Raw genomic sequence first — 55,118 nt, 5'->3', positions numbered from 1 at the left:
CACCCGCGCGGCCAAGAACATCACCGACGAGATGGGCTCCCTCGGTCCGATCCGCCTCAAGGACGTCGACGAGGCGCAGGCCAAGATGACCGAGCTCGCCAAGGAGCTGGCCGAGAAGGGCGAGATCATGATCGCCAAGTCGAGCGGCGAAGAGGAGCTGGTCTATTGAACGCCCATCGCTTCCTGTTCGACAACGACTTCCGCCGGCCCGACAGCGGCGCCGCCGCCGAGAAGGAGGCCGCCGCCCTGGCGCAGGCCGTGGCGCAGGCCCATGCCCGCGGCGTCCAGGAGGGGCGCGCCCAGGCCGAGCTGCAGGCGCAGGCGCGGATGGCCGACGCCCTCACCCGCCTCGGCCTCGCCGCCGCCGGGCTGCTCGGCCAAGCCGATGCCCGCGACGCCGAGCGCGAGGTCGAGGCGATCGCCTTCGCCATGGCGCTGGCGCGCAAGATCGCCGGCGACGCCCTCGATTCCCAGCCGCTCGAGGCGATCGCCGATGCGGCCCGCGCCGCCCTCCAGCACCTGCGCGGCGTTCCCCACCTCGTGGTGCGGGTCCACGACAGCCTGCTCGACGAGGCCGAGGCCCTGGTGAAGCGCCTCGCGCGCGAGCGCGGCTTCGAGGGCCGGCTCGTCGTCCTCGGCGAGCCGCACATGGCACCCGGCGACGCCCGCATGGAATGGGCCGACGGCGGCGTGGTGCGCGATCGCGCCCGCATCGAAGCCGCCGTCCTCGAATCCCTCGGCCAGCCCAGCCCCTCCCCTCCCGTCTGACACACCCGCGAGCCCCCATGTCCGCCGACGATTTCAGCCTGCCCCAGCTCAATGGCGGCGACGCCTCCTTCGACGGTCTCGGCACCGAGTCGATCCGCGACGCGCCCACCACGCCCAAGAGCGCTTCGGACCTGGAGCAGGTCTTCGACGTGCCCGTGGTGGTCTCGGCGGTGCTGGGGTCCTCGCGGATGCCGATCGGCGACCTCCTGCGGCTCCAGCCCGGCGCCGTGCTCGAACTCGACCGCAAGGTCGGCGAGGCCATCGACATCTTCGTGAACAACCGCCTCGTCGCCCGCGGCGAGGTCGTGCTGGTCGAGGAGCGCCTGGGCGTCACCATGACCGAGATCATCAAGAGCGACGACTGACCGCTCGACGCTCCGACCATCGCGCAGACGGCCGCTCCAGGCCCTCGACCAAGGATAGACCGCCATGCGGCTTCTGATCATCGGACGGCTCAACGGCGAGCTCGTCACCGCCTCCAAGATCGCCATGAACCGGGGCGCGGCGGTGACTCAAGCCGACGGCATCGAGCAGGGGTTGGCGGTGCTGCGCGCCAAGGGCGCCGACCTCGTGATGATCGACGTCTCCTTGAGCATTCGCGACCTCGTGGCGGCACTCGCCGACGAGCGCATCCGCACGCCGGTCGTCGCCTGCGGCGTCGCCACGGACGCCAAGGCGGCGGTGGCGGCGATCCAGGCCGGCGCCAAGGAGTACATCCCCCTCCCCCCCGACCCCGAACTGATCGCGGCGGTGCTGCAGGCCGTCTCCGAGGACGGCCGCGCCTTCGTCTGGCGCGACGCCTCGATGGAGAAGGTGGTGCGCCTCGCCGAGCAGGTCGCCCGCTCGGAGGCCTCGGTGCTCATCACCGGCGAGAGCGGCACCGGCAAGGAGGTGCTGGCCCGCCACGTCCACCAGACCTCGAACCGGCGCGCGCGCCCCTTCGTGTCGGTCAACTGCGCCGCGATCCCCGAGGCGCTGCTCGAATCCGAGCTGTTCGGCCACGAGAAGGGCGCCTTCACCGGCGCCGTCGCCCGCCGGATCGGCCGTTTCGAGGAGGCCCACGGCGGCACCCTCCTCCTCGACGAGATCTCGGAGATGGACGTGCGGCTGCAATCCAAGCTGCTGCGCGCCCTGCAGGAGCGGGTGATCGACCGCGTCGGCGGCTCGGCCCCGGTCAAGGTCGACATCCGGGTGCTCGCCACCTCGAACCGCAACCTCCTCGACGAGGTCAGGAAGGGCACCTTTCGCGAGGACCTGTTCTACCGGCTCAACGTCGTGCACCTGCGCCTGCCGCCGCTGCGCGAGCGTCCGGCCGACATCCTCGAACTCGCGGGCCATTTCGCCCGCAAGTACGCGGAGGTGAACGGCCTGCCGGTGCGGCCCCTGAGCCGCGAGGCGCAAGGACTCGTCCGGGAGAACCCGTGGCGGGGCAACGTGCGCGAACTCGAGAACACCCTGCACCGGGCGGTCCTGCTCGCCAGCGGGTCCGAGATCGGACCCGACGCCATTCTCACGCCGGAGGGGGAATCCCTCGCCGCGGCCCCGATCGGTCCGGTGGAACGCGCCGCCCAGGTGGCGGAGGCCGCCACCCGCGGCCTCGTCGGGCGCACGGTGGCGCAGGTCGAATGCGAGCTCATCCTCGATACCCTCGACCATTGCCTGGGCAACCGCACCCATGCGGCCAAGATCCTTGGGATCTCGATCCGCACCCTGCGCAACAAGCTCAACGAATACGGCGACGCCGGCCTTCCCGTCGCCGAGCCGGGCGGAGTGCGCATGGCAGCCTACGGCTGAGGGCACGTACTCCGCCCACGGGTTGGAGACCGTCTGCGGCAAACGCGACGCCGACCCCGCCCCGGGGTCGCGCCACGCCGTCAGGGAAAGAGGCGACCCGCAGGTCGCGGCTCAGAGCCCCGCGTCGTTGCTCGCGTTCTGTGCCGCGAAGGCGCGCTCCAGCTTCTGCATCGAGAGAATCTTGCCGATGTCGGCCTCCACGTCGCGGATGGTTTCCTCGACGAGGTGCTGTTGCAGCGCGGTCCGCGGATCGGCCGGGTCGAGCCCCTCCCGCTCCTGGAGGCGCAGGAGCGCTTGCTTGACGACGCGGTAGACGTCGTCGCGCTCCTCGCGCGTCATCGACGGGTTGACCGCACGGGCGACGAGATCGGCGAAATCGGACATGGCCGGCGGTGGGCTCCCCTCGCGTCGCGATCGGAGCGGTGGCTGCTCCGATGCCGCGGTGACACATGAGTCTCGGCTTCGACCAAACCCCTAGAGGCGCTGGTCCTTGAGGCCGCCGATGATGAGGGCGCACGACGACCACACCACCAGGAAGCAGAAGAACGCGACGATCACCGTGTAGGGCCGGCGGGGATAGAGCGAGGCGTCGGGCAGCGACGGCTCCACGAAGGTCGCCAGGAAGACGTGCTGCTTGCTCGCCTCGACCCGCGCCTTGTCGAGGATGAAGTTGGCCGATTCGTTGAGTTTTTCCGCGATGGTGCGCTCGACCATGAGCCCTTCGTATTCCAGGAGGGCCTGGGTCATGTTGGTGGATGCGCCGGCGGTGAGGCCGTCGGTGGTGAGCTGTTCCTGCAGCTGGCGGATCTGCTGGTCGATGGCGGTGATGGTCGCGGCCAGGGTCTGGATGCTCCGCGACTTCTCGTCGAGGTTCGATCCGCGCAGGACCTGAATGTCAGATTCCGCCTTCAGCTTGTCGCGGCGCAGGGACAGCAGGGTGGTCGCCGTCGCTTCGGCGGACTTGACCGGATCGATGATCCCCCAGCGATTCCGGAACTCCTGGAGGCCGATGTAGGCCTTGCGCAGCCGCGCCTGGACCTTGCCGGTCTCGATCTCGGCCTGCTTGAGCATGTCGGCCTGGGCACGCTGGGAGATGTCGTTGATCAGCTGTTCGGAGCGAGTGAGCACCGCCTTCGAGATGGTGAGCGCGTCCTGGGGCGTGAAGGCGCGCACCGTCAGGGTGATGACGCCCGAGATCACGTCGATGTGCGCCGCGACCTGCCGGTTCCAGTAACGGGTCAGGTACTCGATCGCCGAATACCCCCAGTAGCGGGCCCAGAAATCCGCCTCGGGCCGCGAATACAGCTGCGAGAGAGAGAGCGACTTCTCCAGCTGTTCCACCAAATTCTGGCTGCCGATGAAGTCCTTGACGATGAAGCTGTCCTGGCTGTTGTGCTTCTTGATCAGGGTCGTGAACTCGCCCAGCGCGACGTCACCCATCGGCTCGACGTTGCCACGAATGGCGAAGCGCGCCTCGGCGACGTACTGGTCGGACGCGATCGCGAAGAGATAGAGCGCGATGATGGCGGTGGGCAGGAGCACGAACAGCCCGAACTGCTTGAGCAGCGAGCGTCCGATGTTGACCGGTTTGGTCGACGGCTCCGGCAGGCGCGGGATCCGCGACCAGTCGAGGCGGTCGCGTGCCCTGCGCAGCAGCGCCGGCAGCCGACGATCGACGATCGGGGTCACCACCTGCGCGTCACGCTGCAGGTCGGGCCTCCGCTCGCTCTCGATGTCGACGACTTGGCGGACCCGCTCGTCCTGCTTGACCTCGTCCAGACTCATCGCTTGGCTTTCCTGACGCTCCCGCGGGACGCGACGATCCCTCTCTCGGTCTCCACTCGGATCCTCGGACGAGGACGGAACGGCAGGGTGACCGGGGCGGGGCTTCCTCACGGCAAGGACGACGGAATGGTCGCGGCGCCGTCGTTGCCGCCCTCGTCAAGTCCGGTGTCATTCGGCCGTTTTTGTGGCGCCCGCTCTCGGACGCCCTCGGCTCACCGGCCGCGGTCGGAGGCCGGCAGGTGTTTGGCGTAATCCTCGCGGGCCTCCCGCTCCTTGATGAGGTCGGCATAGGCCTGGCGCATCTCGGGCGACACGGACACGACCCGCGTCTTCTCCTTCTTGCGCTTGGGCGCCTTCTTGAACTGGCTGCTGCTGTCGGTCATCGCATCCCCCTGCGTTTGGCTGCGCGGCACCGACCATAGGGCTTGGCGACGACGACGGCGAGACGGGGCCTGCGCTTGCCGCCCGGTTCCGTCTCCCGCGCTTCGAGAAAAGCGCCGCCACGGGGTCGGATCGCAAAACCCCTGGGCTCTTTTACGGAACCCGCTTAGAACCCGCCGCACCCGGGAGCCCGGACGGCTCCTCCGATGGCGCGAGCGACCGATGGACAAGTTTACCACGCTGGAGGGTGTCGCGGCACCCATGCGGATCATCAACGTCGATACCGACCGGATCATCCCCAAGCAGTATCTCAAGACGATCAAGCGCACCGGGCTCGGCAAGGGCCTGTTTTCCGAGATGCGCTATCGCGACGACGGCTCCGAGAATCCCGACTTCGTCCTCAACCAGCCGGCCTACCGGAACGCCAAGATCCTAGTCGTCGGCGACAATTTCGGCTGCGGCTCGTCCCGCGAGCACGCGCCGTGGGCGTTGACCGACTTCGGTATCCGCTGCGTGATCTCCACGAGCTTTGCCGACATCTTCTTCAACAACTGCGCCAAGAACGGCATCTTGGCGATCGTGGTCTCGCCCGAAGACCTGGAAAAGCTGTTCGAGGATGCCGAGCGCGGCGCCAACGCCACCCTGTCTGTGGATCTGGAGGCTCAGACCATTAAGGGACCGGACGGCGGAACCCTGCGTTTCGACATCGACCCGGGCCGCAAGGAGAGCCTCCTCAACGGCCTCGACGAGATCGGGCTGACGCTCAAGCGGGCCCCGGCCATCGATGCCTACGAGGAAACGATCGCCGCCCGCGGCTGGGCGTGAGATCGGTCGTGCTCACGGTTCGTTTACCATGGGCACGCCTTAACGGTGGGCAGACCCGCATCCGCTCCGGAGACAGCCCCATGACGCCGCGCGCGACACTGACCGCCCTCCTCTGTCTCGCGGGCGCCGGCACCGCGCCGGCGGCCCGTGCCGATTTCCAGGATTGCCTCGCCGGCCTCCAATCGCAGGCCGCCGCGCAGGGCATCTCGGCCCAGACGTTTCGCGCTGCGACCGCCGGCATCGCGCACGATCCGAAGGTCCTCGAGCTCGCCCAGGCCCAGCCGGAGTTCAAGACGCCGATCTGGGACTACATGGCGGCGCTGGTGGACGAGGAGCGGGTCGACGACGGCAAAGCGGCGATGCGCCAGCACGCCCAGGCGCTGGCCAATGCCGAGGCCCGCTACGGCGTCGACCGCTTCACCATCGCGGCGGTGTGGGGCGTCGAATCCAACTTCGGCAAGAACCTCGGCAAGATGCCGCTGGTGCAATCCTTCGCCACCCTGATCTGCGCCAACCACCGCCGGCGCGACTTCTTCAAGGGCGAGCTGATGGCCACCTTGAAGATCATCGAGCGCGGCGACATCGATCCCTCGCGCCTCACCGGGTCCTGGGCCGGCGCCTTCGGCCAAACCCAGTTCATGCCCACCACCTTCCAGCGCCTCGCCGTCGACGGTGACGGCGACGGGCGACGCGACCTCGTCGATTCGGTGCCCGACGCCGTCGCCTCGACGGCGAACTTCCTGCGCGTGGCCAAGTGGAACAACGGCCAGCCCTGGGGCTACGAGGTCCGCGTGCCGCGGGGCTTCAGCGCCGGGGCGGCCGGGCGCAAGAACAAGAAGCCGATCGGCCATTGGGCCTCCCTCGGGGTCACCCGCATCGACGGCAAGCCGCTCGCCGGCGAGGGCCCGGCCGGAATCCTGCTGCCCGCGGGCGTCGACGGTCCGGCGTTCCTGGTGACGAAGAACTTCGACGCGCTCTATTCCTACAACGCCGCCGAATCCTACGGCCTCGCCATCGCGGTGCTGTCCGATCGCCTGCGCGGACGCGGCGGCATCCAGGCCGAATGGCCCACCGACGATCCGCCGCTGTCGCGCGCCGAGCGCCGCGACCTCCAGGTCCGCCTGACCAAGCGCGGTTACGATGTCGGCGAGCCGGACGGCAAGGTCGGCTCCAAGACACGGGACGCCATCAAGGAGGTCGAGCGCAGTCTGGGCATGCCCGCCACCGGCCGCCCCGGGGCGAAGGTGCTCGAGGCGCTGCGCCGCGGCTGATGGACGCCTCGCGATCGTGCCGGCTGCGACGGACTGGAAAGGCTCCGGCCCGGTGGCACATCGCCCTCCCCTGTGAGCGCCCGCGGCCCCGGTTGAGACCGCGGGAGCCGGTCGGCGTCAGTCGATGACGTCGACGATGCGGCCGGAGCCGCGCTCCACGAGGACGGTGCGGTCGTTGACGATGGTGTAGCGATAGCCGCGCGCACCGTAGTCGTCGGGGACGTCGTAATAGCTCACGCCATCGGACGGCAGGACGGTGCCGACCCTGACGTCGCCATCGTAGACGTACGACCTCCGGCGCTCGCCCTGCACATAGGTGCGGAAGCGGGGCCGATCGTCGATGCCGAGGATGCCGTTGACGGTACCGGCCGCGGCGCCGATGGCGCCGCCGACGATCTCCCCGATGGGGCCGCCGGTGGCCCGGCCCGCGGCAGCGCCCTGTTCGGCGCCACGAACCAGCCCCTGCGCCTCGGCGCCCCCGGTGAGGGCGAGCGCGAGGGCGGCAGCGAGAACAAACTTGATCGGCATCGGCATTCCTTGAGCCCGGATCGAAGAAGGGATCGTCTAGCGGGTGGTCGGGTCCAGCCCGGCCCGTGCAAGTTCGCGTCGGCGCGCCGACGTTTCACGCTGTTCGGCGTTTGGTGGGTCGCAGGTCTCGTCGCGATCCCTGCGTCGGGCAGGCATCGCACCGTGAACGGTCAAGCTTTCTCTCCGTTCCCGCCGAACCGCGCGTCTCGCGCGAAATCGTTCGCGCCCCGAGGCGGCGGGACTGCCCGATCGGTACGACCGTCGGTCAAGCCGAGAGCGGCAGCGGCGTCTCCGTGGGAAGCGGCAGGCCGCGCATGCGCCGGTCCATGGCGGTGGGCGGCGGGATCGGCACGACGATCGAGCAGACGACCCCGCCCTGCGCGAAGGTGAGTTGCACATCGCCCGCCAGTTCGCGCGCGAGGCTGCGTTCGATCAGGCGCGAGCCGAAGCCGGTGCGGGTCGGCGGCGCGACGGGCGGACCGCCGCTCTCCGCCCAGCGCAGGTTCAGGCGGGTCTCGGGATGGCGGTCGACGGTCCAGGTGATCGACACCGTGCCCTGCTCGTTGGAGAGCGCCCCGTATTTGACGGCGTTGGTCCCGAGTTCGTGCAGGGCCATGGCGATGGAGAGGGCCAGCCGCGGCGGCAGGCGCAGGGTGGGGCCGTCGACGACGAAGCGGGCCCTCTGTCCGTCGCCGGCATGCAGCGGCGCGATCGCGTCCGCCACGACGGCGCGCAGTTCGGCCCCGTCCCAGTTCTCGCGGGTCAGGACGTCGTGGACCCGCGCCAACGCCAAGAGGCGCGCCTCGAAAGCCTCTCGGGCGGCCGAGGCCTCCGGGCCGTCGAGGCGGCGCAGGGACTGCGTGGCGATCGACTGCACCGTCGCCAGGGTGTTCTTCACCCGGTGGTTCAATTCGTGGATCAGGAGGAGGAGGTGCTCCTCGGCCCTCTTGGCGTCGGTGATGTCGACGTTGCAGCCGGTGTAGCCGAGGAAGGCGCCGGTATCGTCGAGGCGCGGCACGCCCTCGCAGCGCAGCCAGCGCACGATGCCGTCGCGGTCGAGCACCCGGACTTCGGCCCGGAACGGTTGCCGGCTCGCGAAGGCCTCCGAGAACAGTGCCGCGAAGCCGGGCTGGTCGTCGGGATGGACGATCCGGTTCCAGCCCTCCTCGCTCAGGGCGGAGGCGGGCTGCCCGAACAGGTGGTCGAAATGCATGTTGGCGAAATTGATCTCGGCCCGCTCGTCGGTCATCCAGATCAGGGCCGGGGCCGAATCCGCCATGTGACGGAAGCGGGCTTCGCTCTCCTTCAGTGCGCTGAGGCCCCGCTGGGTCTCGGCGAGGGCGCGGTCGCGTTCGTCTTCGCGGGTGCGCAGGCGCAGCGAGGCATCCGCCAGCACGTCGCCGAGGCGGCGGATCTCCTGGATCGGGGACGTGATGCGCGGGATCGCCTCGCCGCGGGCCAGCGCCGGCCCGGTGGCGGCGAGCCGCCTCAACGGGCGCGCCACCCGCGACCACAGGTGGACGGCCAGGATCGAGGAGGTCGCCAGCACGAGGAGGCCGAACCCCCCGAAGGCCCAGATCCAGTTGCGCAGGCGCGCCTCCACCAGGGCCTGGGGGATCACGGTGCTGACATTCCAGCCGGTGAGGCGCGAGCGCGCCTCGACGACGGTGACGGGCTTCATGCGCCGATCCTTGCCCTCCCACACCCCGGGGGTCTCGGTCTGGTTCTGGCGCAGCGTGGACAGGCGGGCGCGCCCGACGATGGATTCCGGATCCGGAATGCGCGCGAGGACGATGCCTTCGCGGTCCGAGATGCCGGTCATCCAGCCCTCGACGGCTTCGCGGGCGATGATGGATTGAAGACGCCCGGCGGGCACGGCGAAACTGAGAATGAACCCGATCTCGCCCTCGTTGTGCACGGGCACCGCCACGGCATAGGTCGCCTCGCCGGGCATCGGCCCCGGGATCACGCCCGAGACAACGGCGCGTTGGCTGCCGGCGGCGACCTCCCGGTCGAACGGCAGGGCGCTCGACGGCATCGGCGCGCCGCGGCGCACGGCGGTGTTGACGACCTGCTGCCCATCGGGCCGGCGCAGTAGGATCTCGAGGCCGACGGCGTCGCGCACGAGCCGCGCCTGCGCGTCGAAGCTGTCGAAGTTGCCGTCTCGCAGGCGCTGCGAGGTCGCCAACGTCTGCAGGACCGAGACGAGGCCGGCGGTGTCGCGGTCGACCGAGAGGGCGATGCTGCGCACGTTCTCCCGAGCATCCTGCTCGAAACGCGCCCGTTCGGTGGCGGCGTATCGCACCAGCAGGATCGCGGTGAACAGCAGGCCCGGCCCGATCAGGGCGATCACCAGCAGGATGAGGTAGACCTGCGTCGAGAATCCCCGCCGGCGGACCCGCTCGGCGGTTTCGCCCAACGCCGCCCGCGTCCAGCGCCGCCGGGGCGGCACGAAGGGCGGGGTGGCCGAGGGATCGGCACCCGAGGTCATGGTCGGTCTCCCGGCGCTTCCCCTTGAGTTCCGGGAGCCCGAGCGGCCCTGTCGACATGGCCGAGGTCTCGCCCCGGTGCGAGGCGGTCGCGCACCCTCTGCTTGAGCGTCTTGACGTCGGGAAAGCCGCCGTCTGTCGTCCGGTCCCAGATCGGCTCGCCGGCGCAGGTGATGACGAAGGCGCCGCCCGATGCCGGGACCAGGGCGACCTCGCCGATTTCGTCGCGAAAGGTCGACAGGAGTTCCTGCGCCATCCAGGCCGCCCGCAACAGCCATTGGCACTGCGTACAGTAGACGATGGCGACCCGCGGCTTCTCGGCCTTCGGAGATGGAGGCGTCTCATCCATGGCCGGCACAGCGCACCGAACGGCCTGCGATTGTCAACCGGTCGAGGTTTCCGGGATCGAACGGTTGCGGCGGGCCGCCGCAGCCCCATCTGTGATGACGGCGGCGCCGCAGCGCCTCGTAGGAGTGTCATCCATGCGTCCAGGCGCGCTCGGTCTTTCCCGCCCGTTCCGTTCGACGAGCGGGCGTTCGCCGCTGGCGCGGGTCTGCGCCGCTCTGGCCCTATTCACGCTGGCGACGGGCCTCTCGGGCTGCGGAGCGATCAACCGGGTTCCGACCCTGGAGGAGAGCGCGAAATCCTCCTGGAGCGAGGTCCAGAACCAGTACCAGCGCCGTGCCGACCTGATCCCGAACCTCGTCGAGACCGTGAAGGGCTACGCGCAGCAGGAAAAGGACGTCCTCGTCGGCGTCACCGAGGCGCGGGCCAAGGCCTCGAGCGTCAAGGTGGATGCCTCCACGATCAGCGACCCCGCCAAGTTCAAGGAATTCCAGGATGCGCAGAACCAGCTTTCGGGCGCCCTGGGCCGCCTGCTCGTGACCGTGGAGCGCTATCCCGACATCAAGTCGAACCAGAACTTCCTCGCGCTGCAGTCGCAGCTGGAGGGCACCGAGAACCGCATCGCGGTCGCGCGACGCGACTACATCGGCGCGGTCCAGGCCTACAACACCGAGATCCGCACCATTCCCGGACGCTGGATCGCTTCCTGGTTCTACCCGGAGTCCAAGCCCATGGAGACTTTCGCGGCGACCCCGAACGCCGACAAGCCGCCGTCCGTGAAGTTCTAGCGCGCCGATGCGCGGCTTCACGCGGCAGGGGATCCGGGTCGGGCTCGCGCCGGTCCTGGCGCTGATCGGCGTCCTGTTCGTCGGCTCCCTCGGTTCCGCGCAGGCCCCCGGTTCCGCGCAGGCCCCCGGGCCCAATTTCCCCGCCCTCTCCGGCCGGGTCGTGGACGCCGCCGGCATCCTCGCACCGGAGGCCAAGGCCGGCATCGAGGCCAAGCTCAAGGCCTACGAGGACAAGACCTCCGATCAGGTCGTGGTCGCCACGGTGGCCGGCCTCGACGGGCTCACCGTGGAGGATTACGCCAACCGCTTGTTCCGACACTGGAAGATCGGACAGGCCAAGACCGACAACGGCGCCCTCCTCATCGTGGCGCCCAACGACCGCAAGGTCCGCATCGAGGTCGGCTACGGCCTCGAGGGGGCGCTGACGGACGCGCTCTCCAAGGTCATCATCGCCACCGCGATCACACCCAAGTTCAAGCAGGGCGATTTTGCCGGCGGCATCGAGGCGGGCGTCGACGCCATGCTCTCGATCCTGAGCGGCGACGCCGAGCAGTGGCAGCGCCGCGCTCCGCAGGTCCGCGATGACACGGTGGGTGCCGGCGATGTCGTGTTCTGGATCGTTCTGATCCTCGGGATCGTCTTCGTGGTCTGGCGCATGAACAACCGCCCCGGCGGACCGCGAGGGCGCGGCCCCGGCGGGATCATGATCTTCCCGACGCCGTCCTCGGGCGGCTGGAGCGGCGGCTTCTCCGGAGGCGGCGGATTCTCGGGTGGGGGATTCTCGGGCGGCGGCGGGTCGTCCGGCGGTGGAGGGGCTTCGGGTGACTGGTAGCCGGCATACCCCCCTTCGAGCCCCCCTCTCGGAGACCGACCGGCGTTGCATCGCCGAGGCGATCGCACGGGCCGAGGCCGCCACCAGCGGCGAGATCGTCGTGATGGTCTGCACCCGCGCCGGCCTCTATCGCTCGTTGGCTCCGACGCTCGCCCTGCTCGGTGCCCTCTGCGTGCCGTGGCCGCTGATCGCCTTCACCGCCCTCAGTGCGTCCTCGATCGCCCTGGTCCAGGTCGGCGTCGCCCTGGCGATCCTGCTCGCCACCCTCGACGAACGGGTACGCCTGTGGATCATGCCGCGCGCCATCCGTCGGGGACGGGTACGCGACGCGGCGATGCGGGAGTTCCGGACCCGTGGGCTGGCTGCGACACGGGCCCGGACCGGCGTCCTCCTCTACGTCTCCCTGGCCGAGCGGCATGCCGAGATCGTCGCCGATACCGGCATCGCCGTACCGCCGGGAACGTGGGACGTCGTGGTGGCGGAGCTGTCCTCGGCCGCCGGCCGCGGCGACCTCGGAGCGGGCCTCACGGCCGCCGTGGAACGGGTCGGCGTCATTCTCGCCACCGATCTGCCGGCGGCGCTAGGCGACGTCGACGAACTGCCGAACCGGGTGATCGTCTCGGACTGACAACGGCGGACCGGCTGTCGCGACCTGTGTCCGGGACGTCTGGCCTTCCCTACGAATGTGGGCGACAACGCCGTTTCACGGCCCGCCGGCGAGACGGGTCGCCGGAGCGGGACGTCGATGGGTGCGATCGGGAAACACGGGCCGTGGGCCCTCGTCGGCGCGCTGGGCGCGGCCGCGCTGGCCGTGGTGGCGACCACCCGCGGCGAGACGATCAACGCCCTGTGGATCGTGGTGGCGGCGGTCTGCGTCTACCTGATCGCCTACCGCTACTACTCGCTCTACATCGCCGAGCACGTGATGCGGCTCGACCCCCGGCGCCAGACGCCGGCCTATCGCCTCAACGACGGGCTCGATTACGTCCCGACCAACCGCAACGTCCTGTTCGGTCACCATTTCGCGGCCATTGCCGGAGCGGGTCCCCTGGTCGGTCCGGTGCTCGCCGCGCAGATGGGCTACCTGCCCGGCCTCCTCTGGATCCTGGCCGGCGTCGTGTTTGCCGGCGCGGTGCAGGACGCGATGATCCTGTTCGTCTCGATGCGCCGCGACGGGCGCTCGCTCGGAGAGTTGATCCGGGCCGAGCTCGGTCTGGTTCCGGGGATCATCGCCCTGTTCGGCACCTTCCTGATCATGGTGATCCTGCTCGCCGTGCTGGCCCTCATCGTCGTCAAGGCGCTGGCCGGCAGCCCCTGGGGCACCTTCACCGTCATGGCGACGATCCCGATCGCGCTCCTGATGGGCGTCTATTCGCGCTTCATCCGGCCGGGCAAGGTCGGCGAGGTCTCGATCATCGGCTTCGTGCTGCTCATGCTCGCCATCGTCTACGGCGGCAGCGTCGCCGAGCATCCGACCTGGGGCCCGGCCTTCACGTTCACCGGCCCGCAGCTGTGCTGGATGTTGATCGGCTACGGCTTCTTCGCCTCGATCCTCCCCGTGTGGCTGCTGCTGGCGCCGCGCGACTACCTCTCCACCTTCCTCAAGATCGGCACCATCGTCGGTCTCGCCCTCGGCATCGCCTGGGTGGCGCCCCAGCTCCAGATGCCGGCGGTGACGAAGTTCGTGGACGGCACCGGCCCGGTCTGGTCCGGCCAGCTGTTCCCGTTCCTGTTCATCACCATCGCCTGCGGCGCGGTCTCCGGCTTCCACGCCCTGATCTCGTCGGGCACCACCCCGAAGCTCATCGAGAACGAGCGCGACGTGCGCTTCATCGGCTACGGCGGCATGCTCATGGAGAGCTTCGTCGCGGTGATGGCCCTGGTCTCGGCCTCGGTGATCGACCCGGGCGTGTACTTCACGATGAACGCTCCCACCGCCCTGGTCGGCACCACCTCCGAGAGCGCGGCCGCCGCGGTGACCGCCCTCGGCTTCCCGATCACGCCAGAGACGATCACCCAGACCGCCAAGGACGTCGGCGAGACCTCCATCGTCTCGCGGGCCGGCGGCGCCCCGACTCTCGCGGTGGGCATGGCCCACATCATCTCCTCGGCCATCGGCGGCAAGGCGATGATGGCCTTCTGGTACCATTTCGCGATCCTGTTCGAGGCCCTGTTCATCCTCACCGCGGTGGACGCCGGCACCCGGGCCGGGCGCTTCATGCTGCAGGATCTCCTCGGCCTCGCCTCGCCGCGCTTCAAGGACACCACCGCCTGGGTCCCGAGCATCCTGGCCACCGCGCTCTGCGTCGCGGCCTGGGGCTACTTCCTCTACCAGGGCGTCACCGATCCGCTCGGCGGCATCAACACCCTGTGGCCGCTGTTCGGCATTTCGAACCAGATGCTGGCCGCCGTGGCGCTCACCCTCGCCACCGTGGTGATCTTCAAGATGAAGCGTCACCGCTACGCGATCATCACCATCGTGCCTACGGCCTGGCTGTGCCTCTGCACCCTGACCGCAGGCTGGCAGAAGATCTTCTCGGCCGATCCGCGCATCGGCTTCCTGGCCCATGCCGACCGCTTCAGCGCCGCCCTCCAGGAGGGCAAGCTGCTGGCGCCGGCCAAGACCGTCGACCAGATGAACCAGATCATCTTCAACGACCGGATCGACGCGGTGCTGGCGGTGATGTTCGTCGGCCTCGTCATCGCCATCGTGAGCTTCGGCATCATGGCCTGCGTCAAGGCCTACCGCGCCGACCGCTGGACCGCCCTCGAGACCGGGCCCGCCCCGGCAGCGGCGGAGTGAGGCCATGGCACTGTCCTCGTCCGAATTGCGGGAGCGGCTCAAGACGTTCTCGAAATGCGTCTGCGACGGCGCCCGCCTGATGGTCGGCCAGGGCGACTACGAATCCTATGCCGCCCACATCAGGCGCACCCACCCCGACATGGCGCCGATGACGCAGAAGGAGTTCTTCCGCAACCGGGAGAACGCCCGCTTCGGGGTCGGCAACACGAACGGCTTCCGCTGCTGCTGACGAGGCGACGGCCTTCAGAACTCCATTCCGAACTTGATGCGCAGGTTGTGCCGTTCGAACTGGTTCAGGCCCGATGCGCGTCCCTTCAGGCCGGGGTCGGTGTCGCGGCCCCACACCTGCGCCGCGTAGGCCAGCGTCACCCAGACCTTCTCGGTGAAGCGATGGTGGAGGGCCGGGCCGACGGTGACGGCCTCGCTCTCCAGGCGGTTGAGGAAGGCACCCTCGTAGCCGCGCAGGTACCGGACCTCCGGTCCGAGGAACGTGTCGGGGGCGACCTCCCCGACCAGGGCATTGGACCACAGGAAGGTCGACGAACGGTACCCGTCCTTCGTGCCGCGCTCCCGTCCCACCGCCGGCTCGAAACTGACATTGGTCCCGTACCAGAGTTTCTTGGGCACGATCTGCACGTCGAGGGCGAGCAGGGTCTCGATATCGAAGATGTCCGCGCCCCGGCCCTCGATCGGCAGGACCCGGGCGAAGCGCGGCCTCACTTCGAGGGCGACCCCAACGGGCTGGTCGGCCGAGCCTTTGAGGAGCTGATACTTCACGTCGATCCCGACGCCGTCGAAGCTACCGGCGGACTTGTCGTCGAGGTCCAGGATATTGCGCACCCGCCGCACGTCGCCGAAGGCGCTGACCTCGATGCTCAGCCGATCGATGGGGTCGAACTGGTATCCAAGGCGGGTATTGAAGGCGCGGTACGTCGACGGGCCAGCATCGGAGCGCCGCTTGCCGATGCGGCCGACGGTGTCGACGACGACCTCCTGCTGGCCCTTCTCGCCCGCGTCGGCACCCTCCGTGAAGCCGAAGAGGTGCTCGGTGTCGACGTCCTTCTCACCGCCGGCGGCGTCGTCACCCTTCTGGGCCGACGATGTCCCCTGTCCCGCTTCCGGCTTCCGGTTCGGGCCGGCCAGGGCGAGAGAAACGTCGAGCGACGACAAGGCAATCCCTATCGCGAGGACAAGACGTGAGAAATACGATCGCATCGCGGCACTGGGGTTGAACGCGGACTGCACAGCACATCGTGCTCACGCCTGCGCCACCGATATACCGAAGTGCGTTGAAACGACGACGGCAGCCAGAGCACACCACGCCGTATTATCGATCTCGGATCATTTTTTATTTTGTATCCATAGGTTATTCACGTGCAGGTATTTCGCTTGCGCAAGAACAACCATGACGTGATAGTCCATCCCCTGCGACCTCGCGTCAGGGCTGTATCGGCGGGGCTCCCATGCGAACACCGACCCTCGTGCGATCCCTGAGGATACCATGGGCCTCGTCCAGTACGCCCTGAAGTTCCGCATCACGATCTACGTCCTGGCCGTGCTGATGATGCTCGGCGGGGCCGCGGCGGTCGTGGTCGCGCCCAAGGACGTTCTACCCACCGTCGACATTCCGGTGGTGGTGGTGGTGTGGACCTACAACGGCCTCTCCACATCGGAGATGGAACGGCGGATCACCACCTACGCCGAGTTTTCGCTCTCCAACAACGTCAACAACATCGCCCGGATGGAATCGACCACCCTTCAGGGTACGGCGATCCAGAAGGTGTACTTCGATCAGGCGGTGAGCATCGATCTGGCCATCGCGCAGGTCGTCTCGGCGATGAACTCCATCCGCTCGACGATGCCGCCCGGGGTGCAGCCACCCATCGTCCTGCGGTTCTCGGCCTCCACCGTGCCGGTGATCCAGCTGTCGCTGACCTCGGACAAGGACAGTCTGAACAAGGTCAACGACTACGCGCAGTTCCGCATCCGCCAGCGCCTGACCCAGGTGCCGGGCTCGACCCTGCCCTCGCCCTTCGGCGGCGCCCCGCGCCAGGTGATGGTCGACCTCGACCTTCAGGCGCTCCAGGCGCTCGGTCTCACCGCGGTCGACGTCACCAACGCGATCACCGCGCAGAACCTCACGATTCCCTCCGGCCTCGCCAAGATCGGCGAGCAGCAGTACCCGATCCAGCTCAACGCCTCGCCCGATACCATCGACGCCCTCAACCTCATCCCGATCAAGGTGGTGTCGGGCCAGCCGGTGCTGGTGCGCGATGTCGCCTTCGTGCGCGACGGCGGGCCGCCGCAGGTCAACGTCGTGCGGGCCGACGGCGCCCAATCGGTGCTGATGCGGGTCTTCAAGAACGGCACCGCCTCGACGCTGGATGTCGTCAACAACGTCAAGAAGGCCCTGCCCGACATCCGCGCGGCCGCCCCCGAGGGCATGTCCCTGCGCGAATTGTTCGACCAGTCGGTCTTCGTCTCGGCGGCGATCGAGGGCGTGATCCACGAGGCGGTGATCGCGGCCAGCCTCACCGGCCTGACGATCCTCCTGTTCCTCGGCTCCTGGCGCTCGACCCTGGTCGTCCTGGTCTCGATCCCGCTCTCGATCCTGACCTCCCTCGCCATCCTGGCGTCGCTGGGCGAGACCATCAACGTCATGACCCTGGGCGGGCTCGCGCTCGCCGTCGGCATCCTCGTCGACGACGCCACGGTGGCCATCGAGAACACCCACCGGATGTTCGAGGAGGGCGAACCCTTCCGCAAGTCGGTGGTGGAGGGCGCGGCCGGCATCGCCAAGCCCGCGCTGATCTCGACGCTGTCGATCTGCGTCGCCTTCGTCTCGGTCTTCGCGCTCGCCGATACGCCCAAGTACCTGTTCACGCCCCAGGCGCTGGCAGTCGTCTTCGCGATGCTGACCTCCTACGTGCTGTCGCGGACCCTCGTGCCGGTGCTCATCGACGTGCTGGTGGCGCGCGAATTCGCCGAGCGCTACGGGCAGGCGGGCGACCTGCCGCGCCAGGGCCGAATCGCCAGGGCGCTCGGCGTCGTGTTCGGCCCGCTCCTGCGCCTGGCCGGTCGCTTCCGCCAAGGGTTCGAGGCCTGGTTCGCCCGCTTCCATCGCGGCTACATCGGGCTGCTGCACGTCGTGCTCGCCCGGCGGATCGCGACGCTGGCGGTGGTCGCGGCCCTGTTCGCCGGCACCGCCGGCCTCTTCACGGTGGTGGGCCAGGACTACTTCCCGCAGGTCGAATCGAGCCAGATGACGCTGCACCTGCGCACCCGCCCGGGCATGCGCATCGAGGCGGCCGAACAGGTCTTCGCGGCGGTCGAGGCGACGGTGCGCGAGGTCGTCCCCGAAGGCGAGGTCGACCAGATCCTGATCAACCTCGGCCTGCCGGCCAACAACTACAACTTCGCTTTCTCGGACGGCTCCTTCGTCGCCTACAACGACGGCCAGATGCTGATCAACCTCAAGAAGGGCCACGGCCCGGTGGCGGAGTACACCAAGCGCCTGCGCGAGGTCCTGCGGGAGCGTTTCCCCGACGTGGTGGCCTACTTCCAGCCCTCCGACATCATCACGCAGATCCTCAACTTCGGGACCATCGCGCAGATCGACATCCAGGTCTCCGGCCGCAACACCGAGAAGGATCTCGCGGCGGCCCAGGCCATCGTCCGGCGCCTCAAGGAGACCCGCGGCGCGGTGGACGTGCGCCTGCACCAAATCGTCGGCACGCCGCAGTTCTTCGTGGATGTCGACCGGCAGCTCGCCGCCGAGATCGGCCTCACCCAGCAGCAGGTCGGCCAGGCCCTCAACGTCTCCCTGTCGGGCTCCTTCCAGGTGACGCCGAACTTCTGGACCGACCCCAAGACCGGCATCCCCTATCAGCTCTGGGTCCAGACCCCCGAGTACCGCAACGATTCCCTCACCGCCCTGCAGAACACGCCCCTCCAGGTCGCCGCCAACGGCGACGCGCCTGGCGTGCTCACCCTCCTGTCCAGCGTCTCGACGATGCGCCGCGAGGGCTCGCAAACGGTCATCAACCACGTCAACACGCAGCCGACCTTCAACATCTACGCCGCCGTCCAGGATTCGGACCTCGGCTCGGTGGCGCGCGAGATCCGCCAGATCGTGGAGGAGGAGCAGAAGACCCTGCCGGCGCCCGACAAGATTACCGTGCGCGGCCAGATCGAGAACATGCAATCGGCCTTCTTCCGTATGGGAATCGGGCTCTCGATCGCGCTGGTGGCGGTCTATCTCCTGATGGCGGTCAACTTCCAGAGCTGGGGCGATCCCTTCGTGGTGCTGGCCGCCCTGCCGCTGGCCTTCTGCGGTATCGTCGCAAGCCTGTTCATCACAGGCACCACCTTCTCGATTCCGTCACTGTTCGGGGCGATCATGTCGGTGGGCATCGCGTCCGCGAACTCGATCCTGCTCGTCACCTTCGCCAAGGAACACCGCGAGGCCACCGGATGCAGTGCCCTGGAGGCGGCGATCCTGGCCGGGGAGACCCGGCTGAGGCCGGTGCTGATGACGGCCGGCGCGATGTTCCTCGGGCTCATCCCGATGGCGCTCGGCCACGGCGAGGGCGCGGAACAGAACGCCGCCGTGGCACGCGCCGTGATGGGCGGCATCGCGCTGGGGACGCCCGCGACGCTGCTGTTCGTGCCGTTCCTCTACACGGTGCTGCGTCGGGCCGAAGTGCGGCCGCTGGAGGATTACGCATGAGGCCGGGGACGATGGGGGCGGGACGCTCGTGACGGGGCATAGCCACAAGCGCGACCCCGGCGACATCCCGCCGCCGCCGCGCAAGACGCCCTTCGTCCTCGTGGCGCTGGCGGCCATCGGCCTGCTCGGCTGGGGCGGATACGGCCAGTGGCAGCAGCGCGCCGCGGCCGCCGAGACGCAGCGCAAGATCAATTCCTTCGTGCCCAAGCTGCGCACAGCCTCCGTCCAGCGGACCGACAAGCCGATCGAGCTGACGCTGCCGGGGCAGACCGACGCCTTCGCCAGGGCGGCCCTCTTTGCCCGTGCCACCGGCTACATCGCCGAGCGCAGGGTCGACATCGGCTCCCGCGTCAAGGAGGGCGACGTCCTCCTGCGCATCGCAGCCCCCGACCTCGACCAGCAGCTGGCCCAGGCGGAGGCGCAGGTGGGCCAGCAGGAAGCGCAACTCCTCCAGGCCAAGGCCCTGGTCGATCAGGCCAAGGCGAACGTGAACCTCGCCAACGCCACCAACGACCGCACCTCGACGCTCGCAGGCCAGGGCTGGGCCTCGAAGCAGAACGCCGACAACTCCCAGGCCACGGTCCTGAGCCAGGGCGCGACCCTCGCCTCGGCCCAGGCCGGGGTGAAGGTGGCCGAGGCCAACATCAAGGCGCAGCTCGCCACCGTGAACCGGCTCAAGGCGCTCGCCGGCTTCAAGGACGTCACCGCGCCCTTCGACGGCGTCGTCACCACCCGCAGCGTCGACGTCGGCGACCTCGTCCATGCGGACGGCACCGGCACGGCCCTCCTGACCATGGACCGCGACGACATCCTGCGCATTTCGGTCAACGTGCCGCAAGCCGTGGCCATCGGCGTCCAGCCCGGGGTCGCCGCCGCCATCAAGGTGCCGCAGATGCCCGACCGGACCTTCTCGGGGGTGGTGGAGCGCAGCTCGGTCGCCCTGCTCACGGCTTCGCGCACCCTGACGACGCAGGTCGACGTGGCCAACCGCGACGGCGCCCTGCGCGCCGGGCTCTACGTCTACGTGACGCTCAAGATTCCCCGCACCGCGCCGGCGGTGACGATCCCGGCCGAGGCCCTGGTCTTCAACCAACGCGGGCCGCAGGTCGCGATCTCCCGCGACGACGGCACGGTGCAATGGCGCAGCATCAGGATCGGCCGCGATCGCGGGACCGTCATCGAACTGAGCGAGGGATTGGACGGGTCCGAGCAGATCGTCCTGAGCCCGCCGGTGGACCTGCGCGACGGCCAGACGATGGAGCGCGCCGCGCCCCCTCCCCCGGCGCAGGCGCCGCCCAAGCAGGCGTCGGCGCGGTAGGGGCGCCCGGGCCGAGGTTGCGGCGGGGCCCGATCCGGCCCAGAGGGTGCGCCCCCGCCGGTCGGACCCCATCTCTCTGCCATGCTCGACACAACGCCGACCCCCAGCCTCGACCGCGACCGCTTCGCGGCCATCGCGGCAGCGATCACCTGCGTCGCGGTGGTGGGCATCGGCCTGAGCCTGTCGATCCCGCTCCTGTCGCTCGAAATGTCGCGGATGGGCGCCTCGAGCACCATGATCGGCATCAACACCGCCGTGGCGGGTCTCGCCAGCATCGTGACGGTGCCGTTCGTGCCGGGCCTGGCCGCGCGGGTCGGCGTCGTGCGCCTGCTCCTCCTGGCCATCGCGCTCGGCGCGGTGACCCTGGTGGGGTTCAAGGTGCTGCCGGAACTCGGCTGGTGGTTCGTCCTGCGTTTCGTCTTCTCGATGAGCCTCGGAGTGCTGTTCGTCCTCTCCGAATTCTGGATCAACGAGGCGGCACCGCCGGCCCGCCGCGGGCTCGTCATGGGCATCTACGCCACCGTGCTGGCGCTGGGCTTCGCCATCGGGCCGACGCTGCTCGCCCTCCTCGGCACCGAGGGCTACGCGCCCTACCTCGCGGGTGCGGGCCTGTTCGTGCTCGGCATGGCGCCGCTCGTGCTCGCACGTGGCCTGTCACCGCATATGGACCGGGGCCGGGGCCTGCCGTTCCTCGCGTACCTTCGGTTGGCCCCGGCCGCGACCTTCGCGGCGTTGGTCTACGGCGCGGTGGAGACCGGGGGCTTCGCGATCCTTCCCCTCTACGGCCTTCGCATCGGATACGAGCCGGCCATGGCGGCGGGCCTCGTGAGCCTCATGGCGGTGGGCAACGTGATGTTCCAGATCCCGTTCGGCTGGCTGTCCGACCGGTTCGACCGTCGCTACGTGCTCCTCGCCTCGGCGATCGGCGGCGCCGTCGGTGCGGCGCTGATCCCGCTGGCATCGACCTCGTTCCCGGCCCTGGCCATCCTCCTCGTCGTCTGGGGGGGACTCGCCGGGACGCTCTACACGGTCGGTCTCGCCCACCTCGGCGCCAGCGTCAGGGGACGGGAGTTGGCGGGCGCCAACGCCGCCTTCGTCGTGCTCTACAACGTCGGCCTGATGCTGGGGCCGCCGCTCATCGGCGGCGGCATGGACCTGATGCCGCCCCAGGGCTTCGCCCATGCCCTGTGCGGGCTGTTTCTCGCCTATGCGCTCCTGGTGACGTGGCGCCTCCGGCCCGGCGCCCCATCTTGACGCGCGGCGCCTGATCGGGCATTTCCCGCCTCGTATTCCGCCGGGCCCTCCCGGCCATTTTGCGTTTCGCTCATGCGGAATGCCGCAATCTCCAGGAGCGTCACGTCATGGCCAAGGCCGTCACCATCAAGATCCGCCTCGTCTCCACTGCGGACACGGGCTATTTCTACGTCACCAAGAAGAACTCGCGGACGCAGACCGACAAGCTGTCCATGAAGAAGTACGACCCGGTCGCGCGCAAGCACGTCGAGTTCAAGGAATCCAAGATCAAGTAGACGGATCGAGCGTCACCGCCCGGCCGAGCAGCAAAGCCGCCCGTGACCGGGCGGCTTTTTTCGTTTCCGCTTCCACCGGCGGCGAGCCAGGTCACCGACGGACGGGTGCTTTCGGCAACGGCGATTGGCGCGTACAAGGCGAATTCACGGTCGCATCGCGCCGATGCATCGCCCCGGAATCGTTCAGCCCCATGTCGCAGCCGGTGACCATCTATACGACGTCGTGGTGTCCCTATTGCGCGGCCGCCAAGGTGCTGCTGCGCGACAAGAGTGTCGCCTTCACCGAGATCGACGTGGAGAAGACGGCGGGCGCCCGCGCGGCGATGATGCAACGAGCCGGCGGGCGCACCAGCGTGCCACAGATCTTCGTCGGCGACACCCACGTCGGCGGCTGCGACGATCTCCACGCCCTCGAACGGGCCGGCAAGCTCGACCCCCTCCTGTCCGCGGCATGAGCGCTCCGATGTCCGAGACCCGCTTCACCGCCGCTTGCGTCCAGATGCGCTCCGGGCGCGATCCCGCCGCCAATCGCGACGCGGTGGTGGCCGGCCTGCGCGAAGCCGCGGCCGCCGGCGCCGATTTCGTCCAGACGCCGGAGATGACCTCCCTGGTGGAGCGCGGGCGCGAGAACCTCTTCGCCAAGGTGCGCCCGCAGGACGAGGACGAGACCCTGGCCGCCTGCCGCGAGGCCGCCCGCACCCTGGGCATCGTGGTGCAGATCGGGTCGCTGGCGATCCTCAACGGCGACAAGGTCGCCAACCGCGCCTTCCTGATCGACGCGCAGGGGGACATCACCGCCGCCTACGACAAGCTCCATCTCTACGACGTCGACCTGCCCAACGGCGAACGCTGGCGCGAATCGGCGATCTATACCGGCGGCGCCTGCGCGGTGGTGGCCGAGACGCCGTGGGCACCCATCGGCCTCGCCATCTGTTACGATCTGCGGTTTCCCGCCCTCTATCGGGCCCTGGCGGAAGCCGGTGCGACGATCCTCACGGCCCCCGCCTGCTTCACCCGCCAGACCGGGCAGGCTCATTGGCACGTGCTGCACCGGGCCCGCGCGATCGAGACGGGGTCGTTCATGATCTCGGCCGCGCAGGGCGGCCGCCACGAGGACGGACGCGAGACCTACGGGCATTCGCTGATCGTCGACCCGTGGGGCAAGGTGCTGGCCGATGCCGGCAACGACGCCCCCGGCGTCATCCTGGCGGAGATCGACCTTTCCCGCGTGACCGACGCGCGGGCCCGCATCCCGACCCTCGAACACGCCAGGCCCTTCACGGTGGAGAGGGTCGGGCGCCCTGCCTGACCCCGAGGGCAGGCCCCGCTCATGATCCGCTACACCCTCGCCTGCGAGGCCGGGCACGGCTTCGAGAGCTGGTTCCCGTCGAGCGAGGCCTACGACGAGCAGGTGGCGCGCGGCCTCGTGACCTGCCCGCTGTGCGGGTCGGCGGAGGTCGGCAAGGGCATGATGGCGCCGGCGATCGCCCGCGGTGGCCGCGCGACGCCACCGTCCGAAGTTCCGGCGGCTGCGGTCCCGATGCAACCCCAGGCCGGGCCGGTCGCCCTGAGCGCGGAACCGGACCGGCGCTTGCGCGCGATGATGCGCGCCATCCGCGAGCACGTGGTGAAGACCGCCGACGATGTCGGCGACCGCTTTCCGGAGGAAGCCCGCCGCATCCATTACGGCGAGGTCGACAGTCGGCCGATCTACGGCGAGGCGAGCCCGCAGCAGGCCCGCGACCTCATCGAGGAAGGGATCGCCGTGGCGCCCCTGCCGATCGCGCCCGACGACCGCAACTGATGAGAGCATCGGACCGGAAAGTGGACCCGCTTTTCGGAAAAATCCGATGCAAAGACAACGAGCTAGAGCGCCGGACCGGACATCTCGGCCGGTCCGGCGCTCTAGCGCCGCAGGGCCGCCGTGCCCGCGACCGAGGCGAGGACGAACGAGACGAGACCGTTCCAGCCCGCCAGCGAAATCCCGAAGAGCCGCCAGGCGGCGGTGGCGCAATCCACCACGCGGGTCTTTTCGAGGGCGTTCAGGAAATCGCCGATGGCCGCGGGCGCGGCTCCCGTTCCCCCGCCGCAATCGGAGGGACCCGTCCAGAACGCCCACTCCGCGCCGGCATGGTAGACGCTGAGACCGGCCCCGTAGAGCAGGCCGGCGGCGGCGAGGCCGAGCAGGAGGCGCGTCGCGCGCTCGGGTGCCGCGAGGCCGAGGAGGCCGAGGGGGATCGCCGCGTAATGGGGCAGGCGCTCGGTGAGGCAGAGCTTGCACGGGGCGTAGCCGAGGACGAACTCGAAGTAGAACGCTCCGGCGAGCGTCAGACCCGAGCCCAGCACCAGGACGAGGGCGGCCTGGCGCAGCCTGAGAAGAGCACGGTCATCCATCACAGCAGAACCTTGAACAAGACGAACCCGAGGACGATCGCCGCCACGGCCAGGGCGGCGACGAGGTTGAGATGCCGATCGAGCACCTCGCGGATCTGGACGCCGTAGCGTCCGAGCAGGCCGGCGAGCACGAAGAACCGCGCGCCGCGGGTGATCAGCGACAGCACCATGAACCAGAACAGATCGTAATGGGCAAAGCCCGACGTGATGGTCACGAGCTTGAACGGAATCGGGGTAAGGCCCTTCAGCAGGATCACCCAATGGCCGTAATGCGCGTAGGAGGCCTGGAAGGTCGCCGCCTTGTCCGACAGCCCGTAGACTCTGAACAGCCACTGTCCGATCGAATCGAACAGCAGGGCGCCGATGGCGTAGCCGAGCAGGCCGCCGGCCACCGAGGCCAGGGTGGTGACGAGGGCATAGAACCAGATGCGGTCCGGGCGGCTCACCGCCATCGGCACCAGCATCACGTCGGGCGGGACCGGGAAGAACGAGCTCTCCGCGAACGACACCGCACCCAGCGCCCAGGGAGCGGCGGGTTTTCCCGCCAGGGCGAGGATCCACTCGTACAGGCGACGGATCATGGGTGCTCGTTCGGTGGGACGGTCGCCGGATGCGCCGCCCTTTGACCACATCGGGGCGATGGTGGCGAGCGGCAGGCGGGCCCGGTCAGGCCTTGCCGGCGGCGGTCATGCGCGGCACCGGCCGTAGCAGGCTCTTGACCTGGGAGAACGGGCGGGGCCGGTTGATCACCTCGTCGAGGCGCGACCACAGCGTCTTGGGCGAGAACGGCTTGGCGATGATCTCGTTGACGCCGATGGCGATGGCCCGGTCGACGACGTTGCGGCGGGGCTGGGCCAGCATCAGGATGATCGGCACCGTCGGCGAGGGCGACGTCATCGGCGTGCGGGCGAGGCGGATGAACTCCTCGCCCGACAGGATCGCCAGATCCCAGTCGATGATGGTGATGTCGGGCTTGCTCTCGGCGAGGACGCCGAGGGCCTCGGCGCCGTCCGGCGCCTCCAGGACACGCTTGATGCCGACCCGCATCAGCATGTCCCGGACGATTCGGCGGATGTACAGGCTCTCGTCGACGACGAGGGCCGAGAGATCCGGAAACGACGGAGTTGCGATCATCGCGTGGCGGCTTGCATCCCGGCGCGAAGCGCGCTTGCGCAGGACGTTACGGCGAACGGCCTTTTTTCTTCCCTAATGCAACGCGGCGATTGCCATGGACCGCCCTGGCGCGCCTGCGTCCCATTCAGCCAGCGAGCCGAGCCCGCCGAGTCCTCCCGGTGTCGCCTGCGACAAAAAAGTGGGAGCCTTGCTCGGAAAGTTGCGGAACCGAATGGCGAAAGCCGAGATGCGTCTTGCGATTGCGGCAGCTTTCGGTCAGGACTAGGGCGTTATTCTTGGTTACCGCTGCCGGGGATGACGATTCTGTGCTGCGTGGGCTGTCTGGGACGGCGCGCACACGGTGTCGGAGACTAATGGACGGCGGACGGTTTTTGGCGAGCTTTCGATGGGACGTGGTCGTGATTTCAGGGGGCCGCAGAAGCGCGGCTTCGATGAGGGTGGAGCCGAGCCCCGGTGGCCGGATCAGGCTCCCCCGAGCGGTGGCTTCGGCGGTGGCTTCGGCGGCGGCGGTTTCGACCGTGGCCCGTCGCGCGCGGCGGCAGCCCCCTCCGGACCGGAGCGTGACGCGACGGTCAAGTGGTTCAACAAGGAGAAGGGCTTCGGCTTCGTCGAACTCGCCGATGGTTCGGGCGACGCCTTCCTCCACATCCGCGCCGTCGAGGCCGCGGGCCATGCCGACCTCCTCCCCGGAACGCGCCTGACGGTTCACACCGCTCAGGGCCAGAAGGGCCCGCAGGTCACCGACGTGACCAGCGTCGACACCTCCACGGCCGAGGCGGCCCCTCCGGCCCGCGAGGCTCGCCCGCCGCGGACCGGCGGTTTCGGCGGCGGTGATCGCTACGGCAGCGCCGGCGGCGGTTACGGCGGCGGTGGCGGCGATCGCTACGGCAGCCCCAGCGGCGGCGGCGGTGGCGGACGTTTCGCCAGCGGCCCGTCCACCGAGATGACCGGCACGGTCAAGTGGTACGATCCGGCGAAGGGCTTCGGCTTCGTGTCCGTCAACGACGGTGGGAAGGACGTGTTCGTCCATCGCTCCGCCCTGTCGCGGGCCGGTCTCGAGTCGCTCGCGGAAGGCCAGCAGGTCGTCCTGGGTGTCGTCGAGGGACAGAAGGGCCGCGAGGCCCAGAGCGTCCAGGTCGACGATTGATTTTGTCCTAGGGTCGGGGTTCGCCCCGATTCCGTCGGATCGATCGACGATGGATTGAACGGCGGCCGCGAGGCCGCCGTTCGTCGTTCAGGATCACCGTGAGCCAAGGCATGCGCGTCTCGACCTTCGCCGCCGTCCTCGTCGCCTCGGCGGCAAGCCTCGCCGAACCGGCGGCAAGCGCCGAGGACTTCACGGGCTTCTACGCCGGTGTGAATGCAGGCTACGCCTTCGGGAAGGACACCTCGGAGGCGACTTCCCCCGCCCCGGTCGCGACGCCCGGCGCGCCGCCTTCGAACGCCACGGCGCTTCCGCCCAGCGCCGCGAACGCGGCGCGGACGATGAAGGCGGCACCCAAGGCTGGGCCGTCCCTGCTCCGTTAGGCCGTCTCTCCCCGCCGGGACGCGACCGTCGCGGAAACGAGAAAGGCCGCCCCGAGGGGCGGCCTTTCCTTCGAGTGCGCCGGCGACCCGGAGGTCGCTGGCGAGGCGATCAGCGCGAGTAGAACTCGATCACGAGGTTGGGTTCCATCTGGACGGGGTAGGGAACCTCGCCGAGACCGGGAACGCGGGTGACGCGGGCGGTCATCTTGGAGTGATCCACCTCGATGTAGTCGGGCACGTCGCGCTCGGCGAGCTGCACCGCTACGACCACGATCTCGAGCTGCTTGGAGGAATCCTTGACCTCGATCAGGTCGCCCGGCTTCACGAGGTAGCTGGCGATATTGACCCGCTGCCCGTTGACCTTGACGTGGCCGTGGTTGACGAACTGACGGGCCGCGAACGGGGTCGGAACGAACTTGGCGCGGTAGACGACGGCGTCGAGGCGGCGCTCGAGCAGACCGATCAGGTTCTCGCCCGAATCGCCACGCAGGCGGATCGCCTCGGCGTAGTAGCGGCGGAACTGCTTCTCGGTGATGTTGGCGTAGTAGCCCTTCAGCTTCTGCTTGGCGCGCAGCTGCGTGCCGAAGTCGGACATCTTGCCCTTGCGGCGCTGGCCGTGCTGGCCGGGGCCGTACTCGCGGCGGTTGACGGGGCTCTTGGGCCGGCCCCAGATGTTCTGGCCCATGCGGCGATCGAGCTTGTGCTTCGCCTGAATGCGTTTCGACATCGCGGTTCCTCTCAGCGGGTGAGATAGAGGTGAGGAACGCGCCCTCCTCTTCCCGAGCGGCCATAGGGCGCGGGCGGGACGACAGAGCGGACAGAGCCGCTCACGGGTGCGCTAGAAAACGCGACGGGGCCCCTCGTCGGAGCCCCGCTGCAGCCGCGTCCTTAGGTCAGAAGCCGGCTCCGGTCAATCCGCCGACGCGTCGTTCACGCACAACGGCATCGCGTCGATCATCACCTCCCGCAGGCCCCGGCTGGCGAGCGAATGGCGCAGGGGCGTGGTCACGCTCCCGCCGCCGGTGAAGATCGCCCGCACCGGCATGCGCATCCGGTCGGCGTCCCGAGGTGCCGGACCTAGAAGCTGGAGGACGCGCCGGGCGATCGCCGGCGAGGGGTCGATCCAGGTCACCGGCCATGGCGCCAGTCGCTCGAACCGCGCCAGCAGCAGCGGGTAGTGGGTGCAGGCGAGGCACACGACATCGGTGCGTCGCCCGTCCGCGGCGGTCACGAAGCAGCGGGCGATTTCGGCGGCGAGCGCCGCATCGTCCACCGGCTGGCCGGCGAGTTCGGCCTCCGCGAAGTTCGCGAGGTTGGGAGCTCCGACGAGGGTGACGTCGCAGGCGCCGGCATAGGTGGCGATGAGGTCGTGGGTATAGGCCCGTGCCACGGTGCCGGGGGTCGCCAGCAACGAGATCATGCCGGAGCGCGTCGCCGCAGCGGCGGGCTTGATCGGCGGCACCACACCGACGAAGGGCGTGCCGAAGCGCGCCCGCAGGGACGGCAGCACCAGCGTCGAGGCGGTGTTGCAGGCCACCACCACGAGGTCGGGGCGATGGCGGCCGATGAGCCGGTCCATCACCGCCAGCACCCGCGCCACAAGGACGGGCTCGGGCAGCCCGCCGTAGGGAAAGGCGGCATCGTCGGCGGCGTAGAGATAGGTGGCGTCCGGACGGACCCGGCGCACCTGCTCGAACACGGTGAGACCGCCGAGCCCGGAATCGAACACGAGGATCGTCGGTTCGGGCGTCGAGGCGGTCACGACGGCGGATGTCGCTGTTCCGGCCATGAGATCGATCGGCATGGGACTCTCGCGCGACACCCGATGACGGAGGAGTGTCCGCGAATTGGGGTTAAGGACATCTCACCACGGCGAGAAAAAGGCGTCCGATCGGTCCGCGACGAACCGGATCGCGGGGTGGCGGTTGTCGAAACGGGGCCGACACATATGTGGTGTCCCACCGCGACCAAGGGACATCCGACATGGCAGCCACGGCCGCATTCCGCGACGCTCCTCTCTCGCGTCCGACGTTTCCGCCGCCCTCCCCGGCCGCCCGCCCGATCGATCGAGCGGCCTGGATCGCCGCGTTTCGGCACGTCCGGGACGAGACCGAGCGTCGGGCCGCTCCTCTGTCGGCAGAGGACCAGCAGATCCAGTCGATGGCGGATGCGAGCCCGACGAAGTGGCATCGGGCGCATACGACCTGGTTCTTCGAGCAGTTCCTGCTGCGGGACAACCTGCCGGACTTCTCCGTCTACGACGAGCGCCTGCACTACCTCTTCAATTCGTACTATGTCGCCGCCGGCCCGCGCCAGCCGCGGATCATGCGGGGTCTCATCACCCGGCCTAACGCCGAGGAGGTCCGCGCCTACCGTGCCCATGTCGACCGGGCGGTCGAACACCTGATCACGCAGGCGACCGACGCGGTTCTCTCGTCGGTGCTGCCCGTCTTGGAGATCGGCCTGTATCATGAGCAGCAGCACCAGGAACTGCTGATCACCGATATCCTGCACGCCTTCGGGCAGAACCCGCTCAACCCGGCCTACGACGAGACCTGGCGCTTTCCCGCCCCGGAGGCCGTCGCCGGCACGGTCGCGCTGCCGGGAGGCGTCACCCGGATCGGCCACGAGGGCGATGGCTTCTCCTTCGACAACGAATCGCCGCTCCACGACACCCTGATCCTGCCCTGCACCATCGACCGCGCCCTCGTGACCAATGTTCAGTGGCAGGCGTTCATGGCGGACGGCGGCTATGCCCGTCCCGAACTCTGGCTGTCCGACGGCTGGATCATGGCGCAATCGGAAGGGTGGGAGGCCCCGGGCTATTGGCAGCACGGGGAAGAGGGGTGGTCGAGCATGACGCTGGCCGGCCGCCGGCCGATCGAGCCGACCCTGCCGGTCACGCACGTCAGCTACTACGAGGCCGATGCCTATGCCCGCTGGGCCGGGCGCGACCTGCCTACCGAGTTCGAATGGGAAGTCGCAGCCCGCGAAGGCCTGCTCGCCGACGCCTTCGGGTCGGTCTGGCAATGGACCCGCAGCGCCTATACGGCCTACCCGGGATATCGTCCGGTCGCGGGTGCGCTCGGCGAGTACAACGGCAAGTTCATGTCGAACCAGTTCGTGCTGCGTGGCTCCTCGGTGGCGACGCCGCCGGGCCATGCGCGTACCGGGTATCGCAACTTCTTCTATCCGCACCAGCGCTGGCAGTTCACCGGGCTTCGGCTCGCCGACGCCAACGCCTGATCTAGCCCCCAGCGTTCATTCTCGCGTTCCTTCCGGCCCCGCGTTCTTTTTGTCCTCGCGTTCTTGGAGACGAGCCGTGACCATCAACCCCGTCTTCACCAACGCGAGCCCTCTCGCGTCCGTCGATCCCGAACGCCAGTTCCTCGCCGACGTCGTCGAGGGACTCTCGGCGCGGCAGAAGTACCTGTCGGCCAAATACTTCTACGATGCTGCCGGATCGGACCTGTTCGAGGCGATCACCCGCCAGCCGGAGTACTATCCGACCCGGACGGAGCTCGGCATCCTCGACGCCGACGGGCCGGCGATCGCCTCCGCCTTGCCGCGGCGGGCCGATCTCGTCGAGTTCGGGAGCGGGTCCACCGTCAAGGTCCGCCGGCTCCTGAGGCACCTGCCGGACCTGGCGGCCTATGTGCCGGTTGACGTTTCGGAGAGCTTCCTGCGCAGCGAGGCCGACGCCCTGGCGGTCGACTTCCCGCATCTCGGCATCGAGCCCGTGGCGGCCGATTTCACGCGGCCCTTCACCTTGCCCGACGGCCTGTGCGGCCAGTCGGTCGCCGGCTTCTTCCCCGGCTCGACGATCGGAAACTTCGAACCGCCCCAGGCAGGCGACCTCCTGGCGCATTTCGGGCGCGTGCTGGGGCGTGGTGCGACGCTGATCGTGGGCGTCGACCTGGTCAAGGACGTCGACATTCTGGAGGCGGCCTACGACGACACGGCCGGCGTGACGGCAGCGTTCAACCTCAACCTGTTGACCCGGATCAATCGGGAACTCGGAGCCGACTTCGCTGTCGCTCGCTTCGCGCACCGGGCCTTCTTCAACCCGCGGGCCTCCCGCATCGAGATGCATCTCGTCAGCCTGGACGACCAATCCGTCGCCATCGGCGGCCGGACGTTTTCCTTTGCAAAAGGCGAGTCGATCCACACCGAGAACAGCTACAAGTACACCGTCGCGACGTTTCGCGATTTGGCGGCAGAGGCCGGCTGGGAGCCGGTCAGCGTCTGGACCGACGCCGACGCGTTGTTTTCCGTCCACGCCCTCAGGAGGCGCTGAGCGCGCCACGACCGCGCAAAGCGACGGACTCGAAGCGCCGCCTCAGCCGCGCTTCTCCATCATCTGCTTGACCTGCATCATCTGGTCCCAGACGGTTCCCGGGGTCGTGCCGAGCACGTCGAACCCGGCGCTGACGCCCCAGTAGATCCCGTAGAGGATAAAGGGGACGACGATCCAGCCCAGGATTTCCTCGAACCGATGACGCTGGGTGCGGCGTCGGCGGCGCTTTTCCCGCGCGGTGAGGGCCTGCGAGGGAGCGACGGAGACGGGCGTGAGGGGACCCTCATGCAAGTCGCTCATCGGTCATCCCTTTCGTTTGCCATCCGACGAGGCGAAACCATCCTCGCCACCATCGGATGCGCCCTCGCGAGGGCGCATCCCGGCGCTTGCTAATCGCCGTCGGCGGAGATGTCGACTCAGGCCTTGACCAGCGGGACCTTGGGCACCGTGCGAACGCTGCCGGAACCGCCGCCCTTGTCCTTGCCGTCGTCCTTCTTGCGGACCACCGTGCGCGATTTGACCCTCTTGTGGCGCTTGGCGGCGTTGGCCACGTCCTTCTCGGGCTTCGGGGTCACGGGGCCGGCCGGGAAGTCGAAGCCGAGCCCGTCCTTTTCGCCCTCGACCGGCGGCTTGACGACCACGCGCACCGCGCCGCCGTCCTTCAGCTTCCCGAACAGTACCTCGTCGGCCAGCGGCGTCTTGATGGTCGACTGGATCAGACGCGCCATCGGGCGGGCGCCCATGGCGTCGTCGTAGCCGTGCTCCACCAACCAGTCGCGGGCCTCGTCGGAGAGTTCGATGGTGACGTTGCGGTCGGCGAGTTGCGCCTCGAGCTGGAGGACGAACTTGTCCACCACCTTGGCCACGACTTCCTTCGGGAGGTGACCGAACGAGATGATCGCATCGAGCCGGTTGCGGAATTCCGGCGCGAACAACTTGTTGATCGCCTCGACGTCGTCGCCCGTCCGCTTCGTCTGCGTGAACCCGTAGGCCGAACGTGCCATGTCGGCGGCCCCGGCGTTCGAGGTCATGATGATGATGACGTTGCGGAAATCGACCTGCTTGCCGTTGTGATCGGTGAGCTTGCCGTGGTCCATCACCTGCAACAGGATATTGAACAGGTCCGGATGAGCCTTCTCGATCTCGTCCAGCAGCAGCACGCAGTGCGGGTTCTGGTCGATGCCGTCGGTGAGCAGACCGCCCTGGTCGAAGCCGACGTAGCCGGGGGGTGCGCCGATGAGGCGGCTCACCGTGTGACGCTCCATGTATTCCGACATGTCGAACCGGATCATCTCGACGCCGAGACTGGCGGCGAGTTGCTTGGCCGCCTCCGTCTTGCCGACGCCGGTGGGGCCGGCGAAGAGGTAGGAGCCGATCGGCTTGTCGGGATCGCGCAGGCCGGCACGCGCCAGCTTGATCGCCGAGGTCAACGCCTCGATGGCGTTGGACTGACCGTAGACGACGCGGCCCAGGTTCTCCGTGAGGTTCTTGAGCACCACCGCATCGTCCTTCGACACGGTCTTCGGGGGGATGCGGGCCATCGTGGCGATGGTCGCCTCGATTTCCTTGACGCCGATGGTGCGCTTGCGGCGAGATTCCGGGAGCAGCATCTGCGAGGCGCCGGTTTCGTCGATCACGTCGATCGCCTTATCGGGCAGCTTGCGGTCGTTGATGTAGCGCGCCGACAGTTCCACCGCGGCCTTCACCGCCTCGGTGGTGTACTTGAGCTTGTGGAACTCCTCGAAATACGGCTTGAGGCCCTTCACGATCTCGATCGCGTCGGGGATCGAGGGCTCCTTGACGTCGATCTTCTGGAACCTGCGCACCAGGGCGCGATCCTTCTCGAAGTACTGCCGATACTCCTTGTAGGTCGTCGAGCCGATGCAGCGTAAGCTACCGTTCGCGAGTGCCGGCTTCAGGAGGTTCGAGGCGTCCATCGCCCCGCCCGACGTCGCTCCGGCCCCGATGACGGTGTGGATCTCGTCGATGAAGAGCACCGCGTTGGGGTGCGCCTCGATCTCCTTCATCACCTGCTTGAGACGCTCCTCGAAGTCGCCGCGATAGCGGGTCCCGGCGAGCAGGGTCCCCATGTCGAGGGAGAACACGGTCGCGTCGAGCAGAACCTCCGGCACCTCGCCGTGAATGATCTTCCGGGCCAGGCCTTCGGCGATGGCGGTCTTGCCGACGCCGGGGTCGCCCACCAGCAGCGGGTTGTTCTTCTGGCGCCGGCACAGGATCTGGATCGTGCGGGAAACTTCTGTCTCCCGGCCGATCAGCGGGTCGACCTTGCCGTCGCGAGCCTTCTTGTTGAGGTTGACGCAATAGGCGTCGAGGGCGTCGCCCTTCTTCTTCGTGCGCTCGCCCTCCTCGCCGCTCGGCCGCTCGGCCGCGGATTCCTCCTCGGCGCCGCGCACCGGCTTGGCCTCCGAAGCGCCCGGACGCTTGGCGATGCCGTGGCTGATGTAGTTGACCGCGTCGTAACGGGTCATGTCCTGCTCCTGCAGGAAGTAGGCGGCATGGCTCTCGCGCTCGGCGAAGATCGCCACCAGCACGTTGGCCCCGGTCACCTCCTCGCGGCCGGAGGATTGCACGTGGATCACCGCGCGCTGGATCACCCGCTGGAAGCCGGCGGTGGGCTTGGCGTCCTGGCGGCCGTCGCCGATCAGGTTCGACAACTCGGTGTCGACGTATTCGACGAGGCTGCGCTTGAGGGTGTCGACCTCGACGTTGCAGGCCCGCATGACAGCCGCCGCGTCCTGGTCGTCGACCAGGGCGAGCAGGAGATGCTCCAGCGTCGCGTATTCGTGCCGGCGCTCGCCGGCGAGCGCGAGGGCGCGGTGGAGAGCTTGTTCTAGGCTGCGAGAGAAGCTGGGCAAAGCGGGGCCTCTGAGTGGGATGCCTATTTCTTTTCCATGACGCACTGGAGAGGATGTTGATGTTTGCGTGCGAAGTCCATGACCTGCGTCACCTTGGTCTCGGCGACCTCGTAGGTGAACACCCCGCACTCGCCCACGCCATTGTGATGCACGTGCATCATGATCTGGTAGGCGTCCTCCTGCGACTTGTTGAAGAACTTTTCGACGACGTGGACCACGAACTCCATCGGCGTGTAGTCGTCGTTGAGCAGCAGCACCCGATAGAGGCTCGGGCGCTTGGTCCGCGTCTTGGTTCGGGTGATGATGGCGGTGCCCGAGCGGCCGTCGTCGCTGCCGCCCGGATCGCGCGGGTCCGAAGCGCGAGGCTCGGAGCCCGAGTGGGGGCGCAAGGGGCCGTCGCCCGGCGGCAGGACGTGAACCATCTGACTCGAATCGACCCGTTGGTGCGGCATGCTGCTCGTGAAGCTGCTGGTCCGCGGGTCGCGCCGGCGAGGCGCGCTCGCTTCGCCGTCAATCTATAGAGCGTCCGCGCCCTGCGCCAGTCGGCTGCGCGCACTTGTCCGGATCGGCGGCCCCGAGGGCGTTACGCCTCCCACCCATCCTACTCGCCGCCACGACGGCGAGGAGGGCACCGCCGCGCCCTCCAACCGACCTGACGTGGCGGCTGGATCGACGCTTTCTTCAGGCCGCCGCGGGGAGCCCGCCCCGGACTCGGCCTTCGACGGGCTTGGTCAGGTCCCTGGCGAGACCCTGGTAGAGGTCGGCCATCAGGTTGGCCTGAGCCATCAGCCGCTCGTACGAGCCCTTCAGGTATGTGGTCTGGATTTCCATGGCCGCCTGAGGGGTCTGCACCTTGGCCAGCGCCTTCATCGTTTCATTGGCGTGGATCATCGACTGCTTGGCGTAATCCACGGATTCGATGCCCATGGTCTGGGCGGTCCGGGAGAACGTACCGACGGCCTTGAGCATCGCGCCGATGCCGCCATGGCCCGTCTCACGGAGCGTGTCGAAGGCGGCCTTGTCGAGGGGGTTGGTCATCATGGGGTCGTCATGCCCTCGCGGGCATGCCTTCTTGAGTCGAGAAAGACGCGCAGGCGCCACCGGCGATCCGGCAGGGGTCGCCCCGCGCACGATTTATGTGCACCGCACCATTTCCCGTCAAGACGCATGCTGCATCGCAATATGTGCGAGCAATTTGCGGGCGCTGCATTAACCCGCCCGTAACCGCATCCTCCTAGCCTGATTGACAGATGTTGCAGGGAGACGGCCGCAGGGCCGCGTCCCGCTCCAGTCGGTTTGCGTCGCCGGTCGGCCCCGTGCCGACAGGGCCCGAGGACAGTGTGTCGTGATGCGTAGCGTTCCCAACCGAACCCGGCCGTCGCGGACCCTTGCCGGCCTTCTGGCGGCCACCGCCATCGTCGCCGTGACCACCGATTCGGCCGAAGCCCGCCGCAGCCGGCATCACCGCCCCGCGGGCGGCTACAACCCGCCCTACGCCGCCATCGTGGTCGACGTGAAGACCGGGCGCACCCTGCACGCGGTCAACGAGGATGCGCTGCGGCATCCGGCGTCCATCACCAAGGTGATGACCCTCTACATGCTGTTCGAGCAGCTCGAGCGCGGTCGCTATACCCTCGAGTCGCCGCTCACCGTCTCGGCCTTCGCCGCGGCGCGCGCGCCGTCCAAGCTCGGCTTCCGTGCCGGCGGCACCATCGAGGTCGAGGACGCGATCAAGGCCATCGTCACCAAGTCCGCCAACGATGTCGCCTGCGCCATCGGCGAGAACATCGCCGGGTCCGAGAGCCGGTTCGGCGAGATGATGACCCGCAAGGCCCGCTCGCTGGGCATGACCCGGACGAACTTCGTCAACGCCTCCGGCCTGCCCGATTCCGACCAGATCACCACCGCCCGCGACCTCGCGATCCTGGCCCGCGCGATCCAGGACCGCTTCCCCCGCTACTACCGCTACTTCCAGACCCGCTCCTTCGCCTTCCACGGCCGCACCATCGGCAACCACAACCGGCTGCTCGGCACGGTGGAGGGGGTCGACGGCATCAAGACCGGATACACCCGCGATTCCGGCTTCAACCTGATGACCGCGGCCAAGCTCGACGACCGCCAGATCGTGGCGATCGTCCTCGGTGGCAAGTCGGGTGCGAGCCGTGACCGGATCATGGCCGACCTCGTGCGCCAGAGCCTGCCGCGCGCCTACGCCGGCAGCCGCCAGGCGCCGGCCATCGTCGAGGTCGCCGAGCGCGCCCGCCCGGCGGTGGTGGCGGATGCCGCCGCCCGCACCCGCACCCAGTTCGCCTCCGCCGCCGACGACGAGGATGTCGACACCACGGCCTCGACCAACGCCGACGAGCCCCTCGACATCAGCCCCGGCCGCACGACCACCCCCGGAAGCGCCGCCCCGAAGGCGCGCCTGGGCGCCACCGCCAGCGCCCAGGCCTACGCCGCGATCCCGAGCCAGCCGGCCTTCCCCAATTCCGGGAAGGTGGAGGCCCGCCTCGCCTCCGTGGACGCGCCGGCCCGCGCCGAGGCGCGGTCCGACACGAAATCCGCCGCCCTGCCGCGCGTCACCCCCACCGCCTGGGTCATCCAGCTCGGTGCCATGGACGACGAGGACAAGGCGAAGTCCATGCTCAGCGCCGCCCGCTCGCGGGGCGGCGGAGCGCTCGCCAAGGCCTCCCCCTACACGGTGAAGGTCGAGCACGGCGGCGCCACGCTGTACCGGGCGCGGTTCTCGGGATTCTCCGAGCAGGATGCGGCGCAGGACGCCTGCAACACCCTGAAGCGCAACGGCTTCAACTGCTTCGCCACCCGTAGCTGAAGTCCAGGCGCGACCCTGCGCCTGCCTTCGCGCGATCTCGTCAGGCGCACGGACGCGAAAGGCGCCCGTGCGTGCGCGATACGACCTGCCCGAACGATCCGTTCCGAATGTCCCCCTGGCAACGCGCGTGGAGTATCAGCGATGTCGGTTCGTCAGCCTGTCCCTGGCCGCATTGATGCGCGCCGCACCTTCGACGGTTCCGCCCTGGTCGGGGTGGGACCGCTTCATCAGCGTCCGGTGGGCGGTGCGGACCTCGTCCAGGGTCGCCCCGCGCTCAAGCCCCAGGATCTGATAGGCCTCCTCCTGCGTCATCGCCCCTGGGTCCGGCGGACGGCCCGGCCGCGGGTCGGGATCGCGCTCAGCGTCTACACGCCAGCCGGCGTGCCGGCGGTCGAGATACGCCTCTAGCAGGCCGGCGCTGCGCGGATCGCGCCTGCGGCAGGCGGCCATCAGGGCGACGAGGGAATCTCGCGGCAGCGTCGAGAGGGTGCGGCCGGCATCCGGCCCGGCCATCACGGTGCCGTCGACGATCGATCCGTCGGCGCCGATCACCGGGCGGACCACTCCGGCCGAGACCGTCGGGCGCCAGCGCCGGGCACGATCCAAGACCCTGCGGGCCCGCAGGGCCAGGGCCGGAGCGCCATCGAGCGCCCAGGCCCCGCCGAGCCCGAACACCAGCGCCAGGTCGAACCGTCCCTTGACGAGGAACAGGGCGGCCAGCGCCAGGGCGCCGAAGGCCGCGATCCGCGCGATCACCTTCGCGCGCAGCGCCGGTGCGAGGCGCAGGAGGCTCCCTCCCCACCACCACAGGCCGAGGAGGGCGAGGGCGCCGAAGAGCAGGGTCATCTGTGGAACGGAGGCATGGGCGGGAGATCGTCCTGATGGTCGTCTTGGCCAGGCGGTGGTCCGGCCGTTGTAGCATCCCCCACCCGGGATCGGTCCGCGATGCCGGTCAGGCGCGGACTGCCTGCGGAGGGTGACGCGGCCTCGGGCGTCGAGCGCCCGCGAACATCACAGGCGGGCCTGGGCGACGTCGGCGGTCGTCACCCGCACCCTGCGGGTGCGGCCGTCGCGCTCGATCACCAGGTCCACCGGCGCGTCCATTCCAGCGGCCTCGAGGGCGGCGGTGAGATCGGCGAGGCGGTTCACCGGCTTGCCGCCGGCGCCCACGATGACGTCGCCGATGTCGCCGGTCTGCATGTCGACGCCGCGCAGGCCGGCGGCGGCGGCCGGGGAGCCGGGGATCACGCGCACGATCACGACGCCGTCGATCCCGAGCCGGGCGGCCGTGGCCTCCTGCCCGGCGATGATACCGATGCCGGGATTGCGGGTGCGCCCGTTCTTGATGAGCTCGGGCACCACCCGGTTCACGACGTCGACGGGAATGGCGAAACCGATGCCGGCGCTGGCGCCGGAGGGCGAATAGATGGCGGTGTTGACGCCGATGAGCCGCCCGGCGGAATCCAGCAGCGGACCACCCGAATTGCCGGGATTGATCGCCGCGTCGGTCTGGATCACGCCCGAGAGTTCGCGGCCCTCGCCGGTGGGCAGTCGCCGTTGGAGCGCACTGACGACGCCCGTGGTCAACGTGCTGTCGAGGCCGAAGGGGTTGCCGATGGCGAAAGTGGACTGGCCGACCTTGAGGTCCGCCGAGGTGCCGATGGCGAGCGCCGGCGGCATGGTGGTGGTCCGGCCCAGGCGAAGGACGGCCAGATCGTAGTTCGGTGCGGTGCCGACGACGCTCGCCGACACGACGTCTCCGGACGACAGCCGCACCGAGATTGAACCGCCGCGCTGCGTCGCCCCGGCCACCACGTGGTTGTTGGTGACGACGTGTCCCGCCGCGTCCCAGACGAAGCCGGTTCCGGTCTGCTGGCCGCTGCCCTGGCCGTCCTGAGGGTCGGGCTCCATCAGCGCGCGCCCCTGTGCCGCCGATTGCGCGAAGACGTGCACCACCGAGGGGCTGGCACGGGCGAACAGGTCGACCGTCGAGGTCTCGGCCGGGGCGAGGTCGCCACGTGCCAGGACGGCCCGGGGCTGGTCGGCCGAATAGAGGAAGCCGCTGACGTAGGGCTGCAGGACGTACAGCGCCAAAAGGCAGAGGGCGGCGGTCCAGGCGACCCGCACGAACCGGTCCGGCACGTCTCAACTCCTTCGGTCCGCGGGGCCCTGTGCCTTCGCGGCCACGCTTCGTTAACTGGTCGTTCACCGCGATTCCTTCAACCAGGGGAACATGGCCCGGTGAGGTGGCGCCGATCGACGACTGTGCGTCCACGCACCGTGTCACGGCGTCATCGGCGGTAACGAATTGGACACGGCTTCTGATCATTCTGCGATCAGACGAACAAGAGGAGCGGTCCGGGGCGACGGTTTCGAGCATCGTGGTGAATTCATGATGAACGAAACCGGGGATGACGCGACGATCGTGGCCGAACGGCCCCAATTGATCGCGAAATCGCCTCACAGATGCTTCCATCATCCCCGATACATGCCTCGCGACGCCGGGGCTCACCCTTCAACGAACCCGGCGGGCCCGCAACGGCCAGCCCCCAACAAGGACCCTGAAGACCATGGAAACCGAAGCCCTCGAACGCCCGGCGGACCTGACGATCTGGCGCACCGCGCCGGCCGCCTCCCCCGTCGCGCAGCCGGCCCGCTTCGACACCCTGCGCGAGGCCATCGAAGCCGCCGCCGGCGCCCTCACCGACCCGGCCAAGCAGCCCTGGATCATCACGGAAGAGGGCGAGATCCTCTCCCCGAACTGGATCCGCACCTACCTCAACTGATCGACGGCTCCACCGCCGCCAGGCCGGTGCGCGCCGACCCGCGCGCCGGCACGACGTTCACCGCAGACTTCTCCCTCGATCGAGCCCCGCCACCGGCCCCTGCGGGTTTGGCGCGTCGCTTCGGTCGGGGGCAGACCCGTGACCGGCACGCCGCGCGAGAGGGTCCGTCCCTGCCATCAGGCAAGGATGTCGACCGCCTTGCCCTGACCTTCGGGCAGCGCGGCCCTCTGCGTTTCGGCGCTCTCCTGGATCAGGCCCGCGATCGCCCTCTCGCTGTCGCCCTGCTGACGCAGGGCGGCGGTCTGGAACGACCCGCGCAGGGCCGAGGCCTTGTCGGCCATGATCGACGTGGCGAGGCCGGCAATGGAATCGCTCATGGGTCGGTCTCCTTCGGTTTCCGGAGACCACGGTACGGCTCAACCCCTTCAGGTTTGCTCAACGGGATCCGAAAAATTGCGACGGATCGAGGCCGTGCCCCCTCGCGGCCGTCCGGCGGACCGTCACGCGCCGCGGGTTCAGGTCGGCCCCGTTCTTCCCTAAGCTCCTCATGATCGATTCCGCTTCCGGGTTCGTGGAGGGCGCTGCCGTTTGCCGCATCAGGTCAGTCTGGGTGACGACGATACCGCCGTCCGGCGCATCCGGCGCGAACTCGCCCGCCTGGAGGCTCTGGCCCGTCGCAGGAGGATGCGCACCTGGATCGCACGGGTCGCGAGGGGGCTCGCCGGCGCCGGTGGGACCTTCGCCGTCATGGTGAAGCTGAAGGTCGCCGGTTCGCTCGGCGGTAAGCTCGTCGTCGCGGCCCTCGTCGGTCTCGGGGTGGCCTTGCCGATGGTGGTCCTCGGCGTTCTGGCGCTGGCCGTCCTGGTGCTGGCGATCGTCCAGTGCGATCCCGGCAGCGGCAGCGACTGCCCCGGCGATTGCGGCCGACGCAATGCCCGGCGCGAGCGTCTGACGGGGCTGATCGACGAACGCGTAAGTTGGCTCGCGTCCCGCGACGGCCCGGCACCGTGCCGCGCGCCGGATCGGGACCGGGCGCGAGCGCGCCGACGCCGATGGGAGTAGCCCGCAGGGCGGCCTTGCTTATAATGCCGCACAACCTGTCGCCGCACGAGCACCCGCCCATGACGTCCCGCATCCCCGACTTCGCGACCGTCCCCTACGCGGCCGACGCCATCCCGGCGCCGGCGCCGCCGACGGGCGAGCCGTGGATGACGCCCGAGGGCATTCCCGTGAAGGGCCACTACGGCCCGGCCGACCGCGAGGGCGTCACCTTCCTCAAGACCTATCCCGGCGTGGCGCCCTACCTGCGCGGGCCCTACCCGACGATGTACGTCACCCAGCCCTGGACCATCCGCCAGTACGCCGGCTTTTCCACGGCCGAGGATTCGAACGCTTTCTACCGCCGCAACCTGGCGGCCGGGCAGAAGGGCCTGTCGGTGGCCTTCGATCTCGCCACCCACCGCGGCTACGATTCCGATCATCCGCGCGTCTCGGGCGACGTCGGCATGGCCGGCGTGGCGATCGATTCGATCTACGACATGCGCACGCTGTTCTCGGGCATTCCGCTGGACGAGATGACCGTGTCGATGACGATGAACGGCGCGGTGCTGCCGATCCTCGCCCTCTACATCGTCGCGGCCGAGGAGCAGGGCGTACCGCCCGAAAAGCTCGCCGGCACGATCCAGAACGACATCCTCAAGGAGTTCATGGTCCGCAACACCTACATCTACCCCCCCAAGGGATCGATGCGGATCATCGGCGATATCTTCGCCTATACGTCGAAGAACATGCCGAAGTTCAATTCCATTTCCATCTCCGGCTATCACATGCAGGAGGCCGGGGCGACGCAGGACCTCGAGCTCGCCTACACGCTCGCCGATGGTGTCGAATACATCAAGGCGGGCCTGGGCGCCGGCCTGACCATCGACCAGTTCGCGCCGCGCCTATCGTTCTTCTGGGCGATCGGGATGAACTTCTTCATGGAGATCGCCAAGATGCGGGCCGCGCGCCTGATCTGGGCCGGCCTCGTCAAGGAGTTCGATCCGAAATCCGACAAGTCGCTGCCCTTGCGCACTCACAGCCAGACCTCGGGCTGGTCCCTGACCGCGCAGGACGTGTTCAACAACGTCACCCGCACCTGCATCGAGGCGATGGCGGCGACGCAAGGCGGCACCCAGTCCCTCCACACCAACGCCCTGGACGAGGCGCTGGCGCTGCCCACCGACTTCTCGGCGCGTATCGCGCGCAACACCCAGCTCTTCCTGCAGCATGAGAGCGGCACCACCCGCATCGTCGACCCCTGGGGCGGCTCCTACTACGTCGAGAAGCTGACGCAGGACATCGTGGCCCGCGCCTGGGAGCACATCCGCGAGGTCAACGAACTCGGCGGCATGGCCAAGGCGATCGAGGCCGGCATCCCCAAGCTGCGCATCGAGGAAGCCGCCGCCCGCGCCCAGGCGCGGATCGATTCCGGCCGCCAGACCATCGTCGGCGTCAACAAGTTCAAGCCGGACGACGAGCGTGCCATCGACCTGCTGCGGGTCGACAACGGCAACGTCCGCACCCTCCAGATCGACAAGCTCAAGCGCCTGCGCGCCGAGCGCAACCAGGCCGACGTCGACGCGGCACTGGCGGCCCTCACCAAAGCCGCCACCGGCGAGGGTAACCTGCTGGAGCTCGCGGTGCAGGCCGGCCGCGCCAAGGCGACGGTGGGCGAGATTTCCGAGGCGCTGGAAAAGGCCTGGGGTCGGCACCGGGCCGAGATCCGCTCGATCTCGGGCGTCTACAAGCGGGAGGTGGGTGGCATGTCGCCGGTGGTCGAGACGGTGAGGAAGCTCGTGGAAGCCTTCGAGGAATCGGATGGGCGCCGCCCCCGCATCCTCGTGGCCAAGATGGGCCAGGACGGGCACGACCGCGGCCAGAAGGTGATCGCCTCGGCTTTCGCCGACCTCGGCTTCGACGTCGATATCGGGCCGCTGTTCGCCACCCCGGCCGAGGCGGCGCGCCAGGCGGTGGAGAACGACGTGCACATCGTCGGCGTGTCGTCGCTGGCCGCCGGCCACCTCACCCTGGTGCCGGAGCTCAAGGCCGCCCTCGACGAGGCCGGACGCGGCGACGTGATGATCGTCATCGGCGGCGTCATTCCGCCCGGCGACTACCCGGCCCTGCATGCCGCCGGCGCCTCGGCGATCTTCCCGCCCGGAACGGTGATCGCGGATGCGGCAATCAAGCTGCTCGGCGAACTCAACGAACGCCTCGGCTACGCTTCGCGGCAGGCGGCGGAATAGGCCACCGCCGCAGGAACGTTCAGGCGGCGGCGACGGCCCGTTCCGACCGGCCGCGGTAGGACAACGCCTCCGCCAGGTGGAGGCGCCGCACCCTCGCCTCGCCGTCGAGGTCGGCCAGGGTGCGCGCCACCCGCAACACCCGGTGAAAGCCTCGCGCCGACAGGCGCATGGCCTCGGCCGCGTCGCGGATCAGCGTCGCCCCCTCGGCATCGGGGGCGGCGACCTCCTCGATCACCGTCGCCGGGCAGGTGGCGTTGGTCATTACGCCGGTGAGCCCGCGGGCGGCGAAGCGCTCCGTCTGGATGAGCCGGGCGGCGGCGACACGGGCGGCGCATTCGGCCGATCCCTCAGCCGGTGGCGGCAGGATCAGGTCGGCGGCGGTGACCGCGCCGACCTCGATGCGCAGGTCGATCCGGTCGAGGAGCGGCCCGGAGATGCGGGCTCCGTACTGGGCGACGCAACGGTCGTTGGGCCCGCGCCGGCAGGCGTAGCCGGGCTCGAGCGCCTGTCCGCAACGGCAGGGATTCATCGCGGCCACGAGCTGGAAGCGGGCGGGATAGGTCACGCGGTGGTTGGCCCGCGCGATCATGACCTCACCGGTCTCCATCGGCTGGCGCAGCGAATCGAGCACCTGGGGCGTGAACTCCGGCAACTCGTCGAGGAAGAGCACGCCGCCGTGGGCCAGCGAGGCCTCGCCGGGGCGCGCGTTGAGGCCGCCGCCGACCAGGGCGGCCATCGAGGCCGAATGATGTGGCTGCCGGAACGGGCGCCGGTTCGAGAGGGCACCGCCCTTCAACTCGCCCGCCACCGACTGGATCATCGAGACTTCGAGGAGTTCGCGGGGACTGAGCGGCGGCAGGATCGACGGCAGCCGGGCCGCGAGCATCGACTTGCCGGCCCCGGGCGGGCCGTTCATCAGGAAATTGTGGCCGCCGGCCGCGGCGATCTCCAGGGCGCGCTTGGCGCCCTCCTGGCCCTTGATGTCGCGCAGGTCTGGCAGGTTGGAGGGCGGCGCGGCCATGGCCGGCTCCGGCCGCGCCATCACCTGGCTGCCCTTGAAGTGGTTGGCGAGCTGCACGAGCGAGCGTGGCGCCAGGACGTCGATGTCCCCGCCCGCCCAGGCGGCCTCCGGTCCGGTCGCCGCCGGGCAGATCAGGCCGAGACCGCGGGCGCCCGCGGCCATGGCGGCGGGCAGCACCCCGGAGACGGCGGTGATGGTGCCGTCCAGGGCCAGTTCGCCCAGCACGCAATAGCCCGCGAGCGCATCGGCCGGCAGGGCGCCGATGGCACCCATCACCGCCAATGCGATTGGCAGGTCGTAGTGCGAGCCCTCCTTGGGCAGGTCGGCGGGCGCGAGATTGACGGTGATGCGCTTGGCCGGCAGGGCCAGGCCCGAGGCGATGAGGGCCGAGCGCACCCGCTCGCGCGATTCCGCCACCGCCTTGTCGGCGAGACCCACCACCATGAAGGCGACGGCCCCGTTGGCGATCTGGACCTGCACGTCGACGGCGCGCGCCTCGATTCCCTCGAAGGCGACGGTAGCGACGCGCGTGACCATGGTTCCTCCGAGCCGGTGCCCCGGGTTCCAGCCTAAGGCGCAGCTCCGGCGGAGACAACTCCGGCGTGCATCGCGCCGGAAGCTGGCGTGGAACCCGGTTGGGGCGGCAATCGTTCGCAGGGCGTCACGAGACGACGTTTCGACCTCAAGGAGCTTTTTTCCATGTCGATCAAGACCACCGGCCTTCTCGCCGCCGCCCTCGGCTTCGCCTTCACCGGCGCCGCCTTCGCCGACCGCGAGCCGACCCCCGAGGAGCTGACCAAGATCGAAGCCGTCCTGAAGAAGGAAGGCTTCACCAAGTGGAAGAAGATCGAGGTCGAGGACGACGAGATCGAGATCGACGACGCCATCGACGCCAACGGCAAGCAGTTCGACATCGAACTCGACCCCAAGACCTACGCCATCACCAAGCGCAAGGCCGAATAGCGCCACGCCGGACGGCGCGCTTGCGTTCGCGAAGCGCGCCCGCCATATAGCGCTCGGGAGGTTGGCGAGGGACGTTTCACTCGCCAACCGGGTCAGGTCCGGAAGGAAGCAGCCCTAACGAGACCGAGCGGGTCTTCGTCCAGCCTCCCACCTCGGCACCGTCCTGCGTCGGGCCTCCCCATCGGGGACGCGCAACCATCATCAAGGCGGCGTGATCAGGACGGCATGGACGCGACTTCCGGTCCTCAGAGCGACGCGCAGGGCCTTGCGGGCCTGGAACCGCCATCTGCCGCTGCGGCGCCCTACAGGGTGCTGGCGCGCAAGTACCGGCCCAAGGATTTCGACGACCTGATCGGCCAGGGCGCCATGGTGCGGACCCTGGCCAACGCCTTCTCCGCCAACCGTATCCCGCAGGCCTGGATGCTGACCGGCGTGCGCGGGGTCGGCAAGACCACCACCGCCCGCATCCTGGCCCGCGGCCTCAACTACGTCCGCGACGGCCATCCCGACACCGGCCCGACGATCCACATGCCGGAACTCGGTCGCCATTGTCAGGCGATCATGGAATCCCGGCACATGGACGTGCTGGAGATGGACGCCGCCTCCCACACCGGCGTCGACGACATCCGCGCCATCGTCGACGGCATCCGCTATTCGCCGGTGTCGGCCCGCTATAAGGTCTACATCGTCGACGAAGTGCACATGCTCTCGACGAACGCCTTCAATGCGTTCCTGAAGACGCTGGAAGAGCCACCGCCGCACGCCAAGTTCGTCTTCGCGACCACCGAGATCCGGAAGGTCCCGGTGACGATCCTCTCGCGCTGCCAGCGGTTCGACCTGCGCCGGGTGGAGGCGGATGTGCTCTCCGCCCACCTCTCGAAGATCTGCGCCGCCGAGGGCGTCGAGGCCGAGGCCGAGGCGCTCGCCGCCATCACAAGGGCCGCGGAAGGCTCGGTGCGCGATGCGCTCTCGCTGCTGGATCAGGCCATCGCCCATGGCGCCGGCCTCGTGGGCAGCGCCAGCGTGCGCGACATGCTGGGGCTGGCCGACCGCGGCCGCATCGTCGACCTGTTCGAGGCGGCGATGCGCGGCGACATCCCGGCCTGTTTTTCCGAACTGCGCTCGCAATACGAGTTCGGTGCCGATCCGGCGGTGGTGATGTCGGACCTGGCAAGCTTCACGCATCTGGTCACCCGCCTCAAGCTTGTCCCCGAGGCCGCCGCCGCCGATCCGACGCTGAGCGAGGCGGAACGCGTCCGCGGAGGCGATTTCGCCCGGCGCCTCTCGATCCGCGTCCTGTCGCGCACCTGGCAGATCCTGCTCAAGGCGATCCCAGAGGTCCAGGCCGCAGTCCGCCCCCTCGCAGCCGCCGAGATGGCGCTGGTGCGCCTCACCTACGCCGCCGACCTTCCCACGCCCGACGAGGCCCTGCGCAGGCTCAAGGCCGACGCCCTCGACGCCGCTCCGGCACCACATCCGACCGCACCTGAAATGGCTCCCGGCAGGCCGCCGCTGGCTTTGGCGAGCGGCGGCGGACCACGCACCGCCCACGTCGCCATGGTCTCCACGCCCCGACCGGAAGCCGCTGCGATGCCGGCGGTGGCGCGTGCGACCGCCCCCGAGGGGCCGCGCCTGACCCGGTTCGAGGACGTGATCGCCATGGCCGAGGCCCGGCGTGACATCGGCCTCAAGATGGCGCTCGAACGCTCGGTACACCTCGTGCGGTTCGAGGAGGGCCATATCGAATTCCGCCTCGCCGATGGCGGGCGCCAGAGCATCGCCAACGACCTGGCCCGCGCCCTCGACACCTGGACCGGGCGGCGCTGGATCGTCGCCCTTTCCAAGGAGGCGGGCGAGGCCACGGTCGAGGCCCGGACCCGCGTGGCTCTCGAAGCCCGTCATCAGGACGCCGCCGCACACCCGCTGGTGCGCGAGGTACTGTCGCGCTTTCCCGGTGCCCAGATCGTCGACGTCCGCGACAAGGCCGTCGAAGCGCCCGTGGCGCCCGCTCCCTCCGGCGATGCCGAGACCGAGGGCGACGAGCCGTAGCGCGCGACATCGGCCCGACCTACATCCGCTCCACCGTCACCGTCACCGTTACCAACGCCGGGATTCAAGACATGCGCGACCTCATGGGGATCATGAAGCAGGCTCAGGCCATGCAGGAGAAGATGGCATCGCTGCAGGAAGAGCTCGACCGTATCGAGGTCTCCGGCGCCTCCGGCGGCGGGGCGGTGCGTGTCACCATGACGGCCAAGGGCGCGTTCAAGGCCGTGGCTCTCGACCCGGATTTGATGAAGCCCGACGAGCGCGAGATCCTGGAGGACCTCCTCGTGGCCGCCCTCAACGACGGCCGCGCCAAGGCGGACGCGACCATGCAGGAGCGCATGGCCGAACTCACCCAGGGCCTGCCGATCCCGCCGGGGATGAAGCTGTTCTGAACGGCGTCGGCTCCCCGGCCCTTGCTCCGACGAGGCCGGGGCCGGCACCTGTGGGTCCGATCACACGATCATTTGTAAAGTTTCGGAAGATCGACGTCCGTTGGCGTCGGCATGTTGCCGTCGCGACGTCCGGGTGAAACGGTGGCTCACCACAGCGCCACCAGACCCCTGTCATGACACACGACGATACGCTGCCCCCGGTCGAAGCGATCGGGGCGGTCCCCCACGAATCGAGGCTGCGTGGGGTCGCTCCGGTCGTGGCCATCCTCGGGTTGCTCGTCGCCGTCGTCGTCACCAGCGCGGCCCTGGTGTCGGGGCAGGCCCGCAACTCCGCCGAGCTGCGACGGGTCATCGATCTGAGGCGTGATCTGACCGATGTGTTCTCCGGTCTCCAGGATGCCGAGACCGGGCAGCGCGGGTATCTCCTGACGGGCAACCCCGCCTACCTGACCCCCTACGAGCAGGCGATCGGCGGCATCGGCCGGCGCCTCGCGTCGATCTCGGGCGCCGTCGATGCACCGATGCGTCCGGACGTCGCGCGCCTCTCCGCGCTGGCGGACGCCAAGCTCGCAGAACTGAGGGAGTCGGTGGGGCTGTACGCCGACGGTCGGATCGGCGACGCCCTCGACCTGGTGCGGACCGACCGCGGCAAGGCGGTGATGGACGAGATCCGTTCCTCGAGCGATCGCCTGTATGCCGCCAACGACCAGATCGCCGTCGACCGGCAGAGGACTGCGGGTTCCGCCGCCGCCTGGCTACAAGCGACGGTGGCCGCCGCCATCGTCCTCGTCGTCCTGCTGGGCGCTTTCGTCCTGTCGGAGGCCCGGCGCCGGCAACGGAGCATGGCCCAGGCTCAGGCTGCCCTCGCGCAGGCCAACCGCGCCCTCGTTTCCACCGCCGCCAGGCGCGACGTGCTCGAAGAGCAGTTGCGGCAAGCGCAGAAGATGGAGGCGCTGGGGCAGCTCACCGGTGGCATGGCCCACGACTTCAACAACATGCTCGCCATCGTGATCGGCAACCTGTGCCTGATGCGGCGCCGGGTCGAAGGCGGTGAGATCCGGATCGAGCGCTACATCGATCACGCCCTGGAGGGGGCGGAACGGGCCGCGACCCTGACGCGCCGTCTCCTGGCCTTTGCCCGCCGCCAGCCGCTCCAACCCGAGCCGCTAGCCTGCAACCGCCTGATCGCGACCCTGGCCGAACTGGTGCGGGGCAGCCTCGGCGAGACCATCCACATCGAGACGGTGCTCGCCGGCGGCCTCTGGCAGACGATGGCAGATGCCAGCCAATTGGAGAGCGCGATCGTCAACCTCACGGTCAACGCCCGCGATGCCATGCCCGAGGGCGGGCGGCTGACCATCGAGACCGCCAACGCCCACCTCGACGAGGCCTATGCCCAAAGCCACACCGATGTGGCGCCCGGACAGTACGTCCTCATCGCGGTGACGGACGACGGCTCGGGCATGGACCCCGAGGTGGCGGACCGCGCCGTCGATCCGTTCTTCACGACCAAGGCGGTGGGGCGCGGGACCGGGCTCGGGCTCAGCCAGGTCTACGGCTTCGTCAAGCAATCGGGCGGGCACCTGAAGATCTACTCGGAGGCCGGCTACGGCACGACGGTGAAGATCTATCTGCCGCGGCTCGTCGGGCTCGACCGCGACGGTCCGGATCCGATGGCCAACGCCGCGGCGCCCCTGCCCGCGGGCTCGCCGCAGGAGATCATCCTGGTGGTGGAGGACGAGGACGATGTGCGGCGCGTCGCCGTCGAGGCCCTGCGCGACCTCAACTACACGGTGATCCACGCCTATTGCGCGGCCGGCGCCCTGACGTTGCTCGACAGCCATCCGACCGTGTCGCTGCTGTTCACCGACGTGGTCATGCCCGATCTCGACGGTCGCCGGTTGGCGGAAGCGGCCCGGCGCAAGCGTCCCGATCTGCGGGTCCTCTACACGTCGGGCTATTCGCGAAACGCCATCGTCCACAACGGCATCGTCGATGCGGACGTGCGGCTGCTGGGCAAGCCCTACACCCTCGAGCAACTGGCGACCAAGGTGCGGCAGGCCATCATGGACCGGGCGGCCTGATCGAAATCCAGCCGCCCACCGGCCGTTCAGGCCGCGATCACCCGCGGCACCGGCTCGGCCGCGCGGACGTCGGCGTCCACATGCGCCTCGAACCGCTTGAAGTTCTCCCGGAACATGCCGACGAGGCGGGTCGCGGTCTCGGCGAAGGCGGCCTTGTTGTTCCAGGTGTCCACAGGCGAGAGCACATGCGTCTCGACGCCCGACACGGCGGTCGGCACCGCGAACCCGAAATAGGGGTCCTTGCGGAACGGGACCTTGGCCAACGACCCGTCGAGGGCCGCGCTCAGCAGGCGCCGCGTCACGCGGATCGGCATGCGCCGGCCGGTGCCGACGCCGCCGCCCGTCCAGCCTGTGTTGACGAGCCAGCAGTCGACCTCGTGCCGGGCGATGAGGTCGCGCAGCAGGTTGCCGTAGGTGCTCGGGTGGCGCGGCATGAAGGGTGCGCCGAAGCAGGTGGAGAAGGTCGCCTCCGGCGCGGTCAGGCCGCGCTCGGTGCCCGCTACCTTGGCGGTGTAGCCAGACAGAAAGTGGTACATCGCCTCGGCCCCGGTGAGCCTGGCGATGGGCGGCATCACCCCGAAGGCGTCGCAGGTCAGCATGACGATGTTCTTGGGGTGCCCCGCCCGCCCGGTGGCGCTGGCATTGGCGATGAAGTCGAGCGGGTAGGCGCAGCGCGTGTTCTCGGTGAGCGAGGCGTCGTCGAAGTCCGGTACCCGGGTCTCGGGATCGATCACCACGTTCTCCATCACCGTCCCGAACCGCTCGGTGGTGGCGTAGATCTCGGGCTCGGCGTTGCGCGAGAGGCGGATTGTCTTGGCGTAGCAGCCGCCCTCGAAATTGAAGATCCCGTCCCCGGCCCAGCCGTGCTCGTCGTCGCCCAGGAGCTGGCGCGAGGAATCGTTGGAGAGGGTGGTCTTGCCGGTGCCCGACAGGCCGAAGAACAGGGCTGAATCGCCGGTCGCGTCGAGGCCGGCGTTGGCCGAGCAATGCATCGGCATCACCCCGGCCTCGGGCAGCACGTAGTTGAGGTAGGTGAAGACCGATTTCTTCATCTCGCCGGCATAGGCGCTGCCGCCGATGAGGACGATCCGGCGCGTGAGATCCATGGCGATCACCGTCTTCGACCGGCAGCCGTGGCGGTGCGGCTGGGCCTCGAAGCTCGGCAGGTCGATGATGGTGAGGTCGGGCACGAAGGAGGCCAGCGCGTCCCGCTCGGGCCGGATCAGCAGGTTGCGAATGAACAGGGAGTGCCAGGCGAGTTCGGTGAACACCCGGGCCTGGACCCGGTGGGCCGGGTCGGCGCCGCCGTAGAGATCCTGCGCGAAGAGTTCGCGACCCTCGGCGTGGGCCAGGAAGTCGGACAGCAGCGTGTCGAACTGCTCGGGCGTGATGGCGCCGTTGTTCTCCCACCAGACCTCGTTTTCGGTGCCGGCGTCACGCACCACGAACTTGTCCTTGGGCGAGCGGCCTGTATGGCTGCCGGTGGTGGCCACGAGGGCGCCTCCACGAGCGAGCTTGGACTCGCCGCGGGCAAGGGATTCCTCGTAGAGCCGCGGTGCCTCCAGGTTCCAGTGCACGGCCTTCAGGTTGCGCAGGCCGATCGCCTCGGCCCCGTGGTCCCTGTTGAAGGGGCCCGCGTCGATGTCACCGATGTCGTTCACGTGTCTCTCCTCGAGCCCCTGATCGCGCCGCTGTCCGGAGGGTCGTGGCACCGCCGTGGCGCCGCGATCCGTATCGACGATGCGTCCGCGCGGTCGGTCAGGTCCGCCGCGCGCAGGTTCACCGCGTCGTCGCTTGGTCCTGTCTGGCATAAACCGCAAAGAAGGGTCGTCAACCGATCCGGGAGGAGGACGGGAGACGTCTGCCGAGGATTGTCAGCCGCCCGGTTCAACGCCGATCGATCGCCCTCGGGATGCCGAACGAAGCGGCAGACCGCCGCCGGATGCCCTATGTCGAGGGCTGCGGCCCTTCATCATCCCAACACGGAAGTCCCATGCGCCAAGCCGTCGCCGGTCCCGAGATCGAGCGCCTCATCCAACTCCTCGCACGGCTACCGGGACTCGGCCCCCGTTCGGCGAGGCGCGCCGCGCTGACGTTGATCAAGAAGCGGGACACGTTGCTCGGGCCGCTGTCCGAGGCCATGCGCGTGGCCGTCGAGCGCATCGTCGTGTGCGGCAACTGCGGCAACGTCGATACCTGCGATCCCTGCACCGTCTGCGCGGACGCGAACCGCGACCCCGCGACCCTGGTGGTGGTGGAGGACGTCTCGGATCTATGGGCGCTGGAGCGGTCGGGGGCGGTGAGCGCACGCTACCACGTACTCGGCGGCGTGCTGTCCGCGCTCGACGGGGTGCGGCCCGAGCACCTCAACCTTCAGAGTCTGGTGGAGCGGGCGAGCGATCCGGCGGTGAAGGAGATCATCCTGGCCCTGAACGCCACCGTCGACGGCCAGACCACCGCTCATTACGTCACCCAGTCGCTGTCCCATCTCGGCTTGACGACGACGCGGCTCGCCCATGGCGTCCCCGTGGGGGGAGAACTCGATTATCTCGACGAGGGGACGCTCTCGGCCGCCATCCGCAGCCGCACTGCTTTCTAACGGCGCCGGTACTGGCGGCGAAGCCGGAAGCGACGTGGACGGGAGCGCCTGGCCATGATCCGGAGGGTCGAACGAAGTCGCCCGCGTCAGGCCCGATGTCGGCGAAAGCCGTCATCGGGCGCTTCTCGCGAACGGGGCGTGCCGCGTCAGGCGGCGAGCAGCTTCTCGACCTCGTTGACCAAGTCGCGCAGGTGGAACGGCTTCGAGAGGACTTTGGCGTCCTTGGGAGCCTTCGAATCCGGATTGAGAGCCACCGCGGCAAAACCGGTGATGAACATCACCTTGATGTCGGGGTCGAGCTCGGTGGCGCGACGCGCCAGTTCGATCCCGTCCATCTCCGGCATCACGATGTCGGTCAGAAGCAGCTCGAACGGTTCTTCGCGCAGACGGTTGTAGGCCGACAGGCCGTTGTCGAAGGACAGCACCTCGTAGCCGGCGTTCTGCAACGCCTTGGCGAGAAAGCGGCGCATGTCGTTGTCGTCTTCCGCCAGAAGAATCTTCATTGCGCGGCGTCCCATACCCTTCGAATCGGTGTGTTCCTCCCATAAAGCGTCGACTTGGTAAACAAGGTGTTGAGATCCGCGCCACGGCCGGTGCGACGGGGCACATCCTGAGACGGCGCGGGCCCTGCATCTCGCACGCGACGATCTTGAGTGGACAGTGACGGTGGGAGCCAGCAAAGTGAGGGCGTGCGTTCTCCCGTCGACAGCGCGATGACCGAGCCCTTTTCGAACCAGACCCCGTCCGCGATCGCCTTCGACCCGCCCTTCGTCGTGGACGAGCCGGGGACGCATACCCTCCCGTTCGTCTTCAACACGCCCCACTCCGGCTCGGTCTATCCCCGTCCGTTCCTGACCGCCTCGCGCCTCGACGCGCTGGCGCTTCGCCGCTCCGAGGACGCGCATGTGGACCGCCTGTTCGCACCGGTGATCGATCTCGGCGCGCCGCTGATGCGCGCGCACTTCCCGCGGGCCTATCTCGACGTGAACCGCGAGCCCTACGAGCTCGACCCGCGCATGTTCGAGGGCCGGCTGCCGCCGTTCGCCAACACCCGGTCGATGCGGGTAGCCGGCGGGCTCGGGACCGTGCCGCGGGTCGTCGCGGACGGGCAGGAGATCTACCGCGGGCGCCTGCCCGTGGAGGAGGCGATCGCCCGCATCGAAGGCCTCTACAAGCCCTATCACCGCACCCTGCGCGGCCTGATCCAGCGCACCGCGCGGCAGTTCGGCCATGCCATCCTGATCGATTGCCACTCGATGCCCTCGTCGAGCCTCGGGCGGGAGGAGGCCGGCCGGGCCGACATCGTGCTGGGCGACCGCTTCGGCACGAGTTGCTCGCCCCTGCTCACGGGGCTGGTGGAGCACCACCTGCGCGCCTGCGGCTTCAAGGTCCTTCGCAACAAGCCCTATGCCGGCGGTTTCATCACCGAGCACTACGGCGAGCCCGGCATCGGCCGTCATGCCCTCCAGATCGAGATCAACCGGGGCCTCTACATGAACGAGGCGTCGCTGGCGGTGACCGGCCGGTTCTCCGACCTCGTCTGGCAACTGCGGGGCATGGTCGTCGCGGTGGCCGCCGAGATCACGGACCTCGCGCCTCGCCGCATCGCCGCCGAATAGGGCCGCGTCCCGGCGGGACGAGAGCCGAGCGCCTCGCGCGCGCCCGGAGCAGGACATCGCCTCGACAAGGCGTGCGCCCAACAAAAAAGGCCGCTCCGAAGAGCGGCCCGAAGTCTAGGGAGGAAACGCCCAAGAAGGGCTGCCAGACCGCGACGCCATCGCGATCTCGCAATGCAATAATTAATTTGCGTCGCACAAAACACAAGAGCCGTTTCGCACATTCCGGCTGCGCTGTGCGCATGCCCCCGCCGCGTTAAGCGCAGCGATCCCCATCGAGGTCGAGCGGGACGATGTCGGTCGTTCGGCTCGTGCCTGCCCGGCCCCCATCGGGGTGCCGGTCATGGCAGCGAGTCCGGCACTCCTCTCGCACAGGGACGCACTCAGTCTTCGCGCAGAAGCCGCGCGATCTCGGCCTTGAGCGGGCCGGCGAGATCCTGTCGCTCGAGGGCGTAGGCGATGTTGGCGGCGAGAAAGCCGATCTTGGAGCCGGTGTCGTAGGTCCGCCCCTCGTAATGCATGCCGTAGAAACTCTGCTGCTGGGACAGGGCGATCATGGCGTCGGTGAGCTGGATCTCGCCACCGGCCCCCTTCTCGCCACGCTCCAGGATCGAGAAGATCTCGGGCTGGAGGATGTAGCGGCCGGAAATGATGAAGTTCGAGGGCGCGGTGCCGGCCTTGGGCTTCTCGACCATGCCGTTGATCTCGAAGGTCTGGCCGAAGGTCTCCCCGACGCCGACGATGCCGTATTGATGCGTTTCCTCGGGGGCGACCTCCTCGACGGCGATCACGTTGCCGCCGTGGCGCTCGTAGGCGGCGAGCATCTGGCCCATGCAGCCGCGGCTGAGCATGTCGGGGAGGAGAACGGCGAAGGGCTCGTCGCCGACGATCTCGCGGGCGCACCAGACGGCGTGGCCGAGGCCGAGCGGAGCCTGCTGGCGGGTGAAGCTGACCTGGCCGGCCTTGGGCAGGTCGCGCTTCAAATCCTCGTAGGCCGCCTGTTTGCCGCGCTCGCGCAGCATCTGGTCGAGTTCGAAGGCGATGTCGAAATGATCCTCGATCACCGCCTTGTTGC

55 protein-coding genes and 1 other RNA gene (2 of these 56 only partly in view) are annotated in these 55,118 nt (G+C 69.0%); 33 read left to right on the top strand and 23 right to left on the bottom strand.

The genetic code is table 11. The annotated features are described in order from the left end of the window. From fliG to ASF39_RS14395, 4 genes are all read left to right on the top strand, one after another. Positions 1-169 carry the 3' portion of a flagellar motor switch protein FliG gene (gene fliG, locus ASF39_RS14410; RefSeq protein WP_055883739.1) on the top strand. It extends 884 nt beyond the left edge of the window, so only the last 169 of its 1,053 coding nucleotides appear in the window; its start codon lies beyond the left edge, outside the window; it ends in the stop codon at positions 167-169. Then, a complete protein-coding gene (locus tag ASF39_RS14405) occupies positions 166-768 on the top strand; it encodes a FliH/SctL family protein (RefSeq protein WP_056284987.1) in 603 nt (200 codons plus the stop codon). The genes fliG and ASF39_RS14405 overlap by 4 nt, the downstream gene beginning before the upstream one ends. 17 nt (positions 769-785) lie before the next feature. After that, positions 786-1,133 (top strand): flagellar motor switch protein FliN, encoded by a 348-nt coding sequence (gene fliN / locus ASF39_RS14400; RefSeq protein ID WP_055883750.1) that lies wholly within the window; start codon positions 786-788, stop codon positions 1,131-1,133. A 64-nt stretch (positions 1,134-1,197) separates the two neighbouring features. Next, positions 1,198-2,562: a sigma-54 dependent transcriptional regulator gene (locus tag ASF39_RS14395; protein WP_056284982.1), complete on the top strand. Its 1,365-nt coding sequence runs from the start codon at positions 1,198-1,200 to the stop codon at positions 2,560-2,562. A 111-nt stretch (positions 2,563-2,673) separates the two neighbouring features. Here ASF39_RS14395 and ASF39_RS14390 read toward each other — a convergent pair whose 3' ends face one another. The 3 genes from ASF39_RS14390 to ASF39_RS21755 form a co-directional block, all read right to left on the bottom strand. Continuing rightward, positions 2,674-2,946, bottom strand: a complete 273-nt coding sequence (locus ASF39_RS14390; protein ID WP_056284979.1) for a hypothetical protein — start codon at positions 2,944-2,946, stop codon at positions 2,674-2,676. A gap of 90 nt (positions 2,947-3,036) precedes the next feature. Next, complete coding sequence (locus ASF39_RS14385) at positions 3,037-4,347, bottom strand: hypothetical protein (RefSeq protein ID WP_055883760.1); 1,311 nt, start codon at positions 4,345-4,347, stop codon at positions 3,037-3,039. Between the two features lie 212 nt (positions 4,348-4,559). Continuing rightward, positions 4,560-4,730: a hypothetical protein gene (locus tag ASF39_RS21755; protein ID WP_165700238.1), complete on the bottom strand. Its 171-nt coding sequence runs from the start codon at positions 4,728-4,730 to the stop codon at positions 4,560-4,562. 220 nt (positions 4,731-4,950) lie between these two features. Here ASF39_RS21755 and leuD point away from each other — a divergent pair, with 220 nt between their 5' ends. Together leuD and ASF39_RS14375 are read left to right on the top strand one after the other, a co-directional pair. Then, positions 4,951-5,553, top strand: coding sequence for a 3-isopropylmalate dehydratase small subunit (gene leuD, locus ASF39_RS14380; protein ID WP_055883764.1), 603 nt, complete (start codon positions 4,951-4,953; stop codon positions 5,551-5,553). An 80-nt stretch (positions 5,554-5,633) separates the two neighbouring features. Then, complete coding sequence (locus ASF39_RS14375) at positions 5,634-6,824, top strand: lytic murein transglycosylase (RefSeq protein WP_056284976.1); 1,191 nt, start codon at positions 5,634-5,636, stop codon at positions 6,822-6,824. Positions 6,825-6,941: 117 nt separating this feature from the next. Here ASF39_RS14375 and ASF39_RS14370 read toward each other — a convergent pair whose 3' ends face one another. The 3 genes from ASF39_RS14370 to ASF39_RS14360 form a co-directional block, all read right to left on the bottom strand. After that, positions 6,942-7,352 (bottom strand): DUF1236 domain-containing protein, encoded by a 411-nt coding sequence (locus ASF39_RS14370; RefSeq protein ID WP_056285209.1) that lies wholly within the window; start codon positions 7,350-7,352, stop codon positions 6,942-6,944. 265 nt (positions 7,353-7,617) lie between these two features. Next, complete coding sequence (locus tag ASF39_RS14365) at positions 7,618-9,843, bottom strand: HWE histidine kinase domain-containing protein (RefSeq protein WP_082494581.1); 2,226 nt, start codon at positions 9,841-9,843, stop codon at positions 7,618-7,620. Next, on the bottom strand, positions 9,840-10,190 hold the full coding sequence (locus ASF39_RS14360) for a SelT/SelW/SelH family protein (RefSeq protein WP_056285205.1): 351 nt from the start codon (positions 10,188-10,190) through the stop codon (positions 9,840-9,842). The genes ASF39_RS14365 and ASF39_RS14360 overlap by 4 nt, the downstream gene beginning before the upstream one ends. 133 nt (positions 10,191-10,323) lie before the next feature. Between ASF39_RS14360 and ASF39_RS14355 the strand changes: the two genes are divergently transcribed. The 5 genes from ASF39_RS14355 (at position 10,324) to ASF39_RS14335 (ending at position 14,838) form a co-directional block, all read left to right on the top strand. After that, complete coding sequence (locus ASF39_RS14355; RefSeq protein WP_056284975.1) at positions 10,324-10,974, top strand: LemA family protein; 651 nt, start codon at positions 10,324-10,326, stop codon at positions 10,972-10,974. A gap of 7 nt (positions 10,975-10,981) precedes the next feature. Then, positions 10,982-11,806, top strand: a complete 825-nt coding sequence (locus tag ASF39_RS14350) for a TPM domain-containing protein (protein WP_082494580.1) — start codon at positions 10,982-10,984, stop codon at positions 11,804-11,806. 103 nt (positions 11,807-11,909) lie between these two features. Next, positions 11,910-12,434 carry a TPM domain-containing protein gene (locus tag ASF39_RS14345; RefSeq protein ID WP_348271521.1) on the top strand — a complete coding sequence of 175 codons (525 nt, stop codon included), beginning with the start codon at positions 11,910-11,912 and terminating at the stop codon, positions 12,432-12,434. 117 nt (positions 12,435-12,551) lie between these two features. Beyond that, on the top strand, positions 12,552-14,609 hold the full coding sequence (locus ASF39_RS14340; RefSeq protein ID WP_056284972.1) for a carbon starvation CstA family protein: 2,058 nt from the start codon (positions 12,552-12,554) through the stop codon (positions 14,607-14,609). A 4-nt stretch (positions 14,610-14,613) separates the two neighbouring features. Then, on the top strand, positions 14,614-14,838 hold the full coding sequence (locus tag ASF39_RS14335) for a YbdD/YjiX family protein (RefSeq protein ID WP_056284970.1): 225 nt from the start codon (positions 14,614-14,616) through the stop codon (positions 14,836-14,838). Positions 14,839-14,852: 14 nt separating this feature from the next. Here ASF39_RS14335 and ASF39_RS14330 read toward each other — a convergent pair whose 3' ends face one another. Beyond that, entirely contained in the window at positions 14,853-15,779 is a 927-nt protein-coding gene (locus ASF39_RS14330) for a hypothetical protein (RefSeq protein WP_244472412.1), read from the bottom strand. A gap of 331 nt (positions 15,780-16,110) precedes the next feature. Between ASF39_RS14330 and ASF39_RS14325 the strand changes: the two genes are divergently transcribed. The 7 genes from ASF39_RS14325 (at position 16,111) to ASF39_RS14295 (ending at position 23,989) form a co-directional block, all read left to right on the top strand. Beyond that, the gene (locus ASF39_RS14325; RefSeq protein ID WP_055883781.1) at positions 16,111-19,338 is read left to right on the top strand and encodes an efflux RND transporter permease subunit; all 3,228 of its coding nucleotides are present in this window, start codon (positions 16,111-16,113) and stop codon (positions 19,336-19,338) included. A 28-nt stretch (positions 19,339-19,366) separates the two neighbouring features. After that, positions 19,367-20,656: an efflux RND transporter periplasmic adaptor subunit gene (locus ASF39_RS14320; RefSeq protein ID WP_056284967.1), complete on the top strand. Its 1,290-nt coding sequence runs from the start codon at positions 19,367-19,369 to the stop codon at positions 20,654-20,656. 81 nt (positions 20,657-20,737) lie between these two features. Beyond that, the gene (locus ASF39_RS14315) at positions 20,738-21,910 is read left to right on the top strand and encodes an MFS transporter (protein WP_056284964.1); all 1,173 of its coding nucleotides are present in this window, start codon (positions 20,738-20,740) and stop codon (positions 21,908-21,910) included. 107 nt (positions 21,911-22,017) lie between these two features. Continuing rightward, positions 22,018-22,185: a 50S ribosomal protein L33 gene (rpmG, locus tag ASF39_RS14310; RefSeq protein ID WP_055883792.1), complete on the top strand. Its 168-nt coding sequence runs from the start codon at positions 22,018-22,020 to the stop codon at positions 22,183-22,185. Positions 22,186-22,376: 191 nt separating this feature from the next. Further along, positions 22,377-22,640, top strand: coding sequence for a glutaredoxin 3 (gene grxC, locus ASF39_RS14305; RefSeq protein ID WP_055883795.1), 264 nt, complete (start codon positions 22,377-22,379; stop codon positions 22,638-22,640). Between the two features lie 8 nt (positions 22,641-22,648). Further along, complete coding sequence (locus ASF39_RS14300) at positions 22,649-23,494, top strand: carbon-nitrogen hydrolase family protein (RefSeq protein ID WP_082494579.1); 846 nt, start codon at positions 22,649-22,651, stop codon at positions 23,492-23,494. Positions 23,495-23,515: 21 nt separating this feature from the next. Continuing rightward, the gene (locus ASF39_RS14295; RefSeq protein ID WP_056284958.1) at positions 23,516-23,989 is read left to right on the top strand and encodes a DUF1178 family protein; all 474 of its coding nucleotides are present in this window, start codon (positions 23,516-23,518) and stop codon (positions 23,987-23,989) included. 101 nt (positions 23,990-24,090) lie between these two features. Here ASF39_RS14295 and ASF39_RS14290 read toward each other — a convergent pair whose 3' ends face one another. From ASF39_RS14290 to ASF39_RS14280, 3 genes are all read right to left on the bottom strand, one after another. Beyond that, entirely contained in the window at positions 24,091-24,579 is a 489-nt protein-coding gene (locus ASF39_RS14290; RefSeq protein WP_056284955.1) for a disulfide bond formation protein B, read from the bottom strand. Next, positions 24,579-25,160, bottom strand: a complete 582-nt coding sequence (locus ASF39_RS14285; RefSeq protein ID WP_056284952.1) for a YqaA family protein — start codon at positions 25,158-25,160, stop codon at positions 24,579-24,581. The genes ASF39_RS14290 and ASF39_RS14285 overlap by 1 nt, the downstream gene beginning before the upstream one ends. A gap of 85 nt (positions 25,161-25,245) precedes the next feature. Then, positions 25,246-25,713 carry a response regulator gene (locus ASF39_RS14280; protein WP_055883813.1) on the bottom strand — a complete coding sequence of 156 codons (468 nt, stop codon included), beginning with the start codon at positions 25,711-25,713 and terminating at the stop codon, positions 25,246-25,248. Positions 25,714-26,098: 385 nt separating this feature from the next. Between ASF39_RS14280 and ASF39_RS22585 the strand changes: the two genes are divergently transcribed. Next, on the top strand, positions 26,099-26,860 hold the full coding sequence (locus ASF39_RS22585; protein WP_056284949.1) for a cold shock domain-containing protein: 762 nt from the start codon (positions 26,099-26,101) through the stop codon (positions 26,858-26,860). 110 nt (positions 26,861-26,970) lie between these two features. Next, positions 26,971-27,240 carry a hypothetical protein gene (locus ASF39_RS14270; protein ID WP_056284945.1) on the top strand — a complete coding sequence of 90 codons (270 nt, stop codon included), beginning with the start codon at positions 26,971-26,973 and terminating at the stop codon, positions 27,238-27,240. Between the two features lie 109 nt (positions 27,241-27,349). Here ASF39_RS14270 and rpsD read toward each other — a convergent pair whose 3' ends face one another. Then, on the bottom strand, positions 27,350-27,967 hold the full coding sequence (rpsD, locus tag ASF39_RS14265) for a 30S ribosomal protein S4 (RefSeq protein ID WP_055883823.1): 618 nt from the start codon (positions 27,965-27,967) through the stop codon (positions 27,350-27,352). 183 nt (positions 27,968-28,150) lie between these two features. Further along, a complete protein-coding gene (gene murI / locus ASF39_RS14260) occupies positions 28,151-29,044 on the bottom strand; it encodes a glutamate racemase (protein WP_056284943.1) in 894 nt (297 codons plus the stop codon). Positions 29,045-29,223: 179 nt separating this feature from the next. On the opposite strand from murI, the gene egtB reads away from it, so the two are divergent. Both egtB and egtD read left to right on the top strand, forming a co-directional pair. After that, positions 29,224-30,486, top strand: coding sequence for an ergothioneine biosynthesis protein EgtB (gene egtB / locus ASF39_RS14255; protein WP_056284940.1), 1,263 nt, complete (start codon positions 29,224-29,226; stop codon positions 30,484-30,486). Between the two features lie 82 nt (positions 30,487-30,568). Continuing rightward, positions 30,569-31,537, top strand: coding sequence for an L-histidine N(alpha)-methyltransferase (gene egtD, locus ASF39_RS14250; protein ID WP_244472423.1), 969 nt, complete (start codon positions 30,569-30,571; stop codon positions 31,535-31,537). A gap of 42 nt (positions 31,538-31,579) precedes the next feature. Here the strand turns inward: egtD and ASF39_RS14245 are convergent, their stop codons facing one another. The 4 genes from ASF39_RS14245 to ASF39_RS14230 all read right to left on the bottom strand — a co-directional run bounded on the left by ASF39_RS14245 (position 31,580) and on the right by ASF39_RS14230 (position 35,454). After that, entirely contained in the window at positions 31,580-31,837 is a 258-nt protein-coding gene (locus ASF39_RS14245) for a hypothetical protein (RefSeq protein ID WP_056284935.1), read from the bottom strand. A 116-nt stretch (positions 31,838-31,953) separates the two neighbouring features. Further along, entirely contained in the window at positions 31,954-34,413 is a 2,460-nt protein-coding gene (gene clpA / locus ASF39_RS14240) for an ATP-dependent Clp protease ATP-binding subunit ClpA (protein WP_055883838.1), read from the bottom strand. Between the two features lie 23 nt (positions 34,414-34,436). Then, positions 34,437-34,835: an ATP-dependent Clp protease adapter ClpS gene (gene clpS / locus ASF39_RS14235; RefSeq protein WP_056284933.1), complete on the bottom strand. Its 399-nt coding sequence runs from the start codon at positions 34,833-34,835 to the stop codon at positions 34,437-34,439. A 259-nt stretch (positions 34,836-35,094) separates the two neighbouring features. Continuing rightward, on the bottom strand, positions 35,095-35,454 hold the full coding sequence (locus ASF39_RS14230; protein WP_244472411.1) for a phasin family protein: 360 nt from the start codon (positions 35,452-35,454) through the stop codon (positions 35,095-35,097). Positions 35,455-35,761: 307 nt separating this feature from the next. Between ASF39_RS14230 and ASF39_RS14225 the strand changes: the two genes are divergently transcribed. Continuing rightward, a complete protein-coding gene (locus ASF39_RS14225) occupies positions 35,762-37,246 on the top strand; it encodes an SPOR domain-containing protein (protein WP_056284930.1) in 1,485 nt (494 codons plus the stop codon). A 135-nt stretch (positions 37,247-37,381) separates the two neighbouring features. Here the strand turns inward: ASF39_RS14225 and ASF39_RS14220 are convergent, their stop codons facing one another. Then, a complete protein-coding gene (locus ASF39_RS14220; protein WP_056284927.1) occupies positions 37,382-38,092 on the bottom strand; it encodes a DnaJ domain-containing protein in 711 nt (236 codons plus the stop codon). 165 nt (positions 38,093-38,257) lie between these two features. Beyond that, positions 38,258-39,388, bottom strand: coding sequence for a trypsin-like peptidase domain-containing protein (locus ASF39_RS14215; RefSeq protein WP_056284924.1), 1,131 nt, complete (start codon positions 39,386-39,388; stop codon positions 38,258-38,260). A gap of 428 nt (positions 39,389-39,816) precedes the next feature. Between ASF39_RS14215 and ASF39_RS14210 the strand changes: the two genes are divergently transcribed. Continuing rightward, complete coding sequence (locus ASF39_RS14210; protein WP_055883866.1) at positions 39,817-40,032, top strand: hypothetical protein; 216 nt, start codon at positions 39,817-39,819, stop codon at positions 40,030-40,032. A 176-nt stretch (positions 40,033-40,208) separates the two neighbouring features. On the opposite strand, the gene ASF39_RS14205 is transcribed toward ASF39_RS14210, so the two are convergent. After that, the gene (locus ASF39_RS14205; protein ID WP_056284921.1) at positions 40,209-40,409 is read right to left on the bottom strand and encodes a hypothetical protein; all 201 of its coding nucleotides are present in this window, start codon (positions 40,407-40,409) and stop codon (positions 40,209-40,211) included. A 370-nt stretch (positions 40,410-40,779) separates the two neighbouring features. On the opposite strand from ASF39_RS14205, the gene ASF39_RS14200 reads away from it, so the two are divergent. Together ASF39_RS14200 and scpA are read left to right on the top strand one after the other, a co-directional pair. Beyond that, positions 40,780-41,094 (top strand): hypothetical protein, encoded by a 315-nt coding sequence (locus ASF39_RS14200; protein WP_244472410.1) that lies wholly within the window; start codon positions 40,780-40,782, stop codon positions 41,092-41,094. A gap of 59 nt (positions 41,095-41,153) precedes the next feature. Continuing rightward, entirely contained in the window at positions 41,154-43,319 is a 2,166-nt protein-coding gene (gene scpA, locus ASF39_RS14195; RefSeq protein WP_056285186.1) for a methylmalonyl-CoA mutase, read from the top strand. A 19-nt stretch (positions 43,320-43,338) separates the two neighbouring features. Here the strand turns inward: scpA and ASF39_RS14190 are convergent, their stop codons facing one another. Continuing rightward, positions 43,339-44,877: a YifB family Mg chelatase-like AAA ATPase gene (locus tag ASF39_RS14190; RefSeq protein ID WP_056284919.1), complete on the bottom strand. Its 1,539-nt coding sequence runs from the start codon at positions 44,875-44,877 to the stop codon at positions 43,339-43,341. Between the two features lie 162 nt (positions 44,878-45,039). On the opposite strand from ASF39_RS14190, the gene ASF39_RS14185 reads away from it, so the two are divergent. The 5 genes from ASF39_RS14185 to ASF39_RS14170 all read left to right on the top strand — a co-directional run bounded on the left by ASF39_RS14185 (position 45,040) and on the right by ASF39_RS14170 (position 49,828). Continuing rightward, a complete protein-coding gene (locus ASF39_RS14185; protein WP_055883878.1) occupies positions 45,040-45,303 on the top strand; it encodes a PepSY domain-containing protein in 264 nt (87 codons plus the stop codon). 55 nt (positions 45,304-45,358) lie between these two features. Continuing rightward, an RNA gene (gene ffs, locus ASF39_RS20675) (signal recognition particle sRNA small type) lies at positions 45,359-45,455 on the top strand. 73 nt (positions 45,456-45,528) lie between these two features. Then, positions 45,529-47,352 (top strand): DNA polymerase III subunit gamma/tau, encoded by a 1,824-nt coding sequence (locus ASF39_RS14180; RefSeq protein ID WP_056284916.1) that lies wholly within the window; start codon positions 45,529-45,531, stop codon positions 47,350-47,352. Positions 47,353-47,423: 71 nt separating this feature from the next. After that, positions 47,424-47,744, top strand: coding sequence for a YbaB/EbfC family nucleoid-associated protein (locus tag ASF39_RS14175; protein ID WP_056284914.1), 321 nt, complete (start codon positions 47,424-47,426; stop codon positions 47,742-47,744). Between the two features lie 173 nt (positions 47,745-47,917). Further along, entirely contained in the window at positions 47,918-49,828 is a 1,911-nt protein-coding gene (locus ASF39_RS14170) for a CHASE3 domain-containing protein (RefSeq protein WP_082494577.1), read from the top strand. A gap of 26 nt (positions 49,829-49,854) precedes the next feature. Here the strand turns inward: ASF39_RS14170 and ASF39_RS14165 are convergent, their stop codons facing one another. Then, positions 49,855-51,471 carry a phosphoenolpyruvate carboxykinase gene (locus tag ASF39_RS14165; protein ID WP_156387649.1) on the bottom strand — a complete coding sequence of 539 codons (1,617 nt, stop codon included), beginning with the start codon at positions 51,469-51,471 and terminating at the stop codon, positions 49,855-49,857. 350 nt (positions 51,472-51,821) lie between these two features. Between ASF39_RS14165 and recR the strand changes: the two genes are divergently transcribed. Then, positions 51,822-52,427, top strand: coding sequence for a recombination mediator RecR (gene recR / locus ASF39_RS14160; RefSeq protein ID WP_055883886.1), 606 nt, complete (start codon positions 51,822-51,824; stop codon positions 52,425-52,427). 146 nt (positions 52,428-52,573) lie between these two features. On the opposite strand, the gene ASF39_RS14155 is transcribed toward recR, so the two are convergent. Further along, positions 52,574-52,930, bottom strand: coding sequence for a response regulator (locus ASF39_RS14155; RefSeq protein WP_055883891.1), 357 nt, complete (start codon positions 52,928-52,930; stop codon positions 52,574-52,576). Between the two features lie 210 nt (positions 52,931-53,140). Here ASF39_RS14155 and ASF39_RS14150 point away from each other — a divergent pair, with 210 nt between their 5' ends. Next, a complete protein-coding gene (locus ASF39_RS14150) occupies positions 53,141-54,046 on the top strand; it encodes an N-formylglutamate amidohydrolase (protein WP_056284911.1) in 906 nt (301 codons plus the stop codon). A gap of 380 nt (positions 54,047-54,426) precedes the next feature. On the opposite strand, the gene galU is transcribed toward ASF39_RS14150, so the two are convergent. Continuing rightward, positions 54,427-55,118, bottom strand: partial view of a UTP--glucose-1-phosphate uridylyltransferase GalU gene (gene galU, locus ASF39_RS14145; RefSeq protein WP_055883899.1) — the 3' portion only. Its footprint extends 175 nt past the window's final position; only the last 692 of its 867 coding nucleotides appear in the window; the start codon falls outside the window, past its right edge; it ends in the stop codon at positions 54,427-54,429.

This window comes from Methylobacterium sp. Leaf108 (assembly GCF_001423265.1).
Taxonomy (GTDB): Bacteria; Pseudomonadota; Alphaproteobacteria; order Rhizobiales; family Beijerinckiaceae; genus Methylobacterium.
The sequence above is the reverse complement of the archived record's forward strand: the minus strand, read 5'-3'. Positions and strand labels throughout refer to the sequence as shown.

What these genes read in the sequence shown, in the direction of transcription:
- ASF39_RS14190 (WP_056284919.1), bottom strand. Translation starts at nt 44,877, where the DNA reads ATGGTCACGCGCGTCGCTACCGTCGCCTTCGAGGGAATCGAGGCGCGC.
- clpS (WP_056284933.1), bottom strand. Translation starts at nt 34,835, where the DNA reads ATGGTTCACGTCCTGCCGCCGGGCGACGGCCCCTTGCGCCCCCACTCG.
- murI (WP_056284943.1), bottom strand. Translation starts at nt 29,044, where the DNA reads ATGCCGATCGATCTCATGGCCGGAACAGCGACATCCGCCGTCGTGACC.
- ASF39_RS14155 (WP_055883891.1), bottom strand. Translation starts at nt 52,930, where the DNA reads ATGAAGATTCTTCTGGCGGAAGACGACAACGACATGCGCCGCTTTCTC.
- ASF39_RS14375 (WP_056284976.1), top strand. Translation starts at nt 5,634, where the DNA reads ATGACGCCGCGCGCGACACTGACCGCCCTCCTCTGTCTCGCGGGCGCC.
- ASF39_RS14230 (WP_244472411.1), bottom strand. Translation starts at nt 35,454, where the DNA reads ATGATGACCAACCCCCTCGACAAGGCCGCCTTCGACACGCTCCGTGAG.
- ASF39_RS14355 (WP_056284975.1), top strand. Translation starts at nt 10,324, where the DNA reads ATGCGTCCAGGCGCGCTCGGTCTTTCCCGCCCGTTCCGTTCGACGAGC.
- ASF39_RS22585 (WP_056284949.1), top strand. Translation starts at nt 26,099, where the DNA reads ATGGGACGTGGTCGTGATTTCAGGGGGCCGCAGAAGCGCGGCTTCGAT.
- ASF39_RS14150 (WP_056284911.1), top strand. Translation starts at nt 53,141, where the DNA reads ATGACCGAGCCCTTTTCGAACCAGACCCCGTCCGCGATCGCCTTCGAC.
- ASF39_RS14175 (WP_056284914.1), top strand. Translation starts at nt 47,424, where the DNA reads ATGCGCGACCTCATGGGGATCATGAAGCAGGCTCAGGCCATGCAGGAG.
- ASF39_RS14205 (WP_056284921.1), bottom strand. Translation starts at nt 40,409, where the DNA reads ATGAGCGATTCCATTGCCGGCCTCGCCACGTCGATCATGGCCGACAAG.
- ASF39_RS14210 (WP_055883866.1), top strand. Translation starts at nt 39,817, where the DNA reads ATGGAAACCGAAGCCCTCGAACGCCCGGCGGACCTGACGATCTGGCGC.
- ASF39_RS14335 (WP_056284970.1), top strand. Translation starts at nt 14,614, where the DNA reads ATGGCACTGTCCTCGTCCGAATTGCGGGAGCGGCTCAAGACGTTCTCG.
- ASF39_RS14200 (WP_244472410.1), top strand. Translation starts at nt 40,780, where the DNA reads ATGGTGAAGCTGAAGGTCGCCGGTTCGCTCGGCGGTAAGCTCGTCGTC.
- ASF39_RS14220 (WP_056284927.1), bottom strand. Translation starts at nt 38,092, where the DNA reads ATGACCCTGCTCTTCGGCGCCCTCGCCCTCCTCGGCCTGTGGTGGTGG.
- rpmG (WP_055883792.1), top strand. Translation starts at nt 22,018, where the DNA reads ATGGCCAAGGCCGTCACCATCAAGATCCGCCTCGTCTCCACTGCGGAC.
- ASF39_RS14270 (WP_056284945.1), top strand. Translation starts at nt 26,971, where the DNA reads ATGCGCGTCTCGACCTTCGCCGCCGTCCTCGTCGCCTCGGCGGCAAGC.
- ASF39_RS14350 (WP_082494580.1), top strand. Translation starts at nt 10,982, where the DNA reads ATGCGCGGCTTCACGCGGCAGGGGATCCGGGTCGGGCTCGCGCCGGTC.
- ASF39_RS14360 (WP_056285205.1), bottom strand. Translation starts at nt 10,190, where the DNA reads ATGGATGAGACGCCTCCATCTCCGAAGGCCGAGAAGCCGCGGGTCGCC.
- rpsD (WP_055883823.1), bottom strand. Translation starts at nt 27,967, where the DNA reads ATGTCGAAACGCATTCAGGCGAAGCACAAGCTCGATCGCCGCATGGGC.
- ASF39_RS14340 (WP_056284972.1), top strand. Translation starts at nt 12,552, where the DNA reads ATGGGTGCGATCGGGAAACACGGGCCGTGGGCCCTCGTCGGCGCGCTG.
- recR (WP_055883886.1), top strand. Translation starts at nt 51,822, where the DNA reads ATGCGCCAAGCCGTCGCCGGTCCCGAGATCGAGCGCCTCATCCAACTC.
- ASF39_RS14290 (WP_056284955.1), bottom strand. Translation starts at nt 24,579, where the DNA reads ATGGATGACCGTGCTCTTCTCAGGCTGCGCCAGGCCGCCCTCGTCCTG.
- ASF39_RS14245 (WP_056284935.1), bottom strand. Translation starts at nt 31,837, where the DNA reads ATGAGCGACTTGCATGAGGGTCCCCTCACGCCCGTCTCCGTCGCTCCC.
- ASF39_RS14345 (WP_348271521.1), top strand. Translation starts at nt 11,910, where the DNA reads ATGGTCTGCACCCGCGCCGGCCTCTATCGCTCGTTGGCTCCGACGCTC.
- egtB (WP_056284940.1), top strand. Translation starts at nt 29,224, where the DNA reads ATGGCAGCCACGGCCGCATTCCGCGACGCTCCTCTCTCGCGTCCGACG.
- fliN (WP_055883750.1), top strand. Translation starts at nt 786, where the DNA reads ATGTCCGCCGACGATTTCAGCCTGCCCCAGCTCAATGGCGGCGACGCC.
- ASF39_RS14365 (WP_082494581.1), bottom strand. Translation starts at nt 9,843, where the DNA reads ATGACCTCGGGTGCCGATCCCTCGGCCACCCCGCCCTTCGTGCCGCCC.
- ASF39_RS14225 (WP_056284930.1), top strand. Translation starts at nt 35,762, where the DNA reads ATGCGTAGCGTTCCCAACCGAACCCGGCCGTCGCGGACCCTTGCCGGC.
- ASF39_RS21755 (WP_165700238.1), bottom strand. Translation starts at nt 4,730, where the DNA reads ATGACCGACAGCAGCAGCCAGTTCAAGAAGGCGCCCAAGCGCAAGAAG.
- ASF39_RS14315 (WP_056284964.1), top strand. Translation starts at nt 20,738, where the DNA reads ATGCTCGACACAACGCCGACCCCCAGCCTCGACCGCGACCGCTTCGCG.
- ASF39_RS14385 (WP_055883760.1), bottom strand. Translation starts at nt 4,347, where the DNA reads ATGAGTCTGGACGAGGTCAAGCAGGACGAGCGGGTCCGCCAAGTCGTC.
- scpA (WP_056285186.1), top strand. Translation starts at nt 41,154, where the DNA reads ATGACGTCCCGCATCCCCGACTTCGCGACCGTCCCCTACGCGGCCGAC.
- ASF39_RS14180 (WP_056284916.1), top strand. Translation starts at nt 45,529, where the DNA reads ATGGACGCGACTTCCGGTCCTCAGAGCGACGCGCAGGGCCTTGCGGGC.
- ASF39_RS14370 (WP_056285209.1), bottom strand. Translation starts at nt 7,352, where the DNA reads ATGCCGATCAAGTTTGTTCTCGCTGCCGCCCTCGCGCTCGCCCTCACC.
- ASF39_RS14295 (WP_056284958.1), top strand. Translation starts at nt 23,516, where the DNA reads ATGATCCGCTACACCCTCGCCTGCGAGGCCGGGCACGGCTTCGAGAGC.
- leuD (WP_055883764.1), top strand. Translation starts at nt 4,951, where the DNA reads ATGGACAAGTTTACCACGCTGGAGGGTGTCGCGGCACCCATGCGGATC.
- ASF39_RS14325 (WP_055883781.1), top strand. Translation starts at nt 16,111, where the DNA reads ATGGGCCTCGTCCAGTACGCCCTGAAGTTCCGCATCACGATCTACGTC.
- ASF39_RS14395 (WP_056284982.1), top strand. Translation starts at nt 1,198, where the DNA reads ATGCGGCTTCTGATCATCGGACGGCTCAACGGCGAGCTCGTCACCGCC.
- ASF39_RS14280 (WP_055883813.1), bottom strand. Translation starts at nt 25,713, where the DNA reads ATGATCGCAACTCCGTCGTTTCCGGATCTCTCGGCCCTCGTCGTCGAC.
- ASF39_RS14285 (WP_056284952.1), bottom strand. Translation starts at nt 25,160, where the DNA reads ATGATCCGTCGCCTGTACGAGTGGATCCTCGCCCTGGCGGGAAAACCC.
- ASF39_RS14185 (WP_055883878.1), top strand. Translation starts at nt 45,040, where the DNA reads ATGTCGATCAAGACCACCGGCCTTCTCGCCGCCGCCCTCGGCTTCGCC.
- grxC (WP_055883795.1), top strand. Translation starts at nt 22,377, where the DNA reads ATGTCGCAGCCGGTGACCATCTATACGACGTCGTGGTGTCCCTATTGC.
- ASF39_RS14390 (WP_056284979.1), bottom strand. Translation starts at nt 2,946, where the DNA reads ATGTCCGATTTCGCCGATCTCGTCGCCCGTGCGGTCAACCCGTCGATG.
- ASF39_RS14300 (WP_082494579.1), top strand. Translation starts at nt 22,649, where the DNA reads ATGTCCGAGACCCGCTTCACCGCCGCTTGCGTCCAGATGCGCTCCGGG.
- ASF39_RS14170 (WP_082494577.1), top strand. Translation starts at nt 47,918, where the DNA reads ATGACACACGACGATACGCTGCCCCCGGTCGAAGCGATCGGGGCGGTC.